The organism is Armatimonadota bacterium (assembly GCA_017303935.1).
Taxonomy (GTDB): domain Bacteria; phylum Armatimonadota; class Fimbriimonadia; order Fimbriimonadales; family Fimbriimonadaceae; genus JAFLBD01.
In genome coordinates this window covers 805,282-860,724 of record JAFLBD010000001.1, presented here as the reverse complement: position 1 = coordinate 860,724, position 55,443 = coordinate 805,282, and the positions used below count along the sequence as shown (strand labels likewise).

At 53.5% G+C, this 55,443-nt stretch carries 60 protein-coding genes, 2 tRNA genes and 2 riboswitches (2 of these 64 cut by a window edge); of the genes, 42 read left to right on the top strand and 20 right to left on the bottom strand.

The features are described from left to right. On the bottom strand, nt 1-156 hold the 5' end (the start) of the coding sequence (locus tag J0L72_04115; GenBank protein ID MBN8689962.1) for a CBS domain-containing protein. 207 nt of this gene lie to the left of the window's left edge; 156 of the gene's 363 nt are visible here — the first part of the coding sequence; the start codon lies at nt 154-156; its stop codon lies off the left edge, out of view. Nucleotides 157-287: 131 nt separating this feature from the next. On the opposite strand from J0L72_04115, the gene J0L72_04110 reads away from it, so the two are divergent. Next, nucleotides 288-575 carry a hypothetical protein gene (locus J0L72_04110; protein MBN8689961.1) on the top strand — a complete coding sequence of 96 codons (288 nt, stop codon included), beginning with the start codon at nt 288-290 and terminating at the stop codon, nt 573-575. Between the two features lie 35 nt (nt 576-610). After that, nucleotides 611-683: transfer RNA gene (locus J0L72_04105), tRNA-Ile, on the top strand. Nucleotides 684-688: 5 nt separating this feature from the next. On the opposite strand, the gene J0L72_04100 is transcribed toward J0L72_04105, so the two are convergent. Genes J0L72_04100 through J0L72_04090 form a run of 3 tightly spaced genes read right to left on the bottom strand, consistent with a single transcriptional unit; the run spans nt 689 to nt 3,672 of the window. Beyond that, the gene (locus tag J0L72_04100) at nt 689-2,452 is read right to left on the bottom strand and encodes a heparinase II/III family protein (GenBank protein MBN8689960.1); all 1,764 of its coding nucleotides are present in this window, start codon (nt 2,450-2,452) and stop codon (nt 689-691) included. 42 nt (nt 2,453-2,494) lie between these two features. Continuing rightward, a complete protein-coding gene (locus tag J0L72_04095; GenBank protein ID MBN8689959.1) occupies nt 2,495-2,896 on the bottom strand; it encodes a hypothetical protein in 402 nt (133 codons plus the stop codon). Then, nucleotides 2,893-3,672 (bottom strand): class I SAM-dependent methyltransferase, encoded by a 780-nt coding sequence (locus J0L72_04090; protein MBN8689958.1) that lies wholly within the window; start codon nt 3,670-3,672, stop codon nt 2,893-2,895. The genes J0L72_04095 and J0L72_04090 overlap by 4 nt, the downstream gene beginning before the upstream one ends. Nucleotides 3,673-3,731: 59 nt before the next feature. Here J0L72_04090 and J0L72_04085 point away from each other — a divergent pair, with 59 nt between their 5' ends. The 4 genes from J0L72_04085 to J0L72_04070 are packed head-to-tail and all read left to right on the top strand — an operon-like array spanning nt 3,732 to nt 6,458. After that, nucleotides 3,732-5,003: a serine hydroxymethyltransferase gene (locus tag J0L72_04085; protein ID MBN8689957.1), complete on the top strand. Its 1,272-nt coding sequence runs from the start codon at nt 3,732-3,734 to the stop codon at nt 5,001-5,003. A gap of 47 nt (nt 5,004-5,050) precedes the next feature. Beyond that, nucleotides 5,051-5,254, top strand: coding sequence for a hypothetical protein (locus tag J0L72_04080; GenBank protein MBN8689956.1), 204 nt, complete (start codon nt 5,051-5,053; stop codon nt 5,252-5,254). Nucleotides 5,255-5,305: 51 nt separating this feature from the next. Continuing rightward, nucleotides 5,306-6,148, top strand: coding sequence for a hypothetical protein (locus J0L72_04075; GenBank protein MBN8689955.1), 843 nt, complete (start codon nt 5,306-5,308; stop codon nt 6,146-6,148). Nucleotides 6,149-6,161: 13 nt separating this feature from the next. Then, nucleotides 6,162-6,458, top strand: coding sequence for a hypothetical protein (locus J0L72_04070; GenBank protein MBN8689954.1), 297 nt, complete (start codon nt 6,162-6,164; stop codon nt 6,456-6,458). 12 nt (nt 6,459-6,470) lie between these two features. Here the strand turns inward: J0L72_04070 and J0L72_04065 are convergent, their stop codons facing one another. The 3 genes from J0L72_04065 to J0L72_04055 form a co-directional block, all read right to left on the bottom strand. Beyond that, the gene (locus tag J0L72_04065) at nt 6,471-8,156 is read right to left on the bottom strand and encodes a multicopper oxidase domain-containing protein (protein ID MBN8689953.1); all 1,686 of its coding nucleotides are present in this window, start codon (nt 8,154-8,156) and stop codon (nt 6,471-6,473) included. Between the two features lie 88 nt (nt 8,157-8,244). After that, nucleotides 8,245-9,288, bottom strand: coding sequence for an adenosine deaminase (add, locus tag J0L72_04060; protein MBN8689952.1), 1,044 nt, complete (start codon nt 9,286-9,288; stop codon nt 8,245-8,247). Next, nucleotides 9,285-9,914, bottom strand: coding sequence for a hemolysin III family protein (locus tag J0L72_04055; protein MBN8689951.1), 630 nt, complete (start codon nt 9,912-9,914; stop codon nt 9,285-9,287). The genes add and J0L72_04055 overlap by 4 nt, the downstream gene beginning before the upstream one ends. Before the next feature lie 62 nt (nt 9,915-9,976). Here J0L72_04055 and J0L72_04050 point away from each other — a divergent pair, with 62 nt between their 5' ends. From J0L72_04050 to J0L72_04030, 5 genes are read left to right on the top strand one after another with little or no spacing between them, the layout of a single operon-like run. Further along, on the top strand, nt 9,977-10,915 hold the full coding sequence (locus J0L72_04050; protein MBN8689950.1) for a glycine--tRNA ligase subunit alpha: 939 nt from the start codon (nt 9,977-9,979) through the stop codon (nt 10,913-10,915). A 37-nt stretch (nt 10,916-10,952) separates the two neighbouring features. Then, a complete protein-coding gene (rpoZ, locus tag J0L72_04045) occupies nt 10,953-11,456 on the top strand; it encodes a DNA-directed RNA polymerase subunit omega (protein ID MBN8689949.1) in 504 nt (167 codons plus the stop codon). Nucleotides 11,457-11,472: 16 nt separating this feature from the next. Further along, nucleotides 11,473-12,609: a molecular chaperone DnaJ gene (gene dnaJ / locus J0L72_04040; GenBank protein MBN8689948.1), complete on the top strand. Its 1,137-nt coding sequence runs from the start codon at nt 11,473-11,475 to the stop codon at nt 12,607-12,609. Then, on the top strand, nt 12,609-13,442 hold the full coding sequence (prmA, locus tag J0L72_04035) for a 50S ribosomal protein L11 methyltransferase (protein MBN8689947.1): 834 nt from the start codon (nt 12,609-12,611) through the stop codon (nt 13,440-13,442). The genes dnaJ and prmA overlap by 1 nt, the downstream gene beginning before the upstream one ends. Next, nucleotides 13,415-14,134 carry a 16S rRNA (uracil(1498)-N(3))-methyltransferase gene (locus J0L72_04030; GenBank protein MBN8689946.1) on the top strand — a complete coding sequence of 240 codons (720 nt, stop codon included), beginning with the start codon at nt 13,415-13,417 and terminating at the stop codon, nt 14,132-14,134. Before prmA ends, J0L72_04030 begins: the two co-directional genes overlap by 28 nt. On the opposite strand, the gene guaA is transcribed toward J0L72_04030, so the two are convergent. Beyond that, nucleotides 14,126-15,658, bottom strand: coding sequence for a glutamine-hydrolyzing GMP synthase (guaA, locus tag J0L72_04025; protein ID MBN8689945.1), 1,533 nt, complete (start codon nt 15,656-15,658; stop codon nt 14,126-14,128). The genes J0L72_04030 and guaA overlap by 9 nt on opposite strands. A 127-nt stretch (nt 15,659-15,785) precedes the next feature. Here guaA and J0L72_04020 point away from each other — a divergent pair, with 127 nt between their 5' ends. Further along, nucleotides 15,786-16,346: a hypothetical protein gene (locus J0L72_04020; protein MBN8689944.1), complete on the top strand. Its 561-nt coding sequence runs from the start codon at nt 15,786-15,788 to the stop codon at nt 16,344-16,346. 106 nt (nt 16,347-16,452) lie between these two features. Further along, nucleotides 16,453-17,532 carry a dehypoxanthine futalosine cyclase gene (gene mqnC / locus J0L72_04015; GenBank protein MBN8689943.1) on the top strand — a complete coding sequence of 360 codons (1,080 nt, stop codon included), beginning with the start codon at nt 16,453-16,455 and terminating at the stop codon, nt 17,530-17,532. On the opposite strand, the gene J0L72_04010 is transcribed toward mqnC, so the two are convergent. Together J0L72_04010 and J0L72_04005 are read right to left on the bottom strand one after the other, a co-directional pair. Further along, nucleotides 17,524-18,396 carry a homoserine dehydrogenase gene (locus J0L72_04010; protein MBN8689942.1) on the bottom strand — a complete coding sequence of 291 codons (873 nt, stop codon included), beginning with the start codon at nt 18,394-18,396 and terminating at the stop codon, nt 17,524-17,526. The genes mqnC and J0L72_04010 overlap by 9 nt on opposite strands. Next, nucleotides 18,386-18,832: an acetyl-CoA carboxylase biotin carboxyl carrier protein gene (locus J0L72_04005; GenBank protein MBN8689941.1), complete on the bottom strand. Its 447-nt coding sequence runs from the start codon at nt 18,830-18,832 to the stop codon at nt 18,386-18,388. The genes J0L72_04010 and J0L72_04005 overlap by 11 nt, the downstream gene beginning before the upstream one ends. Nucleotides 18,833-18,864: 32 nt before the next feature. On the opposite strand from J0L72_04005, the gene J0L72_04000 reads away from it, so the two are divergent. The 9 genes from J0L72_04000 (at nt 18,865) to J0L72_03960 (ending at nt 26,137) form a co-directional block, all read left to right on the top strand. After that, nucleotides 18,865-19,035 (top strand): hypothetical protein, encoded by a 171-nt coding sequence (locus J0L72_04000; protein ID MBN8689940.1) that lies wholly within the window; start codon nt 18,865-18,867, stop codon nt 19,033-19,035. Next, nucleotides 18,987-19,823, top strand: a complete 837-nt coding sequence (locus J0L72_03995; GenBank protein MBN8689939.1) for a hypothetical protein — start codon at nt 18,987-18,989, stop codon at nt 19,821-19,823. The genes J0L72_04000 and J0L72_03995 overlap by 49 nt, the downstream gene beginning before the upstream one ends. After that, a complete protein-coding gene (locus J0L72_03990) occupies nt 19,796-20,638 on the top strand; it encodes a prepilin-type N-terminal cleavage/methylation domain-containing protein (protein MBN8689938.1) in 843 nt (280 codons plus the stop codon). The genes J0L72_03995 and J0L72_03990 overlap by 28 nt, the downstream gene beginning before the upstream one ends. A gap of 33 nt (nt 20,639-20,671) precedes the next feature. Continuing rightward, nucleotides 20,672-22,228, top strand: coding sequence for a hypothetical protein (locus J0L72_03985; protein ID MBN8689937.1), 1,557 nt, complete (start codon nt 20,672-20,674; stop codon nt 22,226-22,228). A gap of 104 nt (nt 22,229-22,332) precedes the next feature. Further along, the gene (locus J0L72_03980; GenBank protein MBN8689936.1) at nt 22,333-22,875 is read left to right on the top strand and encodes an ABC transporter ATP-binding protein; all 543 of its coding nucleotides are present in this window, start codon (nt 22,333-22,335) and stop codon (nt 22,873-22,875) included. 22 nt (nt 22,876-22,897) lie between these two features. Next, nucleotides 22,898-23,539 carry a heme exporter protein CcmB gene (locus tag J0L72_03975; GenBank protein MBN8689935.1) on the top strand — a complete coding sequence of 214 codons (642 nt, stop codon included), beginning with the start codon at nt 22,898-22,900 and terminating at the stop codon, nt 23,537-23,539. A gap of 36 nt (nt 23,540-23,575) precedes the next feature. Continuing rightward, nucleotides 23,576-24,331, top strand: a complete 756-nt coding sequence (gene ccsA / locus J0L72_03970) for a cytochrome c biogenesis protein CcsA (GenBank protein ID MBN8689934.1) — start codon at nt 23,576-23,578, stop codon at nt 24,329-24,331. Nucleotides 24,332-24,386: 55 nt separating this feature from the next. Continuing rightward, nucleotides 24,387-24,728 carry a hypothetical protein gene (locus J0L72_03965; protein MBN8689933.1) on the top strand — a complete coding sequence of 114 codons (342 nt, stop codon included), beginning with the start codon at nt 24,387-24,389 and terminating at the stop codon, nt 24,726-24,728. Next, nucleotides 24,725-26,137 carry a putative N-acetylmannosamine-6-phosphate 2-epimerase gene (locus tag J0L72_03960; protein MBN8689932.1) on the top strand — a complete coding sequence of 471 codons (1,413 nt, stop codon included), beginning with the start codon at nt 24,725-24,727 and terminating at the stop codon, nt 26,135-26,137. The genes J0L72_03965 and J0L72_03960 overlap by 4 nt, the downstream gene beginning before the upstream one ends. Here the strand turns inward: J0L72_03960 and J0L72_03955 are convergent. Further along, on the bottom strand, nt 26,125-27,582 hold the full coding sequence (locus tag J0L72_03955) for a carboxypeptidase M32 (GenBank protein ID MBN8689931.1): 1,458 nt from the start codon (nt 27,580-27,582) through the stop codon (nt 26,125-26,127). The genes J0L72_03960 and J0L72_03955 overlap by 13 nt on opposite strands. 150 nt (nt 27,583-27,732) lie before the next feature. Between J0L72_03955 and J0L72_03950 the strand changes: the two genes are divergently transcribed. From J0L72_03950 to J0L72_03900, 11 genes are all read left to right on the top strand, one after another. After that, nucleotides 27,733-28,128: a DUF2089 domain-containing protein gene (locus tag J0L72_03950; protein ID MBN8689930.1), complete on the top strand. Its 396-nt coding sequence runs from the start codon at nt 27,733-27,735 to the stop codon at nt 28,126-28,128. Between the two features lie 20 nt (nt 28,129-28,148). Further along, nucleotides 28,149-29,357, top strand: coding sequence for a DUF4097 family beta strand repeat protein (locus J0L72_03945; GenBank protein MBN8689929.1), 1,209 nt, complete (start codon nt 28,149-28,151; stop codon nt 29,355-29,357). Nucleotides 29,358-29,378: 21 nt separating this feature from the next. Next, the gene (locus J0L72_03940) at nt 29,379-29,843 is read left to right on the top strand and encodes an EVE domain-containing protein (protein MBN8689928.1); all 465 of its coding nucleotides are present in this window, start codon (nt 29,379-29,381) and stop codon (nt 29,841-29,843) included. Then, entirely contained in the window at nt 29,840-30,715 is an 876-nt protein-coding gene (rfbD, locus tag J0L72_03935; GenBank protein MBN8689927.1) for a dTDP-4-dehydrorhamnose reductase, read from the top strand. Before J0L72_03940 ends, rfbD begins: the two co-directional genes overlap by 4 nt. 15 nt (nt 30,716-30,730) lie before the next feature. Next, a riboswitch (TPP riboswitch) is annotated at nt 30,731-30,838 on the top strand. 68 nt (nt 30,839-30,906) lie between these two features. Continuing rightward, the gene (locus tag J0L72_03930; GenBank protein MBN8689926.1) at nt 30,907-31,692 is read left to right on the top strand and encodes a prepilin-type N-terminal cleavage/methylation domain-containing protein; all 786 of its coding nucleotides are present in this window, start codon (nt 30,907-30,909) and stop codon (nt 31,690-31,692) included. 91 nt (nt 31,693-31,783) lie between these two features. After that, nucleotides 31,784-32,827, top strand: coding sequence for a hypothetical protein (locus J0L72_03925; GenBank protein MBN8689925.1), 1,044 nt, complete (start codon nt 31,784-31,786; stop codon nt 32,825-32,827). Between the two features lie 58 nt (nt 32,828-32,885). Beyond that, nucleotides 32,886-34,073 (top strand): HD-GYP domain-containing protein, encoded by a 1,188-nt coding sequence (locus J0L72_03920; protein MBN8689924.1) that lies wholly within the window; start codon nt 32,886-32,888, stop codon nt 34,071-34,073. Continuing rightward, complete coding sequence (locus J0L72_03915) at nt 34,049-34,747, top strand: hypothetical protein (GenBank protein MBN8689923.1); 699 nt, start codon at nt 34,049-34,051, stop codon at nt 34,745-34,747. The genes J0L72_03920 and J0L72_03915 overlap by 25 nt, the downstream gene beginning before the upstream one ends. Further along, nucleotides 34,725-36,374 carry a glycosyltransferase family 39 protein gene (locus J0L72_03910; protein ID MBN8689922.1) on the top strand — a complete coding sequence of 550 codons (1,650 nt, stop codon included), beginning with the start codon at nt 34,725-34,727 and terminating at the stop codon, nt 36,372-36,374. Before J0L72_03915 ends, J0L72_03910 begins: the two co-directional genes overlap by 23 nt. Beyond that, a complete protein-coding gene (locus tag J0L72_03905; GenBank protein ID MBN8689921.1) occupies nt 36,341-37,237 on the top strand; it encodes a tyrosine-type recombinase/integrase in 897 nt (298 codons plus the stop codon). The genes J0L72_03910 and J0L72_03905 overlap by 34 nt, the downstream gene beginning before the upstream one ends. A gap of 63 nt (nt 37,238-37,300) precedes the next feature. Then, nucleotides 37,301-37,543: a type B 50S ribosomal protein L31 gene (locus J0L72_03900; protein ID MBN8689920.1), complete on the top strand. Its 243-nt coding sequence runs from the start codon at nt 37,301-37,303 to the stop codon at nt 37,541-37,543. A gap of 57 nt (nt 37,544-37,600) precedes the next feature. Here the strand turns inward: J0L72_03900 and J0L72_03895 are convergent, their stop codons facing one another. The 3 genes from J0L72_03895 to J0L72_03885 are packed head-to-tail and all read right to left on the bottom strand — an operon-like array spanning nt 37,601 to nt 40,811. Continuing rightward, nucleotides 37,601-39,103 carry an ATP-grasp domain-containing protein gene (locus tag J0L72_03895; protein ID MBN8689919.1) on the bottom strand — a complete coding sequence of 501 codons (1,503 nt, stop codon included), beginning with the start codon at nt 39,101-39,103 and terminating at the stop codon, nt 37,601-37,603. Beyond that, nucleotides 39,100-39,858, bottom strand: coding sequence for an enoyl-CoA hydratase/isomerase family protein (locus tag J0L72_03890; protein MBN8689918.1), 759 nt, complete (start codon nt 39,856-39,858; stop codon nt 39,100-39,102). The genes J0L72_03895 and J0L72_03890 overlap by 4 nt, the downstream gene beginning before the upstream one ends. Before the next feature lie 23 nt (nt 39,859-39,881). Then, a complete protein-coding gene (locus J0L72_03885) occupies nt 39,882-40,811 on the bottom strand; it encodes a hypothetical protein (protein ID MBN8689917.1) in 930 nt (309 codons plus the stop codon). 155 nt (nt 40,812-40,966) lie between these two features. Between J0L72_03885 and nusA the strand changes: the two genes are divergently transcribed. Genes nusA through infB form a run of 3 tightly spaced genes read left to right on the top strand, consistent with a single transcriptional unit; the run spans nt 40,967 to nt 44,218 of the window. Then, nucleotides 40,967-42,037, top strand: coding sequence for a transcription termination/antitermination protein NusA (gene nusA, locus J0L72_03880; GenBank protein ID MBN8689916.1), 1,071 nt, complete (start codon nt 40,967-40,969; stop codon nt 42,035-42,037). A gap of 4 nt (nt 42,038-42,041) precedes the next feature. Then, nucleotides 42,042-42,284 (top strand): DUF448 domain-containing protein, encoded by a 243-nt coding sequence (locus J0L72_03875; GenBank protein MBN8689915.1) that lies wholly within the window; start codon nt 42,042-42,044, stop codon nt 42,282-42,284. Beyond that, nucleotides 42,272-44,218 carry a translation initiation factor IF-2 gene (gene infB / locus J0L72_03870; GenBank protein ID MBN8689914.1) on the top strand — a complete coding sequence of 649 codons (1,947 nt, stop codon included), beginning with the start codon at nt 42,272-42,274 and terminating at the stop codon, nt 44,216-44,218. The genes J0L72_03875 and infB overlap by 13 nt, the downstream gene beginning before the upstream one ends. A 75-nt stretch (nt 44,219-44,293) precedes the next feature. Here the strand turns inward: infB and rplL are convergent, their stop codons facing one another. The 3 genes from rplL to J0L72_03855 form a co-directional block, all read right to left on the bottom strand. Then, the gene (rplL, locus tag J0L72_03865) at nt 44,294-44,677 is read right to left on the bottom strand and encodes a 50S ribosomal protein L7/L12 (protein ID MBN8689913.1); all 384 of its coding nucleotides are present in this window, start codon (nt 44,675-44,677) and stop codon (nt 44,294-44,296) included. A 2-nt stretch (nt 44,678-44,679) separates the two neighbouring features. Continuing rightward, the gene (locus J0L72_03860) at nt 44,680-45,336 is read right to left on the bottom strand and encodes a 50S ribosomal protein L10 (protein MBN8689912.1); all 657 of its coding nucleotides are present in this window, start codon (nt 45,334-45,336) and stop codon (nt 44,680-44,682) included. Nucleotides 45,337-45,570: 234 nt separating this feature from the next. Next, complete coding sequence (locus tag J0L72_03855) at nt 45,571-46,968, bottom strand: adenosylhomocysteinase (protein MBN8689911.1); 1,398 nt, start codon at nt 46,966-46,968, stop codon at nt 45,571-45,573. Between the two features lie 88 nt (nt 46,969-47,056). Continuing rightward, nucleotides 47,057-47,161, bottom strand: a riboswitch (S-adenosyl-L-homocysteine riboswitch). 246 nt (nt 47,162-47,407) lie between these two features. Between J0L72_03855 and J0L72_03850 the strand changes: the two genes are divergently transcribed. Then, nucleotides 47,408-48,526, top strand: a complete 1,119-nt coding sequence (locus J0L72_03850) for a PEP-CTERM sorting domain-containing protein (GenBank protein MBN8689910.1) — start codon at nt 47,408-47,410, stop codon at nt 48,524-48,526. A gap of 74 nt (nt 48,527-48,600) precedes the next feature. On the opposite strand, the gene J0L72_03845 is transcribed toward J0L72_03850, so the two are convergent. Next, a tRNA-Ala gene (locus J0L72_03845) sits at nt 48,601-48,676 on the bottom strand. Nucleotides 48,677-48,879: 203 nt separating this feature from the next. Between J0L72_03845 and J0L72_03840 the strand changes: the two genes are divergently transcribed. Together J0L72_03840 and J0L72_03835 are read left to right on the top strand one after the other, a co-directional pair. Continuing rightward, nucleotides 48,880-50,001: a hypothetical protein gene (locus tag J0L72_03840; GenBank protein MBN8689909.1), complete on the top strand. Its 1,122-nt coding sequence runs from the start codon at nt 48,880-48,882 to the stop codon at nt 49,999-50,001. Nucleotides 50,002-50,004: 3 nt separating this feature from the next. Then, nucleotides 50,005-50,676, top strand: coding sequence for a response regulator transcription factor (locus tag J0L72_03835; GenBank protein MBN8689908.1), 672 nt, complete (start codon nt 50,005-50,007; stop codon nt 50,674-50,676). Here the strand turns inward: J0L72_03835 and J0L72_03830 are convergent. Next, nucleotides 50,673-51,008 (bottom strand): hypothetical protein, encoded by a 336-nt coding sequence (locus tag J0L72_03830; protein MBN8689907.1) that lies wholly within the window; start codon nt 51,006-51,008, stop codon nt 50,673-50,675. The two genes, J0L72_03835 and J0L72_03830, sit on opposite strands and share 4 nt — an antisense overlap. A gap of 95 nt (nt 51,009-51,103) precedes the next feature. Here J0L72_03830 and gmd point away from each other — a divergent pair, with 95 nt between their 5' ends. Further along, entirely contained in the window at nt 51,104-52,198 is a 1,095-nt protein-coding gene (gene gmd / locus J0L72_03825; GenBank protein ID MBN8689906.1) for a GDP-mannose 4,6-dehydratase, read from the top strand. Beyond that, entirely contained in the window at nt 52,182-53,120 is a 939-nt protein-coding gene (locus J0L72_03820; GenBank protein MBN8689905.1) for a GDP-L-fucose synthase, read from the top strand. Before gmd ends, J0L72_03820 begins: the two co-directional genes overlap by 17 nt. A 66-nt stretch (nt 53,121-53,186) precedes the next feature. On the opposite strand, the gene J0L72_03815 is transcribed toward J0L72_03820, so the two are convergent. Then, nucleotides 53,187-55,037, bottom strand: a complete 1,851-nt coding sequence (locus J0L72_03815) for a glutamate mutase L (protein MBN8689904.1) — start codon at nt 55,035-55,037, stop codon at nt 53,187-53,189. Between the two features lie 111 nt (nt 55,038-55,148). Here J0L72_03815 and J0L72_03810 point away from each other — a divergent pair, with 111 nt between their 5' ends. Continuing rightward, a protein-coding gene (locus J0L72_03810; protein ID MBN8689903.1) for an ABC transporter ATP-binding protein crosses the window boundary here: on the top strand, nt 55,149-55,443 show its 5' portion. It continues 854 nt past the right edge of the window; only the first 295 of its 1,149 coding nucleotides appear in the window; the start codon lies at nt 55,149-55,151; its stop codon lies off the right edge, out of view.

The following is a 55,443-nucleotide window of genomic DNA, read 5'->3' as shown; positions in this document are numbered from 1 at the left end:
CAGGACACCGCCTTGGGTCTGACTTGCGCGCACGATGTCCCCCTCCGTAATCACCGCCTGAGGGACTTCGTTCTCATCCACGACAACCAGCGCAGGGAATTGGTAGATGTCCATTTTGTCAACGGCATCTCGAATCGTCGAGTATGTCCGTAGCATAGGAATATGCGCGTGCAGGATTTCGCGGAGCGTCATGAATGGCTCTATTATGAACTTCTTGCAAAACTGAGAGTACTGACAGGTATTGCGGCCGCAGAATCGTTCCGAACATTACTTTGGGATTGCAGAAGATGTCGAACTTGTCACCAACAAATCTGAAAATGATGAAGCGAAGGCTCAAGGCCTGCCCGCTCTGTGGAACGCTCAACGTGCGCTCCACATGCGAGTGCTTTATCTGCGGATGGTACGGCAAGTTCGAGAATGATCCTAAACTGATCCAAGCCCAGCTTGAGCTGGTGATGGACGCAAGTCCTGAACTGTTCGAGATTCTGAAAAAGGCACCTGTTCAAACCTCGAAGAGCACACAGTTCTCAAGGCTGTTCAAGAGCCTGCTGAGCCCGATAGACCGTACCGTCTGATAGAACCCGAACGGGTATGATCATTCATCGAGTGCGGGCCTGTAGCTCAGAGGTTAGAGCCGGCGGCTCATAATCGCTTGGTCGTGGGTTCGATTCCCACCTGGCCCACTTTTTTACCGCACTAGACTCAAGTTAACCTTTAGCTTGCTCGAACCCTTTGGCATTTGGATCGTCAACATCTGGACGCCTTCATTCTGGTTCTCAGCCGCTGTGTATGGAGTTGCTGCGACGACTGCAAATTGTCCTGCGCCTTCTGCAATTTCGACTTTGAGCGTCTTGCCGTCTTGTTTCAGGATTGCCGTTCGACCCGAATTCTCGATCGAAGCTCGGGTCAGCATCGCCCATCTCCAGGCATTCACCGAGTTATCCACTGAATCAGTGATCATCAAATCTTCGCGGTTCTTGAACAAGAAGGTTCGTGCGATGGACTTTGCTGCTCGTGGGTAAGCGGCAGTCAGGCTGACGTTTACGACTGGATTTTGGCCAGAAAGAACTTGTGCCATGGTCGACCGACCGGTTGGCGATTGATTTGGAGTTCCGAAGGTCAGGGTGTTGTGTGCCGCAGTTTGGTTTCGGAATATCTTCCATCGGCCACCGTTGGCAACGTCAAAATAGCCTGGCAGCGAGTACTTATCCTTGCCCAAGTCGATCGCCCATCGGACTCCACCTGCTTCGTAGACAAAGGAACCAAGGTCGAGTTGACCATGAGGAGTACCGTTTGTGCCAGCCTTGATCGCCACGAATGAGGCGTTGGAATCATTCCACTTGCCGCGGAGTGTGACCACCGATTGCTGACCAGTGTAACCGTTGTCCAGCGGAAGTTCCGTGGTTCGAGCGATGCCTGGTGCGGAGTACCATGCCACGAACAGCGGCATCAATCGGTTTTCTTCGCTCCACTCGACTTGAGAGGTGGCAGTTTGAACCGCAGCCTGAGTTGCCCAACTGGCAATACTTGGTTGGTTGTGAATTCGGCTGAGTTCTAGGCTTGCGATTGGTGCATAGAAAGAGCTGCTCGCATCACCGAAGTTGAAGTTCATGCCGGTTGAGCCCTGAATGATCAGTGGGTACTTGTTGGTTTCGGCGTAGATTTTGTCCTTAAGGATGCATCGGTTCGCACCAAAAGAAAGTTCCAAAGACCGGCTCATCATGGTGTGGAAGTTCATGCCGTAGCGCCAATAAACTGGGCCTTCGCTAGGCATTCCACTCGGCTTGTAATCCCTGATTGTTCGAGCAGCCGCCTTGGTACTGAAGTTGATGATCTTTGCAGCCAGTTGTGGCTCTTCGTCATAAACAGCCAGCGCACCGAGGGTCAATCCAGAAGAACAGACTTGAGTCCAGTTGTGCGAACCACGTGCCCAGTCCGATCCACCGGTGAATTCGTTCATGCCTGGTTGAAGTCCCTTCATCACAATCGCGTATCGAATCTTGGTTCGCTCAGCTTCAGTGAGCGTCGGGTAGAGCCAGTCGTAACCGATTCCCATTGCTGCAGTCATTTCAGCCGTACCCAAGAAGTGGCCAGGGAACCAATCTGGGAAGCCAGCCGCATTCAAAAGCTCAACCTTTGCCCGCTGAGAATACATCTCGTTCCCAGTTAAGCGGTAAGCCATCGACAGCGTCAAAGTGTTGGCGAGGACATCTCGGGAAACGGTTAGCAAACTACCTTCGATGATTTGGTATTGGCGTGGCTGTGCACCGAGAAGGCGATCTGCTTGACGAATGTTCTCGTTTCGCAGGATCTGATAGTCGTTTTGTGCGAGGAAGTTTGAATCTGCGACGAGTGTGGTTCCACCGAGGATCACGCGTGGATGAGGCTTGATGATCTGCGCATTGGCGACGGTGCCAAGGGCCAAACTCAGGAGAAGAACATTCAATCGCATGCCTGACCTAAGGTCAAGCAACGTGCCAAATTGGGGAAAATTTTAAATCGAGTCTATTTGCCGGGTGACATATCGTTCCACATCGTCGTGCCCGATATAGAAATGCTGGCTAAAAACCCCAGGATGCAACCGTATCAGAGCGACTGGGATTCCGTCGAATAGTAACGCCGCAACTTCTTGCGCTTCCTTTGGGGAAAGCTTGTCGCCATCAATGCGCGTGACGATCAAATGCAGTAAGTCTTCTTCACCTTCAAACTGGTAACGCATCTCGCCAAAGTGACCACAATAGTCATTCGGCTCAAGCCCAATGAGAGCGACGGTGTTTGCTAACGGGCTCTGGGGCAAGCTCGGGTCGAACTGAGGCAACTTAATAGTCCGATTATCCGCGATCGCTTCTAACAGGCTGGAGATAACTTGATTTCTACGCTCGATCTCTGGGTTCATCGTGTCGACTTTTTGCGATAGATCACCATACAATTGGGCTTCATCGAACCTGGCAAGCGGTCGCTGAGCTTAAAGAAGAGCTTGCCCATGGTTGGCGAGATGTTTGCCTCGTTTTGGCGGTAGGTCGGATTAAAGTAATTGTAGTGCCCGGCGTGCGCAATCTCCAGACCCGCATTTTGGCCGTATCGCACAAGTTCTTTCAGGGTGCTTTCTCGATAGTGGTTTGGCGAGCCACGCTCTAAGCTGATTTCTTCGAAAGGATGCCGACCTGCCAAAAGCTGTATGCGCTTTCGCAGCGCCAAAGGATTCGGAGTCTGGCAAATGATGACTCCGCCCGGTTCTGTTAGCGAGGCAAGAAATTTCAGAACAACTTCCGGCGCAGTATAAAGGTGCTCGATGACCTCCGCGAAGACAACCACTGGATACTGCGGCATATCCTTTCGCCACTGGTCTTCGAACTGGGAATCATTCAAATCAAATTGGTAATTGAATCCAAACGGCGTCTCTTCGTCGGGTGAAAAGCTGAGTGCGTCGACCGTGCAACCGAATTGCCGGTGAAAGAACAACGCGGTGAAGGTGGGACCGACATCCAGGATCTTTGAACTGGAGTTGATGCCAAGCTCTTCTAGAATCAGCGCGAGTGTCGCAAATCGCCGCGAATGGTAGCCGATGTATTCATTCGTAAAGCACAAGTGCTTTTCGGGAAGCCCTTCAAATTTTTCTTCGCGCATCAACAAGATCTTTTGTTCAAGCGCGGCAAGTTTTTTCTTATCCAAGCTCACCATGGTTATTACCGAGAAGGATACCGCCCATCGGCAGGGCCTATAATAAAGGCATGTCCGCCACATCTCCAAACTTTTCGGCGCACAGACGGCCTCTGTCGCAATCCGACTCTGCCGTCTTTGACTTGATTCAAAAAGAATCGAACCGGCAAGAGAATAATCTTGAGCTGATCGCGAGCGAGAATATCGCTAGCCTCGCCGTGCGGGAAGCCATGATGTCGGTGCTACAAGATAAGTACGCCGAAGGGTATCCGGGCAAGCGGTATTACGGCGGTTGCGAAGTTGTGGACGAAGTCGAGAACTTGGCGATCGAGCGGGTTTGCAAGCTGTACGGCGCGAATTTCGCTAATGTCCAACCTCACAGCGGAGCCCAAGCCAACATGGCGGTGTACTTTGCATTCATGAATCCTGGCGACACCCTCATGGCGATGAATTTGGCGCACGGTGGGCACCTCACACACGGATCGCCAGTGAACTTCACCGGGAAGATGTACAACATCGCCGCTTATGGTGTAGATGCTGAATCTGAAACGATTGACTATGACGAGATGCACCGAATCGCACTCGAATCGAAGCCAAAAATCATCGTCAGCGGCGCAACCGCATATTCAAGGGTTTTCGACTTTGCGAAGATTCGGCAAATCGCCGATGAAGTGTGCGCCTTGCACATGTGCGACATGAGTCATTACAGCGGCCTGATCGCGGCTGGCGAGTATCCAAATCCGGTGCCGCATTGCCACGTTGTCACCAGCACGACTCATAAGTCCATACGCGGTCCTCGCGGCGGGATGATCCTCTGGAACGACGAAGAATATTGCAAGCCGATCAATATGAGCGTTTTCCCCGGAATCCAGGGCGGACCGCTGATGCATGTCATCGCGGCAAAAGCAGTTTGCTTCGGTGAAGCACTTCAGCCCGAATTCAAGAATTATCAATCCCAAATCAAGAAGAATGCCCACGCTCTGGCCGAGGCGATGATCGGGGAAGGATTCCGAATCGTCAGCGGAGGTACTGATTCGCATTTGATGCTCGTCGATTTGCGCCCATATGGCATTACGGGCAAGGTCGCCCAAATTGCACTGGATGAGGCCAACATCACGACCAACAAGAACTCCATTCCAAATGACCCCGAAAAGCCTTTCGTGACTTCTGGAATCCGGCTCGGAACTCCGGCCGTCACGACGCGCGGAATGCGTGAAACAGAGATGGTAAAAATAGCGTCATTAATAGCTCGTGCGCTGAAAAGTCCCTCGGATTCAGATGTCTTGAATGCAGTGAAGGCCGAAGTGATTGATCTCACTAAGAAATTTCCTGTTCATGTGTGATGAGTCGAAGATTCTAAGTCGCGCGACAAGATAAACTGGAGATTGTTATGGAAAACCCATTGGATAAGTTGAAGGATGCTGCCGAAGCAGCTGTGGAAAAGGCGAAGGAATTGGCTGGCGAAGCTGGCGACAAGCTGAGCGAATTCGCTGAAGAGGCGAAGGAAAAGATTGCTGACGTCGCTCAGGACGCCAAAGAAGGCGCCGAGAATTTGGTCGAGAAGGCCAAAGACGCAGTCGACGGCGATAACTAAGCGCGGCATCACGTATCAAAATGGAGTGGTCAACTGACCACTCCATTTTTTATGCCAGAACTGCCCGAAGTTGAAACAGTCCGCCGGACGATGGAGCGCGTCTTGGTCGGGCACACAATCACTGACGTCGAGATTCCAGAAGACGCGATTCTGCTTCAAAAACGCCCCGCTTCAGCCTTTATTGAAGTCTTGCACGGCGCGAAACCCACTGCCATCGGCAGGAAAGGCAAAACTTGGTGGATCGACCTCGGGCACGATGTTGTCGTTTACGGGCATCTCGGAATGACAGGTTGGGTTCGCCAAATGGACGCTCCAACGATTCGGCTCAAAGAGCACGGCAAGATGCCACTCGATGACGAAAATGGCCGTCCGAGATTCCTCAAAATGCTCTTGACTTCGGAGATGGGCGATCGAATCGCCTTTACAGACGGCAGGAGACTCGCTCGGATGTGGCTCGGTCCACGCCCAAACCTCGAGCCAAAAATCCTACAACTTGGCTTTGATTGTTTATCCGAGATTCCATCGGCAAGCGAACTGCACGCCATTTTGCAACGAAGAGCGGCGCCACTAAAAGCCGTGTTGTTGGACCAATCGGTTTTCGCTGGAGTCGGGAACTGGATCGCCGATGAAGTTTGCTATCAAGCCCAAATTTTCCCGGGAAGGATCGCAAAGTCACTCTCACAGAGTGAAGTTGAATCGCTCCGGACCGCATTGCAACAGATTGTTCGTACGGCGGTGGATTGCGGTGCAGACGAAAATCAGTATCCGAAGGATTGGCTGTTCCATGCGCGGTGGGGTGGGAATCGCGGTGTTGAAACCTGGCTTGGCAAGCCGATTCGCCGGGAAACAATTGCCGGACGAACTACCGCGTGGATTCCTGAGTTGCAAAAGTAGTAAAACAAGAGCGATGATCAAGAAACTGATTCTGCCCATCTTCGCGCTCGTGCTTTGCATTGGTTGCAGCCAGGCGCCGACCGAAGAAGCCGCAGCAAACACCGAAAATGCGCCAGCCACGAGTGACAACTCGGGCGGAATTTCAACACCAGGCATGGGAGCAGGATCGGCAACACCAGTCACTGGCACTCCGGATCTCGACAGCGGTGGAGGCGGAATCAACCAGTCTGCCGTCAAAGCAGCTAAGAACGCGAGCAACAAAGCCGGCGAAAACGCAGCCGAAGCCGACGAAGCCAGCGCTGGAAACTAGTTCAGCCGATGTTTACGGGACGACCGTGAACGGCCGCATCATGTCGTGATCTTCGTGCGATAGCATGTGGCAATGGAACACGTAATTGCCTAGGATGTCGTACTTGGCTATGATGCGCGTGACTTGTCTCGGCGGTGCGTAAATCGTATCCTTCCATCCGGTCTCGGTTGGCCCCGGTGACGACGGCGTCCCGGTCAGAACAACGTTTGTCATGATGCCCGTCGAGTTATAAACGGTCGCCGAGTAAGTCTGCCGACTGAGCAACTGAAATGCCACCAAGTGCAGGTGGATCGGATGCCCGATATTTGAGTTGTTGTAGATCTCCCAGATTTCGGTGGAGTTAAGCTGCGGCAACTCGGTCACGGGGTCCTGCCAGCGCAGATAGCCAGCAGACGCAGTTCCCAAGAAATGCTCTGCGCGTCCGAAGACGTCCGTCTTTTGCCCAAGGACGATCTTTCGGACGGGCAATGTGGTTGACAGTGTCTGGCGAGGAATTCCCTCGAATTTCCCAGGGACGAAGGTGTCTTTCGGAAGATCTTCTTCGCGCGCTAACTGGAACCTCATGATGCGACCTTCGACAGCGGCGTTCGGACTCGTCCCGTTCGGATACGGTGCCTTGGCATCGTTGGTCAGGGTCACTGCGCCCGACTTCAGCTTTGCAAAGTCGACTAGTACCTCTGCTCTTTCACCTGGAGCGAGTAGAACGGAACTGACCGTTTTTGGAGCGGGCAAGAATCCCTGATCGGAAGCGATCAAAGTGAAGCTCATGTTGTTACTGAACCTCAGATTCAAAAATCGTGAGTCGCACGCGTTCAACAATCGCACACGATAGGTTCTGGGTTGCACCTTGTGGTAAGGCCAGACCTTTCCGTTGACCAGCATGAATCTTCCAAAGAACTGCGGGTTCCACGTTGGGTTCGGGTTGACGCCCGTAGAGGGCCACTGGAGCGTGCCGTCGTCATTGAACTCACGATCCTGGATGTGGAGCGGCAAATCAAAATCTGGGCCAGGCAGAGACCCGTTCATGATCAGCTTTTCGCTGGTCGAATCTTGGATCAAATAGAACCCAGCCATTCCTGCATAAACGTTTAGGCGGGTCATGCCGAGCGAGTGATCATGATAAAAAAGAGTTGCTGCTTGTTGATTGTTTGGATAAACGTAGATCGGGCTAGCGAACTCGCCCCCGGTGATGGCGTAGTTTGGCGTATACCAAGAGTCGGGATGCCCATCGCTCTCCGGTGAGAGTTTGCCGCCGTGAAGGTGCACCGTGGTAGGAATCGGGCCTGTGTAACCGCCCGTCGTGTTGGGTTGGTTGAGCGGATTCGCCCAGTGCAGCGTGCGATCGACGCCGAACATGTGTGGAATCGGACTGTTGTTTCCGTCAACGAGCATGTTTGGGAATTCAAAGGTGGCTTGAACACCTTTCTTGGCCAGAATGGTCGGGCCCGGAAAAACCCCGTCGTAGCAATACATCGGCGTACTCATCGGAGTGCCGAGAGTTGGACTCTTGACGCCGAGATTCGCGGAATACGAGATGATCGGAATGACAAAGTGCCCGCCACCACGAGCATCAATCACAGGGGGAGCAGTAAGTTTGTTGACAAAAGCGGTTTGGGTTGCAGGATCAAGTGTCGCCGCCCAAATCGCTCCTGTTGTCGCCAAAAGGCAACCAAAAACAATACTTCTCACTCCCTTCATGATGCAAATTGCGGGCCACAAAGCGCGTCGCCCCAATTATTAGACAGCATCGAGTGAAAATTAGTTCTTTAAGAACCCGACAAAAACACTAGTTCACAGAGAAACTAAGTTCAAATTGACGCAATTGTTGCAATTGATTCTCTTTGACAGAATCGGGGGCAAATGTCGACTTGATGCCCCTTGCTGCAAGCTTTACTAATTCGTCAATACTCATTCCTTGCTTATGCAATAACTCGTACTCGGAAGTGAGGGAAGTGTTGAACATTGCTGGGTCGTCCGAGTTCACCGTCACTTGCAATCCTCGGCGATTCATTTCGTGAATCGGGTGCGGTGCGTCCTTGCTGGTGACTCCGATGCAGTAGTTGCTGGTTGGATTAACTTCGAACGGAATCTTGGACTCGGCGAGTTCTTGGATTAGTTCCTCGGATTCGAGGACTCGAACGCCATGTCCAATGCGCTCCGCGCCCAAGAGATCAATTGCCTGGCGAATCGAATCTGGCTCGGCGGTTTCACCTGCATGTACCAATGAGTGCAAGCCGTTTGCCCTCGCTTCTTTGTACGTCTCAACAAACATGGACGGTGGGAAGTCGGCCTCTACGCCGCCTAGTCCAATTCCGATTGCGATTCCTGCCTTTTGGGCTTGAAGGACAAAATCGAGCACGCGCCCCTGGGTTGCTGGCATCTCACGGGAGATATCAGGAATCAATGCCGCTGAGACGCCGTACTTTTCTTTCCCGGCTTCCAAAGCATCCTTCATCACGGAGATCCAATCGGCCCAATTGTGGCGATCCAGATGATGTGACGCCGAGATGAAAACTTCGGAGTAGATGATGTTCTGGCGCGCTTGCTCCTGCATGAATCGATCGATCATTAGCGACCAATCATCAAGCGTGAGCATCGCTGCTGTCCCGGCGCAGTAGACCTGGACAAAATGCTCGAAATCGCGGTAATCGAAAAATTGCCGCCATTCAGATTCGGTTTCTGCGGGGAGCTTGACTCCGTTTCGCTGAGCCATTTCCCAGATTGTCTTTGAACTGGTTGCCCCTTCGAGGTGAACGTGGATTTCCACCTTGGGCATCTTCAAGAAGAACTCAGCGGCGGTCATCGGCTTGGATTCTTGACCTGAAATCATGCTGGCAAACTCCAGCACATCGCGTAGTGAAACACGGTCCCGGCGAGAACAAACACGTGCCAAACCTCATGGTTGCCAATGCGGGTCTTTGGGAACCATGGCGTCTTTCGCGCATAGAAAAGAATCCCAATGGTGTAGCTGAGTCCCCCCAGCAGCAACAGTGCGAAGGTCAACAGGGAAGTATTGTTGAGAACTTCACGCGTCCAGGGCAAGATCAGCCAGCCAAGCACGGTGTACAAAACCAATCGGACAGCCGTTGGTGGTTTCCCGATGATCAGAGTCCACAGGAGGCCAACCAAAGCGACTCCCCACTCGATACCTAGCACCCACCACTTCAATGGATGGTCGAGCGCAAGCAATGCGACTGGCGTGTATGAAGCAGCGATCATCACAAAAATCGCGGCGTGGTCCAAGCGCTGCAGGAACGGCTTAACATTCTCTGTCCAGTGATAAGCCGCGCTCGAGGAGTAGAGAAAAACTGAGCCCAGTCCAAATACCATGAAGCTGATCCAAGCGATGGGGCTGTGGCGAAAAGCGATACACAAGCCTAAAACACCGATACCGACGACAATCGCTCCAACGAGGTGGGAGACGGTGTTGAAGGGTTCTCGGATGGGCTTGGCCATTACGAGAGGATACCGCAACCGCAAACCGACTTCAAAGCAAAAAGGTACCCTTATCGCCGTTCATGGTCACGTTCCAAGAGATCATTCAGCGGTTAGACACCTTCTGGGCAAGCAAGGGTTGCGCCATTTTGCAAGGCTACGACGTCGAAGTCGGAGCCGGTACGATGCACCCTGCAACGACGCTACGTTGTCTCGGTCCTGAATCATGGAACGTGGCGTATGTACAGCCTTCGCGAAGGCCGGCAGACGGTCGCTACACGCGAAATCCAATGCGAAACCAGCGTTACTACCAGTACCAGGTAGTGATGAAGCCCAGTCCAGACAACATTGTTGACCTGTACATGGAATCGCTCAACGCGATTGGATTCGACACCAAAAAGAACGACATTCGGCTGGTCGAGGATGACTGGGAGAGCCAGGCCGCTGGAGCCGCAGGCGTGGGTTGGGAAGTATGGGTTGACGGGACGGAAGTCACGCAGTTCACCTTCTTCCAACAAATGGGCGGTTTTGAGTGCAATCCGGTTTGTGCAGAAATCACCTACGGTCCTGAGCGGCTCTGCCTGATGCTCAACAACCAAAACTCGTTCTGGAGTGATCTACAGTGGAACGACGAGCTGACGTACAAAGACACCGAATTTGAACTTGAAATGCAGCACAACGTGTACAACTTCGAAGTGGCTTCCACTGAGATGATGTACCAAATGTTCGATCTGTACGAAGCCGAGAGCCAGCGCGTTATCAACACTCCCGTCAAGTGGGACCCCGAGTTCGAAATTTTGACTTCGAACATGAGCGTGGCCGACTGGGAAGGCAAGAAACCAGGCGCCGAATCCCTGGTTTATCCGGCACTCGATTTGGCTCTAAAGTGCTCGCATATTTTCAACATCCTGGATGCGCGGGGAGCGATCAGCGTCACCGAGCGGGCTGCGTACATCAACCGTATACGGGCACGGATTCGAGAATGCTGTAAAAAGCACTTGCAGCAATACGAAAATTCTTGATTCTGCGAGTGCGGAAGGGGTAGACTGTCGAATTCGCATGAACGCAAGTGGCAGCATTTTCCCGTCTCCTGACATCCTGAACAACACCGAATACGGCAAGTTTGTGCTTTCAAACTTGGCTGCAAAGCGTGCCAAACAAATTAAGGATGGCGCGCCTCCTCTTGTACGCATTGATAGCAACCACCCATTGAGCATCGCGCTCGCCGAAATCGCCGCCGGAAAGATCAAGCCGGTTCTCAAGTCCGACCCAGACACCGCAATCGAAGAAATGGACTTGGAAATCATCGATACCACTGGTGCAGAACTTGGAATCTTGTTGCCAGCTCTGGACGAAGCTGAAGCAGAAATCTTGGGTGTTCATGGGCTTGGCGCTGATGATCCAGAAGAAGAAATCGACGCAGACGCTGCATCGCTTTCTGATCTGATGGGCGAAGATTTGGCCGTCGAAACCGTCGCAGACACCGGCGAGGACACACTCAGCCTTTCGGATATCGCCGAGAAGGAAGAGAGCGAAGCCGACGACGACGAGTCCGAAGACTGATTCGTAGCAAGGGCATATGTCAAAGCGAGATCCTTATGAGGTTCTTGGCGTCTCTCGAAGCGCCGGGCCAGATGAGATCAAATCAGCTTATCGCAAACTAGCGCGAAAGTATCACCCAGACGTCAATCAGGGCGACTCCGGAGCAGAAGAGAAATTCAAAGAAGTACAACAAGCGTACGAAATTCTCTCCGATTCTGAGCGCAAGGCACGGTTCGACCAATACGGAGTCACCGATGATCAACAGATGCCTCCTGGCGGAGACTTCTTCGGTGGCGCAGGAGCCGGTGGATTCGGCGACATTTTTGACATGTTCTTTGGCCAGGCCGGGGGACAGACTCAGAGCAGAGCACGAAGAGGTCGTGATGGCGAAGATGTTCGCGTTGACGTCTCGATGACACTGCAAGAGGTTCTCACCGGTGCCGAAAAGAAGATCTCCTTCCGACGATCCGAAGCTTGCGATGAGTGTAAAGGCACTGGCGCGGAAGGCGGCGCAAAGCCTGATACTTGTTCCCAATGTCAGGGTTCAGGTCAGGTCACCCGAGTTCAAAACACTTTCATCGGGCAAGTTCGCACTGCGACGACATGCCCATCCTGCCAAGGCTCGGGCCAGATCATCAAGAACAAGTGTAAGGGATGCAATGGTCGCGGCGCCACGATGGTCAGCAAAGAACAGACCATCAAGGTCCCTGCAGGAGTCGACGACGGAAGCACCATCCGGTATCAGGGCGAAGGCGGGCAGGGAACCGGTGGCGGCATCAATGGCAACCTGTTTGTGGTGACCAATGTCGCCCACGACCCACGATTTGAACGCGAAGGAACGGAAGTGGCTACTCGCGCCGAGCTCAGCATTGCTCAAGCAATCCTTGGTGACAAGATCGAAATCGATGGAATCGATGAGAAGCTGAGCGTCGCGATTCCACGAGGCACGCAGTCTGGTCATGTCATCCGGCAAAAGGGCAAAGGGCTGCCCCGTGTTCATGGCACTCAGCGCGGCGACATGCACATTGAATTGGTCGTTAAGATTCCAAAAGACATCTCGCCCGCGCAGGAAAAGCTTATTCGAGAGTTCGCAGAACTCGCCGGAGAGCGACAGCCCGAGCCCGAAGAAGGCGGCAACCTCTTCGGTGGCCTCTTCGGCAAGAAAAAGAAGTAATGAACGCGACTTGGACTCTGGTGAAAGCATGTTTCGAAAATCCTCCCGAGGATTGGGCGACAATCGCAACTGTTTTTGAAGACCACGGCATCCAGGGCACCATTCAGACCGACCATCCAGCCACTCTGGGCGGCTACCTCTACGAGGGCAAAGGCGTTGATGAACTCGTGGCCGACTTGAAGTCTGCAGGCGCGTCGTCAATTGAAATTCACGATGTTCAAGAAGAAGATTGGGCCTCCGCATGGAAGCGATTTTTCAAGCCCCGGCGTATCGGCAAGCGAATTGTCGTTAAGCCCGATTGGGAAGAATTTGAAGCCTCGCCAGACGATGTGGTGATCGAACTTGATCCCGGACAGGCGTTTGGGACTGGCGATCACCCGACAACCCGGATGTGCCTTGAGCTTCTCGAACAACAATCCGTAGAGGACCAGACGGTTGCTGACATCGGCTGCGGCAGTGGAATCCTATCCATCGCGGCTTGTAAACTCGGCGCAAAGAGTGTGGTCGGGGTCGACAATGACGAGATGAGCGTGGATGTTTCGCGGGAAAACGCCACACGGAACCATGTCGAATTCCCAGTACACCTAGGAATGGGATTCGATCTGCTACCCGGTCAGCAATTTGATCTTGTGCTGAGCAATATCATCAGCGCGGCGCTCATTCGTGTTTCCCCTGCAGCCGCAAACGCGGTCAAGCAAGGTGGAGTATGGATTGTGAGCGGAATCATCGAAGCCAATTGGCCAGATGTCAAATTGGCTGCCGAAAAACAAGGATTTCAATTTGAATCGAATCTCCAGGAGGGAGAATGGATAGCAGCCGTGTTCCGCCGCTAAGATCTCTTCCGAGAGTCTTTATCGAGATTCCTGCCGAAGTCGGCGATCTGATCGACCTCCCACCGCACGAATTCAAGAAATTTCACGACGTTCTGCGACTTCGCTCCGGCGCCCAAGTCGCGGTGTTGCCAAACAACGGTCAAATCATGCGTTGCGAGATGGCAGGTCGCCAAGTGAAGGTGCTCGAGATTTTTGATCATCCGACTGAATCGGCTCGAAACATTCACCTGTATCAAGCCATGCCCAAGCCCGAGAAACTGGAAGAGATTGTTCGAATGTCTTCTGAACTTGGGGTTGCCAGCATCACCGTCTTTGAATCGGACAGAAGTGTGGTTCGCTGGGATGGCAACAAAAAGGCCGATCGCACCCGAAGGCTCCAATCTATCGCCATCGAAGCGGCTGAGGTGTCTTTCCGAGCCAAATACCCAAAAATTCGATGGATGAGCGGCGTCAAGGAGGTCCTCGATCAGCCTGGCTCGACCATTGTTCTCAGCGAGGGCGATCAGATCTCGAAGACCCTTTCTGAAGCACTAGATGGAGTTTCCGAGGCGAATCTCGTGATCGGACCAGAAGGAGGGTGGGCGCCGCGCGAAGTTGCGCTCATCGACCCGTTCGCCGTCACATTAGGCCCAAGGGTTTTGCGCGTTGATACCGCGGCGGTAACAGCCTGCGCCATTGCGCTCTCACTCTAACTCGATCGTTGCGGGCGGCTTGCTTGTGAGGTCATAGAACACTCGATTGATCCCTTGAACCTCGTTGACAATCCTGTTGGCGACAACCTCAAGGAACTCAAACTGGAACGGAAAGGCGGTCGCTGTCATCGCGTCTTCGCTCTGGACTGCCCTAAGGACGATTGGATATTGATGCGTTCGTCCGTCGCCCATCACCCCAACTGTTTTGGTATCAAGAACCGCTGCATAGCTTTGCCAAATCCCTGGGCGAAGGCCGTTCTCCCGGATCATCTGACGGAAGATGTGATCAGCGTCTTGCACCATCTTGATTTTGTCCGCCGTGACCTCCCCCAGGATTCGCACGCCAAGGCCAGGGCCAGGGAAGGGCTCGCGGTCGACCATCTCGTCGGGTAGCCCCAGCGCTCTTCCGACTGCTCGAACCTCGTCTTTGAACAGCCAGCGCAGCGGCTCAATTACCTTCAGTTTCATCCAATCTGGCAATCCGCCCACGTTGTGGTGTGTTTTGATTTTGGCCGCGGTACTCGACCCAGATTCGATCACATCTGGATAGAGTGTGCCTTGTGCCAAAAAGTCGCAGCCTTGGAGTTCCTCGGCATGCTCTTCAAAACAGCGGACAAACTCGGCACCGATGGTCTTGCGCTTTTGTTCGGGGTCACTGATTCCCGCGAGAGCGGTCAGAAACTGATCTTTGGCATTGATCGCGACGAGCTTCGGGTGAAAATGACCAGTGAACTGTTCAATGACTTGCTCGGCTTCGAATTTCCGGAGCAATCCATGGTCCACGAAGACGCATATCAGTTGATCGCCTATCGCCTTGGTGAGCAAGGCCGCAGCGACCGAGGAGTCCACCCCTCCGCTCACGGCGCACAGCACCCGCTTGTCACCGACTTGTTCACGGATACTGGCAATCGAATCGTTGATGAACGAATCGCTCGACCAATCTCCACTAAAGCCAGCGATATCGAATAGGAATCGACGAAGAATCTCCTTTCCGTGTACCGAGTGCGTGACCTCAGGATGGAATTGGACCCCCGCCCATGGCATTGAATCGCTTTGAATCGCCGATATCGGGCAGGATTCTGTGGATGCGATTGTCGAGAATCCGGTGGGGGCATTCATCACCTGATCGCCGTGGCTCATCCAAACTTGATCGCCGGACATCGCTTCGAGCAGAGAACCTTTCTTCACGGATTCAAGATGCCGGCGGCCGTATTCGCGATTTTCCGCAGGAGCGACATTTCCTCCCAGCAGATGCGCCATCAGTTGCATGCCGTAGCAAATGCCAAGAACTGGGCGACCCTGAAAAAGGGAAGGATCAAACGTAGGGGAGCCTGATTCGTGAACAGAATTTGGTCCACCAGAAAGGATCAAAGCATGAGGATTGAGCTCGGCAATCTTCTCTGCGGCTTTGTCCCAGGAGACCATCTCGCTGTAGATTCCGGCCTCACGAACCCGCCGCACAATCAATTGGCTGTATTGGCCGCCAAAATCTATCACTAAGCAGGTCTGGTGTTTCAAGACCAAATTTTGGGGCTTTTTGCCTTACAAGTTCAATAGGGTCAGCAAAAATGACTGCAACTGGGAACTCTGAAACGACTTTCTGCCTATTATTACTTGAGTGCTCAACAAAGGGCGCTTCTAGGATAAAGATATGAATAAGCTAATGATCGGTTCTCTGGCAGTGCTCTCGATTGCCACCGTCGCTATTGCAGGTTCGCCGAAGTCTGGTTTGGCCCAGGGCGACCGCGTTTCGCCTTTCCATCCAAAGCACGTCGTTGGCGCACTGGCTGACACCACAGACTGCTTCCCATGCACCTTCAAGAATCGACCACAGGTTCAAGTTTGGTTGAACGGCGATTCAGACACAAACGCATTTTCAATTGCAAATGACCTCGAAAAGTCGATGTCGAAGTACGCCAGCAAGGAGTTCAAGGCTCTGATGGTCTTCATCGTGCCAGAAGACAAGCAAGCAGCCTGGACCACCAAGCTCAAGGCAGCGGCAAAGACTCACAGCTTCAAGAATGTTTCTATGGCTCTCATCGCGCCAAACCACCAAGCTGTTCGACAGTACAAGATCAACACCGATGGTTCCATCAAGAACACCGTGTTCGTGTACAAGGATTGGACAGTTGCCAACACGATGGTCAATTTGAAAGCTGACTCCGATGGCCTCAAGTCATTGAACGCAGCGATCGCAAACATCGCAAAGTAAATCCCTCTATCCAAACCTTGGCGGCACCATAGGATGTGGTGCCGCCATTTTTCTTGCCCTCACTATGAACTTTCAGGAAAATTTGAAAGTTGGGTAAAATCGTCGCATGGTGTTCACCGAGTCCAGCGTCATCGAACGAATCAGTGAAAAGGTCTATGCGGGCGAGCGAATCTCTGAAGAAGACGCGCTTGCATTGTTCCACCATCCGAACCTGATCGAGCTGTCGGCAATGGCGAATTTTCGTCGTCAGCAATCAGTGCCCGGCCGTACGGTGACCTACATCATCGGACGAATCTTGAACTACACCAATGTCTGCTGGGTCCGGTGCAAATTCTGCGCGTTCTATCGCGTTCCAAACCACGAAGAGGGCTACACCCTCACCAATGAAGAGATCCTCGAAAAGGTCGGCGACACCGTTGAAAAGGGTGGTGTCGAGATTCTGTTCCAAGGTGGACTGAATCCAAAACTGAAGATCGACTACTACGAAGAGATCTTCCGCTTGGTCATGGCGAAGTATCCGAACGTGATTTTGCATGCTCTTAGCCCAGCGGAGATCATCTACATTGCCCACATCAGCAAGATTTCGCTCAAGGAGTGCTTAGAGCGATTGAAAGAAGCCGGACTCCACTCTATCCCCGGCGCAGGCGGCGAGATTTTGGTCGACCGAGTACGAAAGATCATTGCTCCATACAAAGACACGACCGACGAATGGCTGGCATGCATGCGCACTGCTGCAGAACTCGGAATTCGAAGTACAGCGTCGATGATGTTCGGCCACGTCGAGACGTTAGAAGATCGCGTTGAGCATTTGGGCAGAATCCGGGCGTTACAAGACGAATGCCAGCCGTTCCGCGCGTTTGTGACCTGGAACTTCCAGCCTGAAGATACAAATTTGCCGATCCCAGTGAAGGCAAGCGGTGCTGACTACTTACGAACTGTGGCCGTTTCGAGAATCTTCCTCGATAACTTCCAGAATCTACAAGTTTCGATCTTGACCCAAGGTCCGAAGATCGCTCAGGCCGCATTGAACTACGGAGCAAACGACTTCGGATCAATCATGATCGAGGAAAACGTGGTGTCCGCGGCAGGGAACAAGTTCATTTTGAGCGCAGAAGAGTTTGAACGGTTGATTCGAGACGCGCAGTACGAACCGCACCGGCGTAACACGCGATACGAACTAATCTGAAAGGCTCATCAGGTCGAGGAGGATAGCGCTCGCCGTCGCGTCGCCGCCAGCCCCCGTACCCATCAAGGTGATTGGGCCACATGGTGTCCCTGTGATGGTCACGGCGTTTTGGGTGCCGTTCACAGCGGCGAGCGGATGTTCTGGTAGCAGGGTTTGCGGGCTCACCCTTGCGCCATGCTCTCGGTCCCAGCTGGCGATCAATTTGATTGTATTGCTGCGCACTTGATCGGGAGTGATTGACCGGATTCCCTCCACTTTGAACTGAGAAACTTCTGGAGCACGTCCGGTGACGATTCCGGCCAGAATCGCGATCTTGTAGGCGGCATCCCAACCATCAACATCGCTCGTGGGGTCGGCTTCAGCGTAACCGAGTTCTTGGGCTTTTGTTAGAGCCGAATCGAAATCTTCACTCATCATCTGCTGGAGAATGAAGTTGGTGGTTCCATTCAGAATCCCTTCGATTTTGTCGATGCGATTCACCCTTGCGAGTTGCTTAAGGTTCGATACCACTGGAATCGCTGCTGCAACCGCCGCTTCAAATCGAAGCAATGATCCGAATCGCCTTAGCGTGGGCCATTGATTCGCAACCAGCATTTTGTTCGCAGTAATTACAGGCTGATTGTTCGCCAGCGCCGCCAAGATCAGTTCGAGAGCAGGGTCGATCCCACCGATGACCTCAATTAGGATGTCGCAGCCTGTCACGACTGAGTGTAAATCGCTTGTGAAAAGACCGCCTGAAAACCGCTCAGGATTTCTGACTCCAATCGCCGTCAGCTCAAATCCAGAACTTAGAGGAGGAAAATTGGCATGCACCGCCTTGCCGACGGTGCCGTAGCCGAGCATTCCGACTCGTCTACTCGACATAAATCAACGCGTCGCCAGGGTGTACGAGTGCGCCACTTTCGGCAGGCATGGAACTCACGGTTCCCGCAATCGGGCTCACGATCTCGTTAAAAACTTTCATCGCCTCAATGAGACCGACAACTTGTCCAACGCTGACGGAATCGCCTTCCTTCACGAACGCCGGAGAGCCCGGAGATGGCGAGCTGTAAAAAATGCCCATCATTGGCGAATTGATCGGAGTGCCCTTGGACGCAGGCGTAGAATCTGCAGCCGGCTTCTTTCCAGCGTCAGAGGTCGGAGTCGGCGATGCCGCACCTGCAGCAGGAGCCATTGCGACGACGCCTTCAGCAGGAGCATTTTTCGAGAATTCTACGCTCCAATCTTCGCCGCTCATCTTAGCTTTTTCGAGCCCAAATTCCTTGATCAGGTCTGCCAGCTGGTCAATTTTGTCGTTCATCGCCACAAATTTATTATGCACGAACGCGGCTGATGTGGAATGAACCTGTTGGAGTCGGTGTGACGGGATTTTGGGATCGAAGGTGTCCGGATGCAAATCTGGTGTTTTCCACGGTGATCTTGAAGGTCCACATGACCGATCTAAGAAAGGCACTATGGAAGGCGCGAAGATCAGAATCCAGCGACGATCAATCCAAGGGTTGACTCTACTTGAGTCAGTCATCGGAATTTTCTGCCTGGGAATCATGGGAATTTCGGTGATGTCGGTACTTGGCAAATCGCACAAGATTGGCAACCAATCCGAGGCCCGAACTGTAGCGATGGCTGCGGCAAGGCAGCAATTGGAGAAGCTGATCATTGCCTCGCCAGGGAACCGCACGTATTCGGCAGGAACCGCCTTCACCATTGGCGCGGATGTTCTGAATCAGTTTCCTGGAGGTGCAAACGGCATCTCTATGACCGGGCAATACACTGTCGCCGCGGTCCAAAACAATCCTCGAATGCAACGGGTTTCGGTGCGCGTCACCTGGCGATCGCAATCTAAAGAGCGAATCGCGAGCCCAGAATCAGAAGTAGTTCTTGCAGCTCTGGTCACACGCGATGCCTATGGCGATTTTGGAACTTCTGGCGGATCGTGGGATCAGTACTTCTACGTCCCACCGCCACCGCCGCCTCCACCACCACCGCCACCACCAGCACCAACAACGACGGGTGGATCAACCGGCGGGTCTAATCCGGGCACAACAACTGGCGGTTCGACAGGTGGCAGCACCGGAGGAACTACTGGTGGAACGACCGGCGGCAGCACTGGGGGAACTACCGGTGGAACGACCGGCGGCTCAACCGGGGGTAGCACTGGAGGTTCGACTGGTGGCAGCACCGGCGGAACTACAGGTGGCACAACTGGCGGAAGCACTGGAGGATCATCGGATCCTGGCTATACCTATGGAGATGTGGGAGAAAAATGGGCACTCACCGTACTCGGACTCTAAGCCGCAACAGTAAGGCGCGTGGATTTACGCTGATCGAAATCAGCGTTGCCATGGTGATCTCCACGATGTTGGTGATCTTTTTGGTGAATCTGACTTTGCAGGCAACTCGGCTGGCAAACAAGTCCGATAGCAACGTGAACGTGTTTGCCAAGGAACGCCGCGCATTTAGCTCAATAGTTCAAGACATCACTCGTGCGGACATGGTTTTGGTCCAAGGGAAGAGCCCGGCAGGGGTCAATTGGGGTACCGACGGCAATAGTACGCTCGTGCTCCGAATTCCTAGAACTGGCGGCAACTTTGACTACGTGATCTACCGGCGTGAAGCTCAGGCTGGCGTCACGGGCCCAAATGTCTTGCGGCTGTACCAAGGCACGATCACCGGTGGTGTCATGAGCAATTCTCAGCTTGTAGACACAGTGGCAGAAAATGTTCGGTCGATCAGCCTCGAATATGGCGCGATCGATACGTTCTGGGGAGATTGGTGGACCAAGAGTTACACCCTCAGAACATTGCCACTCTCGCCTACAGCTAATTTCCCGATTACCGCGGTAGTTGGAGGTTCGGATCGATTGGCAGACGGATACGCCACTCGAAACGGTCAAATCATCAATATCACCTACGCGATGAAGGGTGGGGTGACGATGGACGTGTCTTATCCGATCAGTCCCAATATCACCGCGAATTCCAGTGGGGGCAATGCAGCGTCCAGCGTGATGGTGAAACTCGAAGTTGAACCCGTTTGGAAAGATGCTCGACAAGCGGATCGATCAAAAATCATTGTTCTGAAATCAATCGCATCACTTAGAAACCGATAACACTCGCTCAGATTGAGCTTGGCAGAAATTACTATGAAGAAGAAATTTGGAAAGCGACTCGGAATGAGCACTCCAGCAGTGATGCTCTTTATGATCAGTTTCGCTGGAGTAAGCATGTATGTGGCCTCGTCCACGATGCAGAGCGACAAGCACTCCGACCGAACTGCGTCAAAATCACAAGCTGACCTGTTGGCAGAATCGGCGGTGAACGATCTGTATGATCGAATCCGCGCGCAGATGTGGGCGGACCAAACCTATCCGTTCTCGATCTCGAACGGTTCACTTTCTGGCGAGTCTCGGAGCGGAAGCATTGTGCTTGGCAGCTATACGGCGCGCGTGGTGAGCATGACGAGGAACATCGCTGATGTCGGGAATAGCCCTCCTGTTCGTCGCATCAATTACACCTTCGTTCTGGAAGGCACCGGGACAAGCCAATATGGCGTTGTTTCGCGTAAGCAAGCAAAGTTTTTGGCTGTGATGGAATATAACCTTCAGTCGATCACCAACATTATCAACCAGGCACCTCCAGCGGACAAAATCACATTCCCGGCTGGAGCTGTGGTCGCCAATGGCAAAGTGATCATGAAGACTAGTGGCGGATTCCGAACCTTTAGCCCTGACGGACTGAAGGGACACGTGATCGGTAATGGTGGCATCCAATGGGATCCGAACGGTACGAAGTCAACAAATAGAAGCCCCAATGTGATGGACACGCAGGGATTGATGATGACGCCTGCGCGCAGTTTTGATTGGACGGTCAGCGACGCCGGAATTGGTAACGCTAACGGCACCATCAACTACCGAACTCCCGTAGTTTCAAGCACTCCAGGGTTGCCAAACGTCGCCGCAAACTCAGTCGTCAAACTCGCCCAAGACGTTGGATTTGCCAATAGCGCAAAGGTTGACCTCTGGACAAACAACTGGCGCACCACCACGACCAAACCAAGCGCGTACCGCTTTAACGGTGGATTGAAATCGAACACTATGTCAGGTCGCCCGGGCGATGGCTGGAAGGTTATCGAAACACCGGCTTATATTGATGGTGATCTTGAAGTGACTGCCGGCGACCTCTTGCGGTTGGTGCCGACAAGTTCAAATCCGACAGAAAACATTGTCTACGTGAGCGGCAATGTCAAAAACGTCGGACAGCTGATGAATCTTGGAGTAACTCTCGTTGTCAACGGAAAATACATCGGTAAGCATCCCGGCGAGTACAAACTCGACACGAACGGCAGTCCTTATCCAACACGATCAAAAGTTCTACAAAACTCGGCGTTGATCTCGGTCAATACCGCTGATGACGCGATCGACTATCAGCACGAAACGACGGCGACAACGGGTCTGATTTACGCTGCAAAGGGCGGAATGAAGATCAAAAAATCTCCTGAGTTGAACGGCATGATCTTGGCGTACAAAGACATTGAAGTCGAAACCAACAACAGCTTCGTGGTTCGGTACGAACCTGACGCAGCAAGCGCAGGCGACTTTGATCCAGGACTTCTAACACAGATCAATGTCTCGCTGGTCCCAGCGGGAGTTCGATCTCCGTTCAATCCTTCGAAGTTGACCGAGTGGTTGACGCTTAAGTAATCGGCACTTCAGTTACCTCGGCCCTGAGTTCACAAAATGTGACCTCAGGGCTTTTTGCGTCATACTTAAGGTTGATGCTGGAGGCGGTCAATCTCGGGAAACATTTGAGTGGCCGATGGCTCTTTCGAGGCCTTTCATTTACTGTTTCGACGGGCCAGACTTTGGTGATCACCGGAATCAACGGTGCAGGGAAGAGCACTCTTGTCAAACTCCTCTGCGGATTGGTGCAACCCAGCGAAGGCTCGATCAACCGAGAATTTGACCCTCACATTGAGGCAGGTTACTGTGCGCTGGACCTCGCCCTATATCCCACCCTCTCCGCGCAAGAACACCTCCTCCTCGCGGCATCGTTGCGCAATTGCGAACCACGAACCGACTCGTTGCTGGACCAAGTCGGCCTGCAGGTGGACCCGGCAAAGCAAGTGAAAGCATTTTCGAGTGGGATGCGAGCTAGGATTAAGTTGGCTCTAGCCATTCAATCAAACCCGAAGTGCCTCTTTTTGGACGAGCCAGGTGCGAGCCTCGATGAGAGCGGCCGAGCAGTGGTCAAGCAACTCGTCGAAAATCAGCGCGAACATGGAGCCTGTATCATCGCCACCAACGACCCGCAAGAATTGGAGTTAGCGACACATGTCCTCGCACTTTAGAGCGCTTTTCGCCAAAGAATTTTTGGCAGAAATTCGAAATCAAAGTGCTTGGCTATCATCGGCGCTTTTTGGACTTTCGAGCATTGTGGCGATCGCCTTCAGCACGTTCAACCAGAATCCCACGCCAACACAGCATGCGGGAATGCTGACGATCGTATTGGTTTTCGCCGCGACCGTCACCCTCCCCCGAGTGTTCATGGCAGAGGAGGAGCAGCAAACCTTCGACTTCTTGCGATTGATTGCCAAGCCGGAAGCGATCTGGCTAGGGAAGGCTGCCTACTGCACGGTGCAAATGGTGCTCAACGGACTTGTGCTCGCGCTCCTGTATTCCGTTTTCACCAAGGTCCAAGTGGTCAACTATCCGCTCTACTTCGGAGCGACTTTGCTCGAAGCGATCGCGCTGGGAGTCTCGCTTTCTTTGTGCGGCTCGATCGCCCTGGGAGCAAGTAGCAGGTGGTTGCTCACTACCGTCATTGCGCTGCCGCTCGTTTTGCCCCAAATCGCGATCAGCATTGGCGCGATTCGGCCTGCCCTTGGAGAGGGATCCGTGAGCGGTGGAATTCAAAACCTCGTCGCGCTGCTCGGATTTGCGATTGCAATGGTGACTTTTGGTCCGCCCTTGAGCAAAGTGCTCTGGAAGCTGTATCCGGGCAAGCAGGATTAGCCCCAAATAAGGTTCCATACAGAAGGAAGTTGCCGAATGAAGAATCTGCTTCGATCCCCAGCAACAATCGCCTTGGCAGGACTGCTAGGTGTTGTTTCCATCGTACTCTCTCTTGCCGCGCCGCGGGCCGCGATCTTCCCAAATCCTGAACTCGCTAGGATCATCTTTTTTCACCTTTCCAGCGCGATTCTAGGCTCTATTTTCATTCTAGTTGCGGCATATCACGCCATCCGATACTTGGGATGCAAGGGCGAGCGGTTTGACATCCGATTAGAATCAGCGTGGAATATCGCCACCGTGCTCTGCGTTCTCGCATTGACGACCGGCATAATTTTTAGCCGTGCACAATGGGGAGCGTTTTGGCAGTGGGATCCACGGCAAACATCATTTCTTCTCGTAACTCTGATGCTCTTTGCTGGATTGATTCTGCGGCGGAGCTTCGACGAACCAGACAAGCGCGCCATAGCCCATGCGGGTTACGCCGCCATCACGCTCATTCCGATTTTGTTCCTGGTGTTCGTCTACCCAAGACTTCCGCATGTGGTTCAGTCGAGCTTCCACCCATCCACAACAGTCTCTCAAGGAAGCTTAGACTCGAACTACCGAAATGTATTGCTCGTCGCTTTTGCTGCCGTTACGCTTGCAACTTTGATCGTTTTTGACCGCGAGATTCGCACTTTGACACTCCTGAGGAGGATTCTAAAACTAAATGGAACTATGGAAACTGGCGGCGGGACTTCCTCCGCTGATGGTGTTCGGGGCCCTGTGGTGGTACCTGCAGACCGTCGATAAGAAACTGAAACAAGCCGAAAGTCGATTGGATCAGATGGAAGCGGACAAGAAGTAGATGCCGCACATCGTCGTGGAATCATCGAGCAAGACGCTGGCAAATCCTCGTGAGTTGCTGCAGCGGCTGGTTCGTGCGCTCTCAGACTGCGAAACTGTCGATCCCGCCGCAGTGAAGGGAAGGTTCGTCGAGCACTCGGTGTGGGAGCTAGGCTCCGGGGCGCCGGATGAGTTCGTCCACGTCAATGTCGCCATCATGGAAGGACGCCCAGACGATCTTCGCAGAAGTATGGCCGACCAACTTTACGCGGTCGCGAAGGAATACGTCGAGCGAGAGCGTGGAAACAAAGTCGTGGTCACGCTTGAACTTCGCGACATGGACCTCCCGACTTATCGAAAATGAACCACGAGAAATTTCTCGATTTGGTGTCGCAATCGCCCATCGTGGCGAGCGTGCAAGCATCACCGGGGTCACCACTTGAAGACGTCGAGACCCTCTATCGGTTGGCGCAAGCTTCGCTACAGAATGGCGTCCGAGTCTTAAGAGCTCAAGGCGAAGACACCATCCGTGCGTTCAAATCGCGTTTTGATGCGCCGATCATCGGTTTGATAAAGCGGGAATACGGCCAAAACCCGGTTTACATCACCCCGACGGAAGTCGAAGTCAAAGCGCTCATCGCCCTCGGATGCGAGGTGATTGCGCTCGATGGCACCGACCGACTTCGTCCCGATGGATCGTCGCTTGGCTATCTGATCGAACTTATCCATTCAGCGGGAAGACTGGCTATGGCAGATTGCGACAGCCTGGAGTCCGCGCGGTTTGCAAGGCATTGCGGTGCGGATCTGATCGGGACAACGCTTGCTGGATACACTCCAGCACGGCCGGCGACTAATGGTCCGGACTTGGCTCTATTAAGAGAGCTTTGTGACGAATTTGGACCAGGAGTCGTGATCGCAGAAGGGCGATTCAATGAGCCTTGGCAGGCACGCGCCGCTCTTCAGATTGGAGCGTCTGCCGTGGTTATTGGCGGTGCTTTGAACGATCCTGTCAAGCAAACTGCAGCATTTGTAAACTCGGCTGGCGCCAGGCACTCCCACGTCGCTGCGGTGGATATCGGGGGAACGTGGATGCGGCTGGCGGTCGTCGACAGAAATCTCACGATCACGTCCCACGAAAGGCACGAATTGCCAGAGTCGCGCTCACAGCGCTTGAAGATGATTCACGATTTCTGCGTGGCGCATCGATGCAACGTGGTCGGAGTTTCGTCTGGGGGCACCATTGACCCAGCTACGAACACTGTTGTCGAGACAAAGCCGCTGATCCCAGACCATCTGGGCACGAACTTTGAATTCGATCGGATCAAGTCTTACGCACTCAATGATGGCTTGGCCACCGCGTGGGGGCATGCCCAGCATCCCCAGTTTGCTGGGAAGCGCGTTGCCACCTTGGCGCTCGGCACCGGAGTCGGGTGCGGGGTGGTGGATCGCGGCAGAATCATGATGGGGCCTCATGGCGAATACGCCCGGATCAATGACCTGCAGTTTGGCGAACAATCGTTTGAGGACCAGCTCGGCGGTGCAGCACTGACACCGAACCCGACCGAATCCCAGAAAGCCACTGCGACTGAGGCGGCAAAGTCCGCGCTAGATCTCATCAAGGCGATTGTCTTACCCGACGAGATAGTTCTAGCGGGTGGCGTAGGATTGGCGGACTGGCTCGTACTCGATGGCGCGATTCGATCGCCTTATGGCAGCGACGCCGGAATTATCGGCGCCGCATGCCTGGCTTTGTTCCCACCTCAGATTTCGTAGATGGCCGAATACTTCTTGGTGATCATCGGGACGTAATCGTCCGCTGCCATCGGCTTTCCGGTCACCATCTGAATCAGTTCTTGTGGCGGATACTTGCTACCCTTGCTGTAGACCTTTTCCTTCAACCAGCCTAGAATCGGTGCAAAATTGCCTTGGCGGATCAGAGCGTCGGTGTCTCCAAGGTCGGCAACCAGCTTGTTCCAAATCTGCGCGCTGAGCAGATTGCCCATAGTGTAGGTTGGGAAATAGCCGATCGAACCCATCGACCAGTGAACGTCTTGCAGACATCCTTCGGCGTCGTTCTTTGGAGTTACGCCCAAGTACTCGGTGTACTTCGAGTTCCAATATTCAGGCAAGTCCTTGACCGCGAGTTTGCCTTCCAAGATGGCGGATTCCACTTCAAATCTCACCATGACGTGCAGGTTGTAAGTGACTTCATCCGCTTCGACCCGAATAAAGCTTGGCTCCACCTTGTTGATCATCTTATACAGCTGATCTGGAGTGAACGCCGCCATCGCTGGATATGCCTTGACAAACTCAGGATACATCCACTCAATGAACGCCGGCGACCGGCCGACGATATTCTCCCAAAGCCGGCTTTGGCTTTCGTGAACGCCGAGCGAAACGCCGCCTGCAAGAGCCGTGCGATCCCACTCCATCGGGCTACCTTGCTCATACATCCCGTGGCCTGCTTCGTGCATCGTGCCAAAGATTGCGCTCGGGAGATAGTCCTTAAACCGTGTCGTCAACCGGATATCGCCGACGCTCCACCCAGTGCAGAACGGATGAGGCGCGGTGTCTTGTCGCCCACGATTCAAATCGAAGCCAATCGAGTGAAGGAGGTATTCGGTGAACTTGCGCTGAACCTCCTTGTCCCAATCACCATAGAGTGGGGAATCGTCCGGCTGAGCCGGAGAAGCCTTGATCTTTGCCACCAAGTCCACCGTCGGAGCGCGCAATGTCGAGAACATCTGCTCGCATTGAGCGTGCGTGGCACCCTCTTCATACATGTCGATCAGGGCGTCGTAAATGTGGTTCGTGTAGCCAAGTAAGTTTGCCTCTTCCTTCGCGATTTCAAACAGCTCAGCGAGCAGTGGAGCGAATCCAACGAAGTAGTTGCTCGCACGAGCTTCCACCCACGCCTCGTGTCCTTCAGCGCAGAGCTTGCTCTTGCGGGAGACGAGTTCGGCTGGGAACTTGGTCTTCAACTTCATGTGGCGGGCAAGGACGCGAACCAGTGCCGCATCATCCGTTCCAGGAGTCACTTCGCTCTGTGCATCTTCGAGAGCACGCTGAGTTTCGTCAGCCACGAAGATTTCGTGCGACATTCGGCTCAACAAGCTCACGTGGTTCGCTCGTGCTTCGGCGCCACCCTTCGGCATAAAGCACTGTTGATCCCAATCCATCATCGCAATCGCTGCGTTGATGGCGTTGCAATCTTCCATTCGAGATTTAAGTTTTGATAGTCCGCTACCCATATTGCATAAAAGTCTACTGGTTCCATATGGGTCATTGCTCCCGGTATCGAAAATCTAATGCTAACTTTGAAATTTCTTGAAACGGCGGGCGAATTCGATCAGTAATCTTAAGTATCTATGGCTGATGAACAACTGCACCGATTGCCAGCGTTCGATCCGGTCACGGGCTCAGAGCTTTATGTGAGCGAAGTGAAATCGGATCAAAGCGGCATTGCCATGCGGGGCCGATTCGAGGTTCCGCGATTCGCTCGGCTGAACGAAGAGCAAAGTCGATTCCTAGAAGCTTTTCTGCGATGTCGCGGAGTGATTAGCAGCGTCGAAAAGGAGCTTGGTTTGAGCTATCCGACCGTGAGAAACCGACTGGACGGCGTCCTGGCGGCATTAGACTTGACGCCCGCAAAGCACGCTGATCCAATGCAAAACTTGGATGAGAAGCGCAAAGTTCTGGACGAGCTTGAAAGCGGCAATATCACAGTGGAAGAAGCGAAAGTACGAATTCGAGGTGGAGCATGAAAGAAGATATTACAAGGATTATGAAGTTGGTTCAAGAAGGCAAGCTGTCGCCTGACGACGCTGCCGAATTGATCGATGCGATGAACTCAACAAGCCATCAGGAAGTAGCGGATGTTGACCCATCTGAGCAAGGTTCCACAACGAGTTCAGGAACTGCGACACCACCACCTCCGCCGCCTCCCAGCGGTTCGTCTTCTTCACCTTTTGGCAGCTTGATCGATGCCATCGAGAAGCTCGGCCGCGAAGTGACCGCAACCGTGGATTGGAACGAGGTTTCAACTCAACTGAAAGATGGGGTGAAAAGCGGTGCGGACGCCATCAAGAAGGCTGCTTCGGAATTCAAAGCAGGGAAGTTCAACATCGGATTTTTCGATCAGGAAGCGAAAGAAGTTCGGCAACCGCTGATGGTTCCAAGCGGAAAGATCTTGCGAATCGAAGCTACCAACGGGGATATCGAAGTGAAGGTGGATGCCAGCGGCACGCCTGAAGTTGTTGCCAATGCCAAATTCAAAGGAAGCGATCCTGAAGTTTTGAAGCAACGCGCGGCAGAATTCGCTCTCGTTGTCGAAGAAAGCGATCACTTTGTGATGATTCGGCAGCCCGATCAGCTGTTCACGACGGTGGATTTGAGCATTACGCTCGCTGAGGGATGCCCGATTGAAATCCGAACAGATTCTGGTGATGTCAAGGTCATTGGCGCCCGAGGATCGTGCCGTGTGCACGTTTCAAATGGCGACATTCACCTTGAAGACCTAGATGGAACTGTCGAAATCGGCAACATGGACGGCGATATTCGCGTCGAAAATGCGACCGTAACCATGCTGAACGTCGATAACAAAAATGGCGACATTTATTTCGCTGACGTCCAAGGCGCGATGAATGTCCGATCAACCACTGGCGACATCAAGTTCCAAAATTGTGGCGGCAAAACCGTCTCCGTTCAAGGCGTTTCCGGCAACCTTGTGCTGGACTTCTTGGTGCCCATCGAAGGAACTCTGAATGCCACGACAGTGAGCGGCGACATTTGGGTGACCATCCCCGATCAGAGCAGTGCCCGAACCAAAATCAGTAGCTTGCAAGGGGCTTGCACCGCTGCGCTGATGTTGCAAGATGTCATCCAGACCGACCGAAAAGTCGAGGGGAAACTCGGCGAAGGTGCCGGCATAATCGACATCTCGGCGGTCAGTGGTGATGTCACGATTCGGCTGCGAGAAAGCGCAACCTTGTAAGTCAAGCTAAAATAGTCGAATATGGCGTACTGGCTGATGAAATCGGAACCGGACACCTATTCGATTGACGATCTGGAACGCGAGGTCAAAAACGCCTGGGAAGGGTGCCGGAACTACACTGTTCGGAACTTCTTTCGGGATCGTTTTGAACCCGGTGATCTCGCGTTCTTTTATCATTCAAACGCGGTCCCTTCTGGAATTGCTGGCGTGATGCGCGTCGAATCCAAAGGGTACGCCGACCACACTCAGTACGATCCAAAGTCAGACTACTACGACCCCAAAGCCAAGACAGATCCGCCCACTTGGCTTCTGGTCGATGTCTCCTTTGTGCGGAAGTTTGATCGCGTCATTCCATTGTCCGCACTCCGTGAGAACCCAGATACAGCTGGAATGGCGGTTTGTATGCGGGGTCAGCGACTGAGTGTGATGCCAGTCACCGAAGAAGAGTGGAATGCGGTTATGGCTATGGTTGATCCCTCCAAATGAACAGGCGAATCCTCGTGATTGGCGCGACCGGGCTATTGGGTTCTGATCTCGTCCCAATATTGAAATCTCGCGGTTTTGACGTCGTTGCTCCATCGAGTGCGGAGCTGGACATCACGAACCCAGTCGATTGCGGCAAAATCCCAGCCGAGGAATTCGGAAAGTTCGATTGGGCGATCAACTGCGCAGCGTACACCAAAGTCGATCTTGCCGAGACCGAGAAGGAGAAAGCCTTTGAGCTCAATGCGACCGGACCGAGCATGCTCGCGAAGGCGTGTGCAATGTCCAATATTCGGCTGATTCACATCAGCACCGACTACGTGTTTGATGGTGAGAGCACCGAACCGTACACCGAGAGTCACGACACCAATCCCAAGTCCGTCTATGGTGAATCAAAGCTAGAAGGCGAACTGGCAGTCATCGAATCGAGTCCTATTCACGTTGTTTTTCGCACCTCTTGGCTTTATGGGAGCAATGGTCCGAGTTTTGTGAAGACGGTGCTGCGGCTGCTCGGTTCTGGAAACACTGTGCGCATCGTCAATGATCAGCGCGGTTGCCCAACGAGCACGGTTGGTCTGAGCGATGCGATCGCAAGTGCGATCGAGATCGAAATTCCAAGCGGAATCTATCACGCCACCGGGCAAACGGACCTGTCTTGGTATGAGTTCGCTCAAATCATCAAAGAAATTGCCGGCATTGACGTAGCGATCGAGCCAATCAGAACAGAAGACTATCCGACTGCGGCAAAGAGACCAAAGAACAGCGTGCTCTGCAATCGCAAACTCATCGAACTGGGGATCAAAATTGACCCGGATTTGGGCACGCCGCTCAAAAAAGTCATCGAAAATTTGACACAAAGCCAAGATTCGGCGTAGAATTTGGTTAGGAAGTGTATCCGCAAGGGGAGCCACGATAAGTGTGGCTGAGATGGCAAAGCGCCGAACTCTTGGAACCTGATTCGGCTAGTACCGACGGAGGGATTGCGGTGAGCGACCAATTCCATCGGACTCCATGGATGAAGGTCACTTACGTGCGACGTGGGTGACCTTCTTTTTTGTTTAAGACCATGAGACTCCAAAAAGCCTTTACGCTCATCGAATTGCTGGTGGTGATCGCCATCATCGCGATTCTCGCCGCGATTCTATTCCCAGTTTTTGCGCAAGCTCGCGAAAGTGCGAAGCGCACCGCTTGCCTCAGCCAAGCTAGGCAGATCGGAATGTCAACCATGATGTATGTGGGTGACAACGACGACGGAATGCCGATTTTCTCCGCATACGACGAGTTTTATCCGCCATCAGATGCGCGGCACAAAGGTGTCGAAGTTGGACTCCGGCCCTATATCAAGAGCCTGGAAATCTTCAAGAGTCCTCTCGATAACGGAGGGCCATACCTGTCTCGAACCTCGATTCCTGCCTTCTTACAAGGTAAGCCGACCTACTATGCCGCCTATGGCACCAGCTATAGGTTCACGAGCTGCATGTACACGATGGTCGCCGGTTATTCGGTTGGAAATGGATCGGTTTACGATTACAGCCGGAATGTGAACTTTGGCAGCATCGAATTCCCAAGCGAAACTCGAATCATGCGGACGGAGATGATGCCTTGGTTCCAGCAAAAGCCAGGCAATGACGCCTGCAATCTCTACGGTTATGACTGCCCAGCTCCAGGGAACTACTACCGTCAATGGTCGGGAATCGGCGGCACCGTGATCTTCTCTGACGGCAGTGCAAGGACCACGACATCTGCAGGCAAGTTTGATGCTCAGCGGATCAATGTCGAGGGTAACAAGTCTGGCGAGACAACGACAGACCCGAACGCTTGGACCGGAACTTGGTACTCGCTTTGCGACTGATGGGGCCGCAATCGATCACAAAACAGTTGCGGACTTCAAACTTTGCACGTCAATCATAAAGTAGAGTATTGATCAACTCTGTACCAATGCCATGTTGACAACTGTTCTTCTCGCCGCTTTGATCGGCCAATCGACACCCGCCAAGCCAGCAGTGGCTCCGGTTTTGCTCGCTCACAAGTACTTTAAGGGCGAAGTCGCGGCCTACAAAATGAACGCCCTGCTGACGGTCGAAATCAGAGAGACTGGACTCCAGACTTTCTTGCCGATGACCACTGGCTATGAGTACGCCTACAATTACACGGTGAATTCGGTAGATGAAGATGGCAACGCATCCATGCGCTACATCCGCCCAGCGACTTACCGAATTGATGGTGAAAACGGCGAAATGCCTGAAACCCGGGTTAAGGAAGAAGGCGAACTCAAGTTTGATATCGTGGCCACTCCGATCAATGAGCTTCTCAGCGCGAAGATCGTGAAGCCGCCCGCCAAGCCGGGTGCGAAACCCACTCGCACATTGAATATGATGCAGGAAGGCCCTGGTGGGACCACGATCACAGATATCTTGATGGGGAACGTCATCGGCGAGCTTTACCGAATGGCCTTGAACGTTGGCAGCTTGGACAGCTCGTTTGAGTTCTCGCCAAAGTTGCCTGAAGAAGAAGTCAAGCCCGGCGATACTTGGGCCTACACGTTGTCGTATGCGCCTCAAAAGCTGGCAGGATCGAACAAGCAAGCCAACCAACGGTTGGACGTCACCTATGTCTATGAGGGCGTGAAAACTGGTGCAGGGAACAAGCCTGTCCACCGAATCACAGCGTCGCTCAAGCTGGATAACGACATGGTTTCGTATGTGAACGGCAACTTCGGGCTTTCGGACAAGGACAGTCCGTTCAAGGCGCTCAAGGTGAAATACGACCTGAAGTACCGATACGACTTAGATCTCAAGACTTGCTCAACGATTTATGCCGAGAGCAATTCGACCGGGACAATCGTCACTGAATTCAAGGGCGAAACTGAACCGATCGCGGAACGGAAGATCACTGGGACTTCAACTTTGACCCGGCTTAAGTACACTGTTCCAAGCGCGCAATCCAGTAAGCCCGCTCCGAAACCTCGTGCAAAACCAAACCAATAGAGAAAGGGGCTTCCTAACATCACTTTGGATTATTGCAGGAGGGCTTAGTGCCCTCCTGTTGCTTTCACATCCATTCGTCGCCATTGCTTGGCCGCTGGCGATTTTGCTTTTCTCACTGGCGCTGCTGTGTGAGCTAGCTCCGGTGCATTATCACCGTGAAGGTGTGATGCTTGCGCTGAGTCTCGCCTACGTCTGTGGGTTCCTCGTGATCTCCGGGCCGACAAACGCGTTGGCTGTAGAACTCTTGCTCGTGATCACGACCGCGGTGATCCAACAAACCAGAAAGCGATCGAGTCGGGCGTTGTACTGGCTCAAATACAACGCCGCTGTTACCGTCATTTCGAGTGCAACCGGCGGCTTGTTGTGGACTGGTGCCGACATGTTAGGTTCGCATTGGGCGGTTGGAGTGACTGTCTTTGTAGCGGGCTATCTTGGCATCAACTATTTGCTCGTTACTCACATTGGGACTCGTTTCGGAGCACATTCTTTCTCGGAGCAGATTCAAAAAGGACTGCGATTCACTCTCTTTGCGAGCGGAGTTTATCTCCTGTTTGGCATTGGTATCGGGGTTCTGGTCCGAGAAAATTTGGCGCTCCTCTTGCCGCTAACTTACTTGCCGATCTGGCTTCTGCGGAGTGTGATCGATGCTGAGCGGCGACTCGAAGAAGTGAGTTACGAGACGATGGTGGCGCTCACTATCATGCTTCAGCGGGCGCATCCGTACACCCATGGCCACCTTGAAAGAGTCGGGAATCTCGCAGAGGACGTCGGTCGGAAACTTGGACTACCGCGGTCGAAATCGAGGCTTTTGCGCGAGGCGGCCGTTTTACACGATATCGGAAAAATCGCCATCGATGAGGAAGTGCTCGATAAACCCGCACGCCTTACCGAATCCGAATTTGAGCACGTCAAACAGCACTCCGAATTCGGTGCAAGAATCCTCTCCGGAAGCGAACGGTTCCAGGCGATCGTGCCCTGGGTCCGGCACCACCATGAACGACCCGATGGCAAAGGATATCCGCACCAACTCTCGGATATCGAGATTCCGATCGAGAGCAAAATCATCTCTGTGGCGGACGCATTCGACGCGATGGTCGGCGGGCCAGAGAGTTCAGAAAAGAGAAGCTATCGCGATCCGATGACCGAGGACGACGCGATTGCAGAACTTGAAAGATGCTCAAGCACGCAGTTTGATCCCCGAGTTGTACAGGCCTTCAAAGAATGTCTGAGAGGTGCGGCAAGGTGAGTGTCGGCGCGATTATCGTCCTGGTTGTCATGGCTTTGGTCACTGCCGGACTTGCTTACATTCACTACGTGAGGCTCCCACAGCAGTATCGTGACCACGAACGGAATCACCTAAAGGTTTTCGGATCGGCGGTAGAACTTCGGTTCCAAGGACAAGTCGGACTGACTGAAAGGGTTGTCAATCTGAGCCTTGCCGTAGCGAAGGACCTCCGACTTCCAGACAGTGCGATTGACCGGATCGAGCGCGCGTCTCATTTAAGGGACATCGGGCTTTGCGCCATTCCATGGAAGCTCGTCAACGAAAGCAATCCGCTAATGTGGTCTGATTCGCAACGAGCGGCGTACGACAAGCATTCCGAGATTGGTGGCGCGATGCTTGAACTCGTCCCAACTTTGCGGGACCTCGCAACGATCGTTCGGACCCACCATGCGCCATTCGATGGGACCAAGGGGCCGAGTTTCCCAGCAGGAACCAGCATTCCATTTGAAGCCAGAATCATCCACGTGGTCGACGAATACGTCACTCGGGAACGGCTACAAGGCGCCACGTTAGCCAGAACATATTTGGTCCACCATAGCGGACGAAAGTTCGATTCTGGAGTGGTGGAATCGCTTCTGCGAGTGCTGCCGCAACATGAGTTTAGTGAAGAGCATGAACTGGCAAACATCAACTAGAGTCGCGTTGCTCTTTTTTGTCGTCTCGCTCGTGATTCGGGTGATCGGCATTGGCTGGGGGCTGCCTTCGAGTCAGAACATCGCCAGTTTTCATCCCGACGAACCGGTCAATTGGGCGGTAACACAGCAAGTCGATCCCCTCAAAGGCGATCTCGACCCCGGCTTCTACAATTACGGCACAGCCTTTTTCGCTATTAACCATTTGGTTAACGATGTCGTCGATGCTTTGGGGATGGGAGCGACCGATCCATCTGTGGCGACCGTCGGTCAACAAGCCAATGAGATTGCCGCAGGTCGATTCATTTCAGCAGTCTGCGGATCGATCCTTGTCAGCATCACGTTTCTGATTCTGTTCGGTAGGGTGCACTTGATCGGTGCGTGTTTTGGAGCCGCCGCAGTGATGGTGGCCCCCGGTCTTGTCATGCATTCCAGGTTTTTGACACCGGACGTCATGGCAGCAATGTTTGTCACGCTGAGTCTCTACAGCGGAATCCTTGCCAGCGAGTCTCCCGCGATGAAGCATTGGGTTTGGGCTGGCATTTGTGCTGGTCTCGCGGCGGGAACAAAGTACAACGGAATCCTGGCATTGGCCGGGTTGTTGCCGGCGTTGATCGCAATTCAGCGTTCGGAAATTCCAAAGCGGTTTGGCGTCGCCCTCGGTTGTGCGTTGCTGACTTTCGTGGTGAGCACTCCAGGTGTCTTCATAAACACCGCACAATTTTCTAAGGACTTTTCTTACGAGCTTTGGCATACGAGTGCTGGTCACGGACTCGTTTTTGCAGGCACCAGCCCCGGCTATATCGCTCACCTGGCGAACATCGCGGTGGCATTCGGAACATTGTTGCTGCTCCTTTCAGTCTGTGGCACCGTGCTCGCTATCCGAGATCGGTTGAAGTGGATGAGCGGCCTCCTTGCTTTCGCATTGCTCTATTACTTGCTGATCGGAAAAGCGGAGCTCAAGTTCGTTCGATACGTGTTTCCTCTACTTCCAGTGCTCGCGGTATTGGTCGGAGCGATCGTAGCCAAGGCCCACACCGCTGCCAACACAAAATGGCGAGGTGTTGTCGCCATCGCAATTCTGGGCACCTTCGGAGTGTTTGGCGGAGGGGTCATGGACACAACCCGGGCAACGATGTTGATGAATGAGAAGGATATCCGCATCACGATCGCCGATCAACTAAAATCAAACGGAAGAGGGAAGTCGGTTGGATTAGTCGCCGATCCATGGTTTTACACTCCCGCGTTATTCCCTGAATCAAGCGCGCCACGATATGTGCCTTTCAAGTTTAGAGAAGAGGCCAGGCTCAGTGCACAGAACCCATCGGTACTCCGGTTTGTGCCGCCAAACCCAGACGAACGGATTGATTGGGATGTACGGCTCCTAACCGAATACAAGCCCGATACAATCGTGTTTTCGAGCTTCGAAACCGAAGGATATGAGCGGCTGGCTGTTCAAACTCCCGATGACCCGCGTGTGGCCCCGTTCCTAGATTTCACCAAACGGTTAAAAGAACAATACGATCTGGAGAAGGTTTATGCCTCGCCGATCCCACCGCTCCACGACATGATGTACGTCCGTCCAACCTATTATTTATGGACCCGCAAGAACAACTCCTCGAACCCATAGAGAAGTTTTTGGACGATTTGGCGAACCTACGCGGAGCGAGTCCACACACGATTGCCGCCTATCGCTCCGACCTCGTTCAAGCGGCGTCATTCTTTGCGCAACTCAATGTTACTGAGTGGGAATCGATCTCTAATGCCCAGATGATGCAGTACCACGCAACACTGGGGGCACCCCTGGCCCCGGCAACCTCTCGTCGCAAGCTGTCGGCCGTTCGAGCACTGCTCAAGCACCGTCAAAAGTCCACAAAAACAAGTGCGGACCTTCCTTCGACGGGAGGATTCAGACGCCAGCGACTCCTGCCTAAAGCACTGTCGGAACCTCAAATGAATGCCCTGTTAGAGGCAATGACGGGAGACACTCCTGAATCCCTTCGAGACCGGGCATTGTTCGAACTCCTCTATGGCGCCGGCCTGCGGATCACCGAAGCTCTGGAATTGCGGCTCGATCAGATAAGACTTGACGAAAAAGCAATCTCGGTGACCGGAAAAAGAGGGAAGACCCGATGGTTGCCGTTGCCCGAACTCACTGCAGATTGGGTCGCGAAGTACTTGGAACTTGGACGTCCGCAACTCGTGGTGCGGCCCACGTCCCGTTTCATTTTGTCTAACAGGGGAGCAGAACTGTCGCGCGTCATGGCGTACAAGATTCTCGCCCAATACCAGCGGCTAGCAGGGATCGATGCTCATGTCAGCCCACACATATTGAGGCACTCTTATGCTGTTCACTTACTGCGGAATGGGGCGGACCTCCGAGCTGTTCAAGAACTGCTCGGTCACGAAAGCATCGCCACAACGCAGGTGTATACACAACTGGATATGGAAGAAGTACGTCGTATTTATGATGGTTCGCACCCGCGGAAGTAGCATCAGAATTCAGCCGTGTGCTATACTCCCTCTTTGCATCCAGACTAGGGGCACAAGATTTTTATGAAGACCGAAATCCATCCCGCCAACCATCCGGTACTTTTCGTTGACGGCGATCACCAGTGGACCGGCGTTTCGACGATCAAGACTAACGAAACCAAGACCATTGATGGCATCGAATATTACGTAGTCAATGTCGAAATTAGCGCGTTTACTCACCCGTTCTACACAGGTCAAAAGAAGATCGTGGACAGCGCTGGTCGAGTCGAAAAGTTCATGCGCCGATACGGCAACCAGAACAAGTAAGTCCGTTTTCTTTAGAAGAAACATCGAGCCCCAGGCGATTCGTCTGGGGCTTGTTGTTTAGCGAACCACTCGCCAAGAGTCCTGCGTGCTCCAGGCTGGTGAAGGATCAGCCACTGAGGCCGATTGTTTTGCCTTTGTCCCCTTGGCAAGCATCATCAATGATCCGAGTTCTTGAGGCAACTCGGCATTTGGCGCCCAATCTTCGAACTCTCGCCCCAGAAATCCGGTGTCAATATCTCCGGACTTGAATCCAGGATGCTCCAGAACGCTGATGAGATATGGGATGTTGGTTTTGACGCCGAGAACATGGAAGTCCTTCAGAGCGCGAATCGTGCGGGTGATCGCCGCAGAACGATCTTCTGCCGTCACGATCAATTTCGCCACCATCGAATCATAGAACCTGCTGACCTCGGAGCCCGCGCTATATCCTGTATCCACTCGAACTCCCGGCGACTTCGGTTCTGCCCAGCCGATGATCTTGCCGATACAGGGCAAAAAGTTCTTCGCCGGATCTTCCGCAACAATTCGAACTTCGAGGCAGTGCCCGCGTAAGTTCGCCCGATCTCCAGCAATGAACTGAGGCGCCAAGTCCACCAGACTCTTTCCGCGAGCGATTTCGATTTGGAGACGGACCAGGTCAAGGTCAGTCACGCCCTCGGTGACTGGGTGCTCGACTTGGAGCCGGGCGTTAACTTCCATGAAATAGAACTCGCCAGACTCTGGATCCACGATGAATTCGACCGTCCCAGCGCCGTAATAGCCAGAGCCCTTTGCCAGGTTGACTGCGGCGTCGCGCATCGCGTCCCAAATATTTTTGCGATCAAAATAGGGTGCTGGCGACTCTTCAATCAACTTTTGATGCCGCCGCTGGATGCTGCACTCTCGCTCGAACAACGGGGCGACGTTACCGTGCTTATCGGCGACGATCTGGACCTCCACGTGACGGGGTGTCTTCACGAGTTTTTCGACCATCATCGTGCCGTCGCCAAAGGCGTTTGTTGCTTCGTCGCTCGCCATCGTGCACGCGCTCATAAACTCGGATTCGTCGAATACCGCTCGCATTCCGCGCCCACCACCGCCTGCACTCGCTTTCAGCATGACCGGGAAGCCGATCTTCTTCGCCTCTGCAAACAGCTGCTCTGGAGTCGCTCCTGGTTCAAAAAAGCCAAGTGTGATCGGCACGTTGTTTTGAACTGCGATCTGTTTGGCTTCGATTTTTCCGCCAAGCGCTCGCATGGCAGCCTCAGGTGGGCCGATAAATTCAATCCCGTTCGAGGCGCAGAGTGCCGAGAATTCCGCTCGCTCGCTCAGAAATCCGTAGCCAGGATGAATCGCATCGGCACCAGTCGTCTTTGCGGCGTCGATGATCGCCTCCATTCGAAGATAGGACTCAGCCGGAGCACTTCCGCCGATATACACCGCTTCGTCAGCGCAGGCAACGTGCATTGAATGTTGATCCGCCTCTGAATAGACCGCCACCGTGGCGATGCCCATTTCCTTGGCCGTTGAGATGATCCGAACGGCAATTTCGCCTCGGTTGGCAATGAGGAGCTTCTTCATGGCAATTCTTCTACAAACGACGCCTTTCTCTTTTCGAGGAATGCGGCGATTCCTTCCTGAGCTTCAGGATTCGAGCGGCGCGCGGCGAGCAATCGTGCCCCATCATCGGCTTCGACGGCTGGGTTTAGCGCCAGGAGTTTGCTGGCATGGACTGCCTCTGGCCCTGCAGCGAGAACCGCCTTGATCTTAGACTTAATCAGATCGTCTAGCTGATCGAGAGGGGCAACATCATGCACCAAGCCGATATCGTAAGCACGATTTGCTTTGAACACGTCCCCAGTGGAGAACAGATGCCTGGCGTGGCCCTGGCCGATTTTTGGAACTACATATCGGCTGATAGTCGCAGCTACTAGTCCAAGTTTTACTTCACTAAAACTGTAGAGTGCGTCTTGTGAACTAATCGCCACATCGCAAGCCGCCACCAGTCCAACTCCGCCTCCAAATGCGTGCCCATTGACCTTAGCGATCACCACTGGGCGGCAAGTCGCGATGGTCTCAAAAAGCACGGCAAGACGAACTGCATCTTGAAAGTTCTGCTCTTCGGTGTAGCCAGCGGCTCGCTTCATCCATTCCAGATCACCTCCGGCACAAAACGCCGATCCTTCTCCCGTCAAGACAACCGCACGGATTGTTGGAGGCAGATTCAAAAACGCCTGGCAGAGTTCCTCGATCAAGTGATCGCTAAGCGCATTTCGAACCTCTGGACGGTTGAGCGTGAGGGTGCAAATCGGGCCGTTAGTCTCGACTTTGAGCATGCCGATAGTATGTCCCACTGAGCTTAGTGGCCTTCTTGCTTTCGCGCGGACTGTAGCAATCGTTGCTTTGCCGTATTGCCCGGGACCGCGATGTGTCGCGAAGGATCGAACTCTTTGCCGATGGCCTTAGAATTCTCCTCGACATATACTTCGCAATTCGTGGTGTAGTACGCGCTGGGGATGTACCGAACGTAGTATCCGTCGGGATGCTTGCTCCAGCGACCAGCAGGCACTTCGCGCGAACCTTTGCCCCAAGGAGCCTCTCCGGTCAGGACGGCGACCGCCTCCATCTGTTGGAACGTTGAAGCTGGGTTAGTGAGCAAGCCTCGCAGCTTGTTTTCGGCTTCCATGACTTGGCGAACCAGTGGTGGCTCCTTGATCAACGCACCGCCGAGTCGATCGTCGGTGAGGAATCCGAGTGCACCGCCGTTAATATCTGCGATCTGCTTCGGAGTGAGGAGCTTTGCTGCAATTGCTTGCTGGTCGCGAGGTAAATCCAGAACCTTGGTTCGAGCGATCATCGCCCAGAGCAAGAGTTGGATCGGTCGCTGCTGAATCTCTGGGTGGTCAACCGAATTCTTTGCCACGGCGATCACTGCCGCTTCAAATGGGCCCTTCGGAGGTGCGAAAAGGTAACCATCGCCATTTCCTGGCCCATGGGTTCCGGCTTTGAGACAGTAACTCTGCAGAGTGCCTTTCCATGCACCTGCCTTCAAAATGAATCCGTGATTTGGTCCGCGCTCTAGGCTGAAAAGATCACCAGGCTTGGTGACCAAACCATCTTTGTCCTTGGCTTCCCATTTGGCGTCTGGAAGGGAAGTCGTGATCGAAGGACCCTTTTGGAAGAGTGCGTCCACTCCAGGAATCCCGCCGCCACCAGGGATACCGGGGAGTTGGGCAAACGCGAACCCACAAAGAACGACGGAAGCACTCAGCAGAGCCACCAATTTCATGGCGCAAGAATACCGAAAATCGAACCCATTACGGGCTGTTCGACCCATGACTAAATGGTGCATTGGTGGTAAACTATGCAAAATTAGCGAAACCGAGGACGGGTGGCGCACTTGTGCCACCCATCTTTATTTGCATTAAGAGGAACAGGTCGAAAATGGATATCATTCAGCAGCTGAATCAGATCGCGACGGAACGCGACATTCCAATTGCAGAGCTCTTTGACGAGTTGGAAGAATCATTGGCAGTCGCCTACAAGAAGTTTGTAGGGGTCAGCAATGAGGTCAGTGTGCAAATGCAAATTGACCGCAAGGACCTGAGCAAGATGTATGTGCTCAAGGAAGTTGTGGGAGAAGTCGTCAATCCTGCCCTTCATATCGGATTGCAGGCAGCACGACGGTACGACGAAGCTGCCGAAGTGGGCGGTTTTGTGCCGATCCAAGTTGACCCAGCTCGATTTGGCCGTATCGCCGCGCAGACTTTCAAGCAGGTTTTGACCCAAAAGATGCGTGAAGCCGAGCACAAGCGAATCACCGGTGTGTTCAGCGAAAAGCTCAACGATGTGGTGGCTGGCACCGTCGTCCGCAAAGAAGGCGAAAACGTCTTTGTGCAGGTCAACAAGGTTGAAGCAAAGTTGCCACGTTGGGAGCAAGTCCCTACCGAGCCATACCGAGTCAACGACACGATTCGAGTGTATGTACTTCGCGTAGAAGATGGCCGCCGCGGACTTGAAGTGATCGTCAGCCGAACGCATCCAAACCTTCTTCGCAAGCTGTTCGAATTGGAAGTTCCTGAAATCAACGAGGGAATCGTTGTCATCAAGAGCGTCGCCCGCGAGCCGGGGCAACGGTCCAAAATCGCCGTTCAATCCACCGACGAGCGCGTTGATTCCGTTGGCTCATGCGTAGGGCCGCGCGGTAGCCGCGTCCAAGCCATCGTTGATGAGTTGTACGACGAGAAGATTGACATCGTGCCTTACAGCGAAGATCCAAAGCAGTTCATCATCAACGCACTTAGCCCTGCAAAGGTCAACACGATCAAGATGGACGTGGACAACCGCAGCGCATACTGCATCGTTCCAGACACTCAGCTCAGTTTGGCAATTGGCAAGGGCGGACAAAACGTCCGACTTGCTGCCCGATTGACCGATTGGAAGATCGATATTCGAAGTGAATCTCAGGCCGCTGAAGACGGCGTGACCAATACCGAATCGGGCGGGGAGGCATGACTCCTTGCCGATTCGTTCCTGCATCGTTTGCAAAGCTCGCCTAGAGCAGAAAGCCCTTTATAGGGTGGTTGCAAGCCACGCTTCCGGGCAGCATCAGCCAGCTTCCGGACGAAGCGCCTATGTGTGCCTTCAATCCAACTGTCGCGAACAATTCGTGACCAAAGACAGGCTCGACCGCGCCCTGCGAGTCCGTGTTACTCCCGATTTCAAGGCGCAATTGAAGAAGGAGATTCTTTGTCACCAGTAACCATGGGTTCCTCAAACAACATTTCTGAACTCGCCAAGCAATATGGCGTCACGCCGAGCCAAGTGCTCAGCGCTTTGCAGTCGCTTGGCGTCGTACACGAGGGCGATGAGTTCCTCGCCGATTCCGATGAACTTGAACTGATCAAGGACTCACTCGAATCACAACGCGGTAAGAAGGTTCTTGTCGTGCAAGATGGTGCAACCCCGCGAGACATCGCGCAAGCAATCGGTGTCCCGCCGCAAGACGTTGTCAAAAACCTCATGATGAAGTTGAAGACGATGGCGCAGCTCACCACCAGTCTCAAGCCCGACATCATCGAAAAGGTCGCCGAATTGTACGGCTGTACGCTCCAATGGGGAGTCACCGAGGCTCCAAAGCCAGCGGCAAAACCGATCGTCAGCCGCGCCAAGAAAGTCGATGAACCCGCCGAAGTGATTCGGCCTCCGGTCGTCACGATCATGGGCCACGTTGACCACGGAAAGACCTCGCTGCTCGACTACATCCGAAAGGCAAACGTCGCGGACAAGGAACACGGCGGAATTACTCAGCACATCGGTGCGTACCAAGCGAAACTCGATCAAGGGCTCATCACATTCCTGGATACTCCAGGCCACGCTGCCTTTACCGCGATGCGAGCGCGCGGTGCACAAGTCACCGATATTGCGATCTTGGTGGTCGCCGCAGATGACGGCATCATGCCGCAAACGATCGAAGCCATCGGCCACATTAAGAACGCTGGCGTTCCGATGATCGTTGCGGTCAACAAGATCGACAAAGGCAACGCAAATCCAGACCGAGTGCTGATGCAGCTCACCGAGCACGAAGTTGTTCCTGAAGCTTACGGCGGTCAGATCATCACTTGCCCTGTCTCCGCTCATACAGGTGAAGGAGTTCCTCACTTGCTCGAAATGATTCTGCTCCAAGCCGAAGTCATGGAGCTCAAGGCGAATCCGAAGGGTGAATTCAAGGGAATCGTGATTGAAGCCAAGCTCGATAAGGGCCGAGGTCCGGTTGCAACGATTCTGGTTCAAGAAGGCACGCTTAAGATCGGCAGCAACGTCGTGGTAGGAACCGCCAGCGGCAAGATCAAGGCGATGACTGACTATCTTGGTGAGCGTGTCAATGAAGCAGGCCCATCGATGCCGGTCGAAATTCTCGGCCTGAGCGAAGTGCCAATGGCGGGTGAGATCGTGGAAGTCGCTCTCGACGAACGTGCCGCACGTAACAAGGCTTCGGATCGATCGGATGAAATCCGCAAGCAGCTCATCGCGCCAAAGCGAAAGATCAGCTTGCGCGATCTTCGCCGACAACTCGATAGCGACGAAACAAAGTCACTCAACCTCATCGTCAAGGCGGACGTCCAAGGCTCCGTGGAAGCGGTCCGCGGCATGCTCGAGAAGATTCAGAACGAGGAAGTTGAAGTCAAGATCGTTTACGCCGGTGTTGGAGCGATCACAGAAAGCGACGTCCTCCTTGCGAGTGCCTCTGACAGCATTATCGTTGGATTCAACGTAAAGCCAGAAGGTAAGTCAAAGTGCGAAGCCGAAAGGGCCAAGGTCGAAATTCGAGCCTACACCATCATCTACGAATTGATCGAAGATATCGAAGCTGCGGTCAAGGGAATGCTCGCCCCCAAGTTCGAAGAAAAGTATTTGGGCTCGGTGGATATCCGTGCGACCTTCAAGCTCACCAAGGCTGGCTTCGTGGCGGGTTGCTATGTCACTGACGGAATGGTCAAGCGCGGATGTCTATGCCGCGTAGACCGCGCTGGAGAACGCGTTTACGAAGGGAAGATCGAATCGCTCAAGCACATCAAGAACGACGTGCGAGAAATGTCCAACGGCCAAGAATGCGGTATCCAGTTCGAAAACTGGACTGGGTTCAAAGAAGGCGACAAAATCGAAGCCTACGAAATGGTCCAGATCATGGACTGATCCGCGCGAGACGGATGATAAGAAAAGCCCCGGAGGTTTCCTCTGGGGCTTTTTGTTGTGATAGTTAAAGGGAAGTTACTTGAGTTCGACCTTTCCGCCGGCTTCTTCAACCTGCTTCTTGATGCTCTCTGCTTCGTCCTTGCCAACGCCTTCCTTGATAGCCTTAGGAGCGCCGTCAACGAGGTCCTTTGCTTCCTTGAGGCCGAGGCCGGTGATTTCTCGAACGACCTTGATGACGCCGAGCTTGTTGTCGCCTGCAGCGGCCAAGATGACGTTGAACTCAGTCTTTTCTTCAGCAGCTGGGCCAGCATCGCCGCCACCAGCCATCATCATTGGCATACCCATCATTGGGGCAGCGGCCGTGACGCCGAACTTGTCTTCGAGAGCGGTCTTCAACTCGCTCAATTCCAAAGCGGTCATACCGCTGATCTTTTCTACGATTTCTTCAACAACAGACATGGTTAGTTGGATTCTCCTTCTGTGGATGGTGCTTCGGCGGCAGGCGCCTCGGCGGGGGCTTCGGCTTCAGCGGCTGGTGCAGCCTCTTCAGCGGGGGACGAAACTTCTGCGCTTGCGGCTTGTGGAGCTGGGAGCGGCGAACCTTCTGCAACCTTATCGGCGACGGCACCAATAACACGAATTGGATCCGCGTACAAGGCTTCGACAACACCAACGAGATTGGAAAGTGGGGCAGCGATCGCGCCAATGACTTGAGCGATCAAAACCTCTCGCGAAGGAAGCTTGCTGAATGCAACAACCTGATTACCGGTCATTGCCTTGCCAGCAAAGATTCCACCCTTGACTTCGAGCTTCTTGGATGAGGCAGCGAAATCGACCAGCATTTTGGCGCAGTCGGTTTCGTTCTCAAACAAGAAAGCGTAAGCCATTGGGCCACCCTTGAGTTCTTCTGCGAGGCTGGCAACATCGTCGCCGATCGCGCGCTGGAACAGGGTGTTCTTGATTACGTGTAATTCGCCGCCCTTTGCCCGGAGATCTCCGCGCAGCTTTTGAACTTGCTTCACCGACAAACCACGGTAGTCAGCTAAGATGACTCCCTTCGCCTGGGAGTACCAGCCTTGAGTTTGTTCGATGATTTGCGCTTTTTCTGCGGTAGGCATGAGCGTTTCTTTCTTAGCCCGCAGACAACAAAAAAACCCGTGAGCCAAAAGGTGGACTTCACGAGCAGGGAACGCGACACCGAAGTGTCCGCGCGGTTCCTATTCAATATTGTCTCCCTCGGCTGGATGATTAAGGCGATTTCTCACCCCCTGCTGTCTTAAGGCAAGCTGAATTATGTAACAAGGGCTGGGGAAAAGTCAAGCGACCTCCCCAGCCCTCTCTGTTTTGAACTCTTAATACCGATAAGTGTCAGTCTTGTAGGGTCCGTTGACAGGCACTCCGATGTAGTTGGCCTGAGTTTCGGTCAGTTGGGTGAGTTCGACTCCGAGCTTGGTCAATTGTAAGCGAGCAACCTTTTCGTCCAGATGCTTCGGCAGCACATAGACTCCAGGAGCGTATTCGCCGCGCTTGGTCCAAAGTTCGATCTGAGCGATCACCTGGTTAGCGAAGCTGCTGCTCATCACATAGCTTGGGTGGCCAGTACCGCAGCCCAAGTTCACCAATCGGCCCTTGGCCAGCATGATGATCCGCTTGCCGTCTGGGAACACCACATGGTCCACTTGCGGCTTGATTTCATCCCACTCGTATTCGGCGAGCGAAGCCACATCAATCTCGTTGTCGAAGTGGCCGATGTTGCAGACGATGGCTTGATCCTTCATCTGCTTCATGTGCTCGTGGTTGATCACGTGGAAGTTGCCAGTCGCGGTCACGAAGATGTCCGCGTGCTTGCAAGCGTAGTCCATCGTGACCACTCGGTAGCCTTCCATTGCGGCTTGCAGTGCGCAGATTGGATCGATCTCGGTCACCCAAACTTGAGCGCTGAGTGCGCGGAGTGCTTGGGCGCTGCCCTTGCCAACGTCGCCATAACCGCAGACGACGGCAATTTTGCCGGCGACCATCACGTCAGTAGCGCGCTTGATGCCGTCAACCAGAGATTCTCGGCAACCGTACAGATTGTCGAACTTGCTCTTGGTAACCGAATCGTTGACGTTGAACGCCGGGAATGGGAGCCGACCTTCTTTTTGAAGTTGGTACAGTCGGTGTACACCGGTGGTAGTCTCTTCGCTGACGCCTTGGATGTTGGCCTTGATTCGGCTATAGAACGTCGGATCGACCGCCAGCTTCTGCTTGATGCTCGCGAACAGAAATTCCTCTTCTTCGCTGGTCGGATTACTGATCAGCGAGGCGTCGGTCTCTGCGCGGCTACCGAGCAACACCAAAAGGGTAGCGTCGCCGCCATCGTCCAAAATCATGTTTGGAGTTCCGCCGTCGTGCCACTCCATCAATCGGTGGGTGTAGTCCCAATATTCGGCAAGCGTTTCGCCCTTATAGGCAAAAACTGGGACGCCAGCGGCTGCGATCGCAGCTGCGGCGTGATCTTGGGTGCTGTAAATGTTGCAGCTGACCCATCGAACTTCTGCGCCGAGATCGACCAGAGTTTCGATCAAGACCGCAGTCTGAATCGTCATGTGAAGCGAGCCGGCGATCTTGGCGCCAGCCAGAGGCTTGGACGCCGAATATTCTTTCCGAATCGCCATCAAGCCCGGCATTTCGGTTTCGGCGATTTTGATTTCTTTTCGTCCCCAAGCGGCGAGGCTCAGGTCCGCGACATGAAAGTCATTTGTTTTCATTGTTGCTGCCATCGTGTTTCTCTTTTAGAACTGTTTCAATCTTCGGCAAGGAGCAACAAAAAAGACGCTCCCAACCGAAACAATTTTTCGATCGCGAGCGCCGTTTGATCCACTTTCCGAACAACAGGTATTGCGCAGAAAACGGTGCTGAGCCTAGTCCAATCAAATCTGGATCGCAACGCTCCTCAGCAATACAAATTATGGCACCAAATTCAGGCCACCGTAGGCTCATTGGTGCCATTTTCACGTTCGAAAATCAATCCGCCCTCATTCTCACTCAGAATGTGGTGGCGAGCTTCGAGCTCGGCGACAACCTGCCGTAATCTTCGCTGTTCACGCAGAGGGGAGGCCACGGCGCCTCCCCTCTTTTTTGTATCGTTGTCCCCCATCGGCATGAATCTTATTTTGTTTCTGTCGGTTTCGTCATATACTGATGGGGATGGGATTGGCATTGAGGACGAGGTTGCTGGTGGTTGCGGGTGTGGTTGCACTCGGCTCGCAGTCGTATGCGCTGACTTGGTCAATGCGCGAAGTCGTTGTTCCCGGTGAATCGCAACTCGTGTTCAGCGGGATAAACAATGCGGGTCAGATTTCCGCTGAAGGGTGGGGTACAGCGAACATTTACCGTGTGAACACGAACGGTTTAGTGGAAACTGCGACTCCATCGGTACATCAACACACCAGCGTATCTTCAGGTGGCATTAACGAAGCCGGAGATGTGGTTGTGTATGGAAATCCGATCCCAGGTTCTGGTCGAACCAAAGTTGGGTATTGGACGCCAGGCGTAGGAATGACCGATCTTTTGGTACAGGATAACGGACAGAACTATTGGTTCGAGTCATTTGCCATGAACAATGCCCATACCGCAGTAGGTTGGGCCGAGTGGTTCGGAAATGGCGGAACGGGCGGAACAGGAAACGCCATCCGGTATTCACCTACGAGTAGCGCACTACTTGATCCCGGATACTGGGACGGCTACAACCTTGCCAGGGACATTGATGAAGCAGGATCAATTGTTGGATGTGTCAACTTCAACCCTATCCGCTGGAACCCAGATGGCAGCTATACGGGCCTTGCTTTGGCGGGTCACTATGGTGTGGCTTGCAGTATCAATTCCAGCGGCGTGATTAGCGGAATTCTAAGCAATTCAACCCGGCGATATTTGGCGATTTGGAATTCCTCGGGCCAATTGATACATAAGATCGACATTGGGGTTCGAAGCGTCGTGCCGCACCCTGTTGGCGAGGCAAGCTACATCAATGACAATGGAGAAGTTGTGGTAACTGGTGTCGTAAACAATTCGGCCAGGCAGTTCTTCTGGTCCCAGTCGACCGGGCTTGTTGACTTCACTGATTCCATCACGAACCGAAATGGATTCAACTTGACGGTGATCGGAATCAATAACCGACGAGAAATAATCTGTAACGGCTATTTGGGAACTAACTACAAGTACAACCTGCTCCTCACCCCAGTGCCGGAGCCATCTGAACTGATTGTTCTCGGAGTGGGGTTGGTGGGGGTCGCCCTCAGGCAAAGGCGGCGGAAGAGAATCGCCTGAAACGAACTCAGCAACAGACAAGCGCAAAGTAAATTGCCCACACCATTCACCGGTGTGGGCAATCTTGTAAATCTTGGTGGAGGATAGCGGGCTCGAACCGCTGACCTCCTGCATGCCATGCAGGCGCTCTCCCAGCTGAGCTAATCCCCCGAGGTCAACAACGAGTATGACCGATTCAAACAGGGCGTTGCAAGGGCACCTCTGGTTAATCCCGCCTTAACATTTCACGCGTAAAGTTCAAAAAAGCCGTCTGGCGAACCACAGCAAATTGAAAACCCGTTCTGATCCCATGCTAAACTAACGCAACGTTCGACCCTCGTCACCATGACAGGGTTGTCACGGAGGAATGAGCCTTGGGGAGTGCATATACACCTGGACTAACTGTCAGCAATGACATCGTCGTTCGCCGAGTTCGGCGATTGCCTATCAAAGGGGACGTTAGCGTCAAATCCGGCGATAAAGTCGAACCAGACACCGTCGTGGCGCGAGCGATGTTGCCGGGGATTCTGCAAACCATCAAACTTGCCGAAAAGCTGAGCCTCGAAGCAAAAGACGTGAAAAGCGCCTTGATGATGAAGGCTGGAGACACCGTCGAGAAGAACCAAATGATCGCCGAAACCAAAGGCTTTTTTGGACTCTTTAAGTCGGTTGTGAACAGCGATTTCAGCGGCGTGATCGAGTCGATCTCTGAGGTTTCTGGGCACGTTTTGATCCGCGAACCCTCGATCCCGGTTGACCTAAGCGCTTATATGGAAGGCACCGTTGCCGAAGTCATCCCTGACGAAGGCACGATTGTCGAGACTCGCGGCGCGATGGTCCAGGGCATCTTTGGAATCGGTGGCGAGAGAACCGGCATCATTCGAATGGCGGTGAACTCTGCCGCGGATGTTCTGGATGAATCCGCGATCAAAGATGACGACGCCGGCAAGATTTTGATCGGCGGGTCGCTGGTTACGGTGGGTGCGTTCAAGCGCGCGGCTGAAGTCGGCGCAGTCGGACTGGTGGCTGGCGGCGTGCTCGATAGCGACCTGATCGAATTCCTTGGATACGACATCGGCGTTGCGATCACCGGCCAAGAACCGATCACCTTCACTTTGATGGTGACCGAGGGCTTTGGCAAGCTGAACATGGCAGAACGGACTTTCAATTTGTTCAAGTCGCTGGAAGGCAAAAGGGCCAGTATGAACGGGGCAACTCAGATCCGCGCGGGTGTGATTCGTCCTGAGATTATTGTGCCGCTGGAACTGACCGGAGCGGCGACATCTGCTGCGGGCGGTGCACTTGAGCTGAAGGCCGGGACTCCGATTCGAATCATCCGAGAACCGTACTTTGGAATGTTGGGAACGGTCACCGATCTTCCGGCAACACTGGTTGTCTTGGAATCGGGAACCGAAGTCCGCGTGCTCAAGGCAAAGCTCGAAAGTGGGGAAGAAGTCACCGTTCCACGTGCGAACGTTGAAATCATCGCCACTTAAACCATGAAAATACTTCTTGTTGACGACGAACCTACAATTTGCGAAACGCTAGAACACAAACTCCGAAAGGAGGGCTTTAGCGTTTTTGTTGGAAACTCGGCAGAAGAAGGAATGAGGCTCTTTAAGCAGGTCCGTCCGGACCTGCTTTTGCTTGATGTCATGCTCCCGAACCGGTCTGGATTTGAACTATGCCGGGCAATCCGAAAGGAGCACCAAACCCCGATCATCTTTTTGACCGCGCGCGCCAGTGAAGATGACCGCGTGGCTGGGCTGGAACTCGGGGCGGACGATTACATCGTGAAGCCGTTCAATTTGGGGGAAGTCACGGCTAGGGTCCGCGCCGTTCTTCGCCGAACGACTGGCGATACTCCGCTTGAGGTCGCTGAAAGCGGCAACCTGAAAATCGACCCCAAAACGCACGAGGTGACTCTGAGCGGCAAGACCATCGAATTTGCTCCGAAAGAGTTCGCCCTGATCTACTTTTTCGTTAGAAACAGTGGGCAAGTGTTCACTCGCGAACAACTTTTGGACCGAGTCTGGGGGCAAGACGCATACGTGTCGTCTCGCACGATCGATGTGCACGTGCGGTGGATTCGGGAGCAGATCGAAGAAGATCCTGCCAGCCCAACAAGGCTGGTCACTGTTCGCGGCGTCGGCTACAAGTTTATGGGCTAGCGCTTGCGCACTTCGTCCGGAAAGTCTCGGTAGAGAGCGGACTTGTAGTTGCAGACTTTGCTGAATACGGCAGCATGCAACTTCTCGATTTCGCCATCTCGCTCCGCGACGATCATGAACGCGGAATCAAGTTGCGCCAGGTCTTTGACACTCATCGTGATGTTGAACTCGCCAAGTACTTCTGGCCCAAATCCGAACTTTCGGCGCTTGATCGAAAACCCTTCGATCCGGCCCATTTCAGTCAATTTTGAGAGGTATCGATCGACTGCATCGGTGAATTCGAGGTCCTTGACTCCGGGGAGGAGATCTACCCATGTTTCGTAGTAGTTCATTAGAACCTAGGGTAGCACGATGGAACTGCCGATAATGTACGGTTGTTAACGCAGGAAGTTGCCCCGACTGCTAAACTATGGGGCGTACACCATTTATGAAAACGGCACTCATCACAGGAATTACCGGCCAGGACGGCGCATACCTTGCCGAACTGCTATTGCAAAAGGGCTATTCGGTCCACGGTATCAAGCGGCGCACGTCGTTGTTCAATACCCAGCGCATTGATCACCTCTATCACGATGCTCATGAAGAAGGGTTGCCGTTCAAGTTGCACTACGGCGACCTTACAGATTCGACTTCATTGATTCGTGTGATTCAAGAGGTTCAGCCGGATGAAGTCTATAACCTTGGTGCGCAGAGCCATGTGAAGGTGTCGTTTGACGAGCCTGAGTTCACCGCAAACTCCGACGCCATCGGAACCTTGCGATTGTTGGAAGCGATTCGAATCCTTGGTATGACCGACAAGGTTCGGTTCTATCAGGCATCGACTTCGGAACTTTATGGTTTGGTCCAAGAAATTCCGCAAAAGGAAACCACGCCGTTTTATCCTCGCTCGCCATATGCTGTGGCCAAGATGTATGGCTACTGGATCACGGTGAACTACCGTGAATCGTATGGCATGTACGCTTGTAACGGCATTCTGTTTAACCACGAAAGTCCGTTGCGAGGTGAGACATTTGTCACGCGTAAGGTCACTCGCGCGGCAGCCCGAATCAGCGTCGGTCTTCAGAAGAAACTGTTCCTGGGCAACATGGACAGCCTTCGAGACTGGGGACACGCCCGTGATTATGTCGAAGCGATGTGGTTGATGCTGCAGCAAGACGCTCCAGACGATTTTGTTGTGGCTACAGGCAAGCAATATTCGATTCGCACACTGTGCGAGCACGCCTTCCGCGAAGTTGGCATGGACATCGAATGGCGCGGCAAGGACGAACAAGAAGTCGGTGTGGACAAGGCTACTGGTCGAGAAGTGATTGGCGTGGACCCGCGCTATTATCGACCGGCCGAAGTGGAGACCTTGCTTGGCGATCCTACAAAGGCAAAGCTCAAGCTTGGATGGGAACCGAAGGTATCGTTCGAAGAACTCGTGAAGGAAATGGTCGCCTCCGACCTCGAAGCAGCGCAGAAGGATGCCCTGATTCGAAACGAAGGCTTCAAGGTGTATCAGAGTGCTGAAGAAAGCCGATAAGATCTTTGTCGCGGGTCACCGGGGCTTAGTGGGCTCGGCGATCGTGCGCCAGCTCAAAGCAGCTGGTTTCGATAACATCATCACTCGCACTCGGGCCGAGCTAGACCTCGAAAATCAATCGGCGGTGGCTGATTTTCTAGCGGCTGAAAAGCCGGAATGGATCGTGATGGCCGCCGCGAAGGTGGGTGGCATTGGCGCGAATTCCACTTATCCAGCTGACTTCATCGGCCTGAACCTGGTGATGGAGTGCAACCTGATTTGGGGTGCGCATCTGGCTGGAGTTCCAAACTTCTGCTTCCTTGGTTCGAGCTGCATCTATCCTCGCGATACGGCCCAGCCGATTCCAGAAGACGCCTTGCTAAGCGGCAAGCCAGAACCGACCAATGCTCCTTATGCGATCGCGAAGATTGCTGGACTGGTGCTCTGCCAATCGATTCGCAAGCAGTTCGGCCGGAACTACTTTACGGTCATGCCGCCGAATGTCTATGGGCCTGGCGACAACTACGACTTGCAAACAAGCCACGTGCTTCCGGCATTGATCCGCAAATTCCACGAGGCGAAGCTGGCGGGGAACACTCCTGTCACTTGCTGGGGTACTGGTTCGCCGCGGCGAGAATTCCTCTTTAGCGACGATGTTGCTGGCGCGATCCTGTTCCTCATGCAGACCGACGATGTGCCAGACATGGTGAACATCGGTGTTGGCACTTCTGTCTCGATCAAGGAGCTCGCCACAACGATTCAACAAGTGATCGGTCATGAAGGCGAGATTGTCTGGGATACCTCAAAGCCGGACGGATTTCCCGAAAAGACTAATGACGTCTCGCGACTGTTCGGGCTGGGATGGCGCCCCGAGAAGAGCTTGGTGGCCGGAATTCAGGCTGCATACGACTCTTTCCTCGCTGGCGAAGTCAGCCGGGTTTAGATCAGACCTATTCAAAAGCCCCTGCTGGAAATCCAGCAGGGGCTCTGTTGTGTTGGGGATCCGAAATTACTTCGGAATTGGAAGGCCCATCGCTTCCAGCCACTCTCGCAGCTTGGCGATTCGGGTTGGATTGTCGGTCGGCAGAGTGAATGGCCGTCCGCGGGTATCGAAGATGATTCCAACGGTTCCACCCTCAAACTTTCGGGTGATTTCCTTACCTTTGCCTGCACCGATGTCCAAAGTTTTAGCCGGGGTAACCGTCAGTTCAATGAACTCGTTTCGATCGCAAGGAATCACCTTGATCTGGCCGAGAGGCATTGTGAAGTTGTGGCCGGAGCCAGAAACGGTCAGCGCTGGCTCATTGCCCTTCAATGTGCCCACTGGCGAAATGCAGTGACCGCACTTGACGATACAGTCGTATTCAAACACTTCCTTAGCGGCTTCGTATAGGTGCTCGGACAGTACGCCGAGGTGCGGCATCATGAAGATGCTGTCCACAGTGAGCATGGTCACGCCTTCTGGTTGGTACGCATCCATCATCATCAGGGCCGATTGAGCACGTCGTGGCGCATGGCTAAGCACACCGCCGGAGCCGATCACCATGTCGAGGTCCATCATCTTGATAAGAGTGGAGCCGGATGCGGCTTGGTCGAAAATCTGACCGACATCGCGCTGTTGTTGGGAACCCGTGAGCGACCGAGCAAGCGACTTGTGGTGGTCAAACGCTAGCCGGAGAGCTTCTCGGCTTACCGCATGCTCAATCAACAGGTCTTCGTAGGCTTGCGGGATCGTCGTTGGACGAATCATCTTGTTGCGCAGCCGGTTTCGAACATCATTTGGATTGATCTCGAATGGTAGCCAGCGAGCGATGTTGTCGATTCCAGCTTCCTTGAGAACGTTACAAATCGAGTAACTCATGCCAAGGTTCGCAGACACGGTTCGGTTATAGATTCCGCTGAAAACCGAGAAAACGTCTGTCGTCGCGCCACCGATGTCAACACCGAGAACGTTGATGCCCTCCTGGTCGGCATAAGACTTCATCAGTTTGCCAACCGCGTTCGGAGTGGCCATGACTTCTTCGCTCGCCCACTCCAGCAACTTGTTATAGCCAGGTGCTTGTTGCATCACGTGCTCAAGGAACAGCTCGTGAATTTCGTCGCGCGCTGGATCAAGGTTCTCTCGGTCCATGGTCGGACGAAGGTTGTCCACCATCTTGAGAGCGATATTCTTTCCGAGAACTTCGTGAACGTCATCCCGCGCTTCGATGTTGCCCGCAAAAATCACTGGGAGCTTCATGTCGCCAAATCGCGGCTTTGGATCGGCGCGTCGCACGACTTCAGCCATATCGATAAGGTGCGACCGGGTACCGCCATCGGTACCGCCTGACATTAGGATAATGTCGGGGCGGAGTTGTCGCAGCCGCTCCACCTTTTGGAATTCTTTTCGACCATCATCGACGGCCAGCGTGTCCATCAAGATCGCGCCTGCACCGAGTGCAGCTCGTTCTGCTGATTCGGCAGACATCGACTTCACCACACCTGCGACCATCATCTGCAATCCGCCACCAGCAGAACTGGTTGAGACGTAAAGATCTGAGGCTTCGTTATCCGTTGATCGGGTGTCAATCGTCGAGCCATCTTTAAGTAGCTTCCAAACCGTGTCGTTCTTGACGAGTGATCGCCGGCCTGGAGTAAATCCCTCTGCTGTCGGAACTTGTTCAGCAGTGATTTCTTCAAGCTCGGTCATCGCGTTCAAGACGCCAATGGTCACGTCTTCAAACGGCTTTTCGACCGTCGTAGGAGCTTCGCCACGAGCCACAAGTCGATACTTGCCCTCAGGATTTCGCTCAATCAAAATTGCCTTGGTCGTTGTAGAACCACAGTCGGTCGCCACAATGCGCCGGATATCTTGCGCCATAGCGTGCATTATGCCTAAATTGACAGGATTTTGAGCATCCCGGAAGCAGGTAATTTGAAGTTTCTTTTTTGGCTATACTGAGTTCGCGCGTTCACTTTTGGAGAGCATGATTTGGCAGGCGTAACATTTCGCAATATCAGCAAGGTTTTCGGCTCGAATGTCCGGGCCGTCGACAACCTAAACCTGGAAGTTCAGGACAAAGAATTTATGGTTCTTGTCGGCCCGTCCGGATGCGGCAAAACGACCGCACTACGGATGATTGCCGGGCTTGAGGAAGCCACTGATGGCGATCTGATGATCGGCGAAAAGCGGGTCAACGATGTCCCACCGAAAGACCGAGACATCGCAATGGTGTTTCAAAACTACGCTCTATATCCGCACATGACGGTGTACGACAACATCTCCT

What these genes read in the sequence shown, in the direction of transcription:
- J0L72_04110 (MBN8689961.1), top strand. Translation starts at nt 288, where the DNA reads ATGTCGAACTTGTCACCAACAAATCTGAAAATGATGAAGCGAAGGCTC.
- J0L72_04100 (MBN8689960.1), bottom strand. Translation starts at nt 2,452, where the DNA reads ATGCGATTGAATGTTCTTCTCCTGAGTTTGGCCCTTGGCACCGTCGCC.
- J0L72_04095 (MBN8689959.1), bottom strand. Translation starts at nt 2,896, where the DNA reads ATGAACCCAGAGATCGAGCGTAGAAATCAAGTTATCTCCAGCCTGTTA.
- J0L72_04085 (MBN8689957.1), top strand. Translation starts at nt 3,732, where the DNA reads ATGTCCGCCACATCTCCAAACTTTTCGGCGCACAGACGGCCTCTGTCG.
- J0L72_04080 (MBN8689956.1), top strand. Translation starts at nt 5,051, where the DNA reads ATGGAAAACCCATTGGATAAGTTGAAGGATGCTGCCGAAGCAGCTGTG.
- J0L72_04075 (MBN8689955.1), top strand. Translation starts at nt 5,306, where the DNA reads ATGCCAGAACTGCCCGAAGTTGAAACAGTCCGCCGGACGATGGAGCGC.
- J0L72_04070 (MBN8689954.1), top strand. Translation starts at nt 6,162, where the DNA reads ATGATCAAGAAACTGATTCTGCCCATCTTCGCGCTCGTGCTTTGCATT.
- J0L72_04065 (MBN8689953.1), bottom strand. Translation starts at nt 8,156, where the DNA reads ATGAAGGGAGTGAGAAGTATTGTTTTTGGTTGCCTTTTGGCGACAACA.
- add (MBN8689952.1), bottom strand. Translation starts at nt 9,288, where the DNA reads ATGATTTCAGGTCAAGAATCCAAGCCGATGACCGCCGCTGAGTTCTTC.
- J0L72_04055 (MBN8689951.1), bottom strand. Translation starts at nt 9,914, where the DNA reads ATGGCCAAGCCCATCCGAGAACCCTTCAACACCGTCTCCCACCTCGTT.
- J0L72_04050 (MBN8689950.1), top strand. Translation starts at nt 9,977, where the DNA reads ATGGTCACGTTCCAAGAGATCATTCAGCGGTTAGACACCTTCTGGGCA.
- rpoZ (MBN8689949.1), top strand. Translation starts at nt 10,953, where the DNA reads ATGAACGCAAGTGGCAGCATTTTCCCGTCTCCTGACATCCTGAACAAC.
- dnaJ (MBN8689948.1), top strand. Translation starts at nt 11,473, where the DNA reads ATGTCAAAGCGAGATCCTTATGAGGTTCTTGGCGTCTCTCGAAGCGCC.
- prmA (MBN8689947.1), top strand. Translation starts at nt 12,609, where the DNA reads ATGAACGCGACTTGGACTCTGGTGAAAGCATGTTTCGAAAATCCTCCC.
- J0L72_04030 (MBN8689946.1), top strand. Translation starts at nt 13,415, where the DNA reads ATGGATAGCAGCCGTGTTCCGCCGCTAAGATCTCTTCCGAGAGTCTTT.
- J0L72_04020 (MBN8689944.1), top strand. Translation starts at nt 15,786, where the DNA reads ATGAATAAGCTAATGATCGGTTCTCTGGCAGTGCTCTCGATTGCCACC.
- mqnC (MBN8689943.1), top strand. Translation starts at nt 16,453, where the DNA reads ATGGTGTTCACCGAGTCCAGCGTCATCGAACGAATCAGTGAAAAGGTC.
- J0L72_04010 (MBN8689942.1), bottom strand. Translation starts at nt 18,396, where the DNA reads ATGTCGAGTAGACGAGTCGGAATGCTCGGCTACGGCACCGTCGGCAAG.
- J0L72_04005 (MBN8689941.1), bottom strand. Translation starts at nt 18,832, where the DNA reads ATGAACGACAAAATTGACCAGCTGGCAGACCTGATCAAGGAATTTGGG.
- J0L72_04000 (MBN8689940.1), top strand. Translation starts at nt 18,865, where the DNA reads ATGTGGAATGAACCTGTTGGAGTCGGTGTGACGGGATTTTGGGATCGA.
- J0L72_03995 (MBN8689939.1), top strand. Translation starts at nt 18,987, where the DNA reads ATGGAAGGCGCGAAGATCAGAATCCAGCGACGATCAATCCAAGGGTTG.
- J0L72_03990 (MBN8689938.1), top strand. Translation starts at nt 19,796, where the DNA reads ATGGGCACTCACCGTACTCGGACTCTAAGCCGCAACAGTAAGGCGCGT.
- J0L72_03985 (MBN8689937.1), top strand. Translation starts at nt 20,672, where the DNA reads ATGAAGAAGAAATTTGGAAAGCGACTCGGAATGAGCACTCCAGCAGTG.
- ccsA (MBN8689934.1), top strand. Translation starts at nt 23,576, where the DNA reads ATGAAGAATCTGCTTCGATCCCCAGCAACAATCGCCTTGGCAGGACTG.
- J0L72_03965 (MBN8689933.1), top strand. Translation starts at nt 24,387, where the DNA reads ATGCCGCACATCGTCGTGGAATCATCGAGCAAGACGCTGGCAAATCCT.
- J0L72_03960 (MBN8689932.1), top strand. Translation starts at nt 24,725, where the DNA reads ATGAACCACGAGAAATTTCTCGATTTGGTGTCGCAATCGCCCATCGTG.
- J0L72_03955 (MBN8689931.1), bottom strand. Translation starts at nt 27,582, where the DNA reads ATGGAAGATTGCAACGCCATCAACGCAGCGATTGCGATGATGGATTGG.
- J0L72_03950 (MBN8689930.1), top strand. Translation starts at nt 27,733, where the DNA reads ATGGCTGATGAACAACTGCACCGATTGCCAGCGTTCGATCCGGTCACG.
- J0L72_03945 (MBN8689929.1), top strand. Translation starts at nt 28,149, where the DNA reads ATGAAGTTGGTTCAAGAAGGCAAGCTGTCGCCTGACGACGCTGCCGAA.
- J0L72_03940 (MBN8689928.1), top strand. Translation starts at nt 29,379, where the DNA reads ATGGCGTACTGGCTGATGAAATCGGAACCGGACACCTATTCGATTGAC.
- rfbD (MBN8689927.1), top strand. Translation starts at nt 29,840, where the DNA reads ATGAACAGGCGAATCCTCGTGATTGGCGCGACCGGGCTATTGGGTTCT.
- J0L72_03930 (MBN8689926.1), top strand. Translation starts at nt 30,907, where the DNA reads ATGAGACTCCAAAAAGCCTTTACGCTCATCGAATTGCTGGTGGTGATC.
- J0L72_03925 (MBN8689925.1), top strand. Translation starts at nt 31,784, where the DNA reads ATGTTGACAACTGTTCTTCTCGCCGCTTTGATCGGCCAATCGACACCC.
- J0L72_03915 (MBN8689923.1), top strand. Translation starts at nt 34,049, where the DNA reads ATGTCTGAGAGGTGCGGCAAGGTGAGTGTCGGCGCGATTATCGTCCTG.
- J0L72_03910 (MBN8689922.1), top strand. Translation starts at nt 34,725, where the DNA reads ATGAACTGGCAAACATCAACTAGAGTCGCGTTGCTCTTTTTTGTCGTC.
- J0L72_03905 (MBN8689921.1), top strand. Translation starts at nt 36,341, where the DNA reads ATGGACCCGCAAGAACAACTCCTCGAACCCATAGAGAAGTTTTTGGAC.
- J0L72_03900 (MBN8689920.1), top strand. Translation starts at nt 37,301, where the DNA reads ATGAAGACCGAAATCCATCCCGCCAACCATCCGGTACTTTTCGTTGAC.
- J0L72_03895 (MBN8689919.1), bottom strand. Translation starts at nt 39,103, where the DNA reads ATGAAGAAGCTCCTCATTGCCAACCGAGGCGAAATTGCCGTTCGGATC.
- J0L72_03890 (MBN8689918.1), bottom strand. Translation starts at nt 39,858, where the DNA reads ATGCTCAAAGTCGAGACTAACGGCCCGATTTGCACCCTCACGCTCAAC.
- J0L72_03885 (MBN8689917.1), bottom strand. Translation starts at nt 40,811, where the DNA reads ATGAAATTGGTGGCTCTGCTGAGTGCTTCCGTCGTTCTTTGTGGGTTC.
- nusA (MBN8689916.1), top strand. Translation starts at nt 40,967, where the DNA reads ATGGATATCATTCAGCAGCTGAATCAGATCGCGACGGAACGCGACATT.
- rplL (MBN8689913.1), bottom strand. Translation starts at nt 44,677, where the DNA reads ATGTCTGTTGTTGAAGAAATCGTAGAAAAGATCAGCGGTATGACCGCT.
- J0L72_03860 (MBN8689912.1), bottom strand. Translation starts at nt 45,336, where the DNA reads ATGCCTACCGCAGAAAAAGCGCAAATCATCGAACAAACTCAAGGCTGG.
- J0L72_03855 (MBN8689911.1), bottom strand. Translation starts at nt 46,968, where the DNA reads ATGAAAACAAATGACTTTCATGTCGCGGACCTGAGCCTCGCCGCTTGG.
- J0L72_03850 (MBN8689910.1), top strand. Translation starts at nt 47,408, where the DNA reads ATGGGATTGGCATTGAGGACGAGGTTGCTGGTGGTTGCGGGTGTGGTT.
- J0L72_03835 (MBN8689908.1), top strand. Translation starts at nt 50,005, where the DNA reads ATGAAAATACTTCTTGTTGACGACGAACCTACAATTTGCGAAACGCTA.
- J0L72_03830 (MBN8689907.1), bottom strand. Translation starts at nt 51,008, where the DNA reads ATGAACTACTACGAAACATGGGTAGATCTCCTCCCCGGAGTCAAGGAC.
- gmd (MBN8689906.1), top strand. Translation starts at nt 51,104, where the DNA reads ATGAAAACGGCACTCATCACAGGAATTACCGGCCAGGACGGCGCATAC.
- J0L72_03815 (MBN8689904.1), bottom strand. Translation starts at nt 55,037, where the DNA reads ATGGCGCAAGATATCCGGCGCATTGTGGCGACCGACTGTGGTTCTACA.